Source organism: Curtobacterium sp. MCBD17_030 (assembly GCF_003224255.1).
Classification (GTDB): Bacteria; Actinomycetota; Actinomycetes; order Actinomycetales; family Microbacteriaceae; genus Curtobacterium.
This window is the reverse complement of sequence record NZ_QKLI01000014.1, coordinates 1-56,055: the sequence shown is the minus strand read 5'-3', so window position 1 is coordinate 56,055 and position 56,055 is coordinate 1. Positions and strand designations below refer to the sequence as shown.

The 56,055-nt window shown below is 71.3% G+C and carries 50 protein-coding genes and 1 pseudogene (1 of these 51 only partly in view); 23 read left to right on the top strand and 28 right to left on the bottom strand.

Going from position 1 to position 56,055, the window contains the following annotated elements; genetic code table 11:
• The 5 genes from DEI89_RS12355 to DEI89_RS12335 form a co-directional block, all read right to left on the bottom strand.
• Positions 1–1,013, bottom strand: partial view of an FAD-binding protein gene (locus tag DEI89_RS12355; protein ID WP_258368883.1) — the 5' portion only. The gene continues 265 nt to the left of window position 1, outside the view; only the first 1,013 of its 1,278 coding nucleotides appear in the window; its start codon is at positions 1,011–1,013; its stop codon lies beyond the left edge, outside the window.
• Positions 1,014–1,041: 28 nt separating this feature from the next.
• Positions 1,042–2,571 (bottom strand): L-arabinose isomerase, encoded by a 1,530-nt coding sequence (gene araA / locus DEI89_RS12350; RefSeq protein ID WP_110904357.1) that lies wholly within the window; start codon positions 2,569–2,571, stop codon positions 1,042–1,044.
• Complete coding sequence (locus DEI89_RS12345) at positions 2,568–3,269, bottom strand: L-ribulose-5-phosphate 4-epimerase (RefSeq protein ID WP_110904356.1); 702 nt, start codon at positions 3,267–3,269, stop codon at positions 2,568–2,570. Before DEI89_RS12345 ends, araA begins: the two co-directional genes overlap by 4 nt.
• Positions 3,266–4,939 (bottom strand): xylulokinase, encoded by a 1,674-nt coding sequence (locus DEI89_RS12340; protein WP_110904355.1) that lies wholly within the window; start codon positions 4,937–4,939, stop codon positions 3,266–3,268. The genes DEI89_RS12345 and DEI89_RS12340 overlap by 4 nt, the downstream gene beginning before the upstream one ends.
• A 102-nt stretch (positions 4,940–5,041) precedes the next feature.
• The gene (locus DEI89_RS12335) at positions 5,042–6,973 is read right to left on the bottom strand and encodes a glycoside hydrolase family 127 protein (protein WP_110904354.1); all 1,932 of its coding nucleotides are present in this window, start codon (positions 6,971–6,973) and stop codon (positions 5,042–5,044) included.
• 156 nt (positions 6,974–7,129) lie between these two features.
• Between DEI89_RS12335 and DEI89_RS12330 the strand changes: the two genes are divergently transcribed.
• Together DEI89_RS12330 and DEI89_RS12325 are read left to right on the top strand one after the other, a co-directional pair.
• Complete coding sequence (locus tag DEI89_RS12330) at positions 7,130–7,573, top strand: helix-turn-helix domain-containing protein (RefSeq protein WP_110904353.1); 444 nt, start codon at positions 7,130–7,132, stop codon at positions 7,571–7,573.
• Between the two features lie 27 nt (positions 7,574–7,600).
• Positions 7,601–8,200, top strand: a complete 600-nt coding sequence (locus DEI89_RS12325) for a PIN domain-containing protein (RefSeq protein WP_110904352.1) — start codon at positions 7,601–7,603, stop codon at positions 8,198–8,200.
• Positions 8,201–8,206: 6 nt separating this feature from the next.
• Here the strand turns inward: DEI89_RS12325 and DEI89_RS12320 are convergent, their stop codons facing one another.
• Positions 8,207–9,265 carry a substrate-binding domain-containing protein gene (locus DEI89_RS12320; protein WP_110904388.1) on the bottom strand — a complete coding sequence of 353 codons (1,059 nt, stop codon included), beginning with the start codon at positions 9,263–9,265 and terminating at the stop codon, positions 8,207–8,209.
• Between the two features lie 167 nt (positions 9,266–9,432).
• On the opposite strand from DEI89_RS12320, the pseudogene DEI89_RS12315 reads away from it, so the two are divergent.
• A pseudogene (locus DEI89_RS12315) lies at positions 9,433–10,281 on the top strand (sugar ABC transporter permease); the annotation flags it as partial.
• A 125-nt stretch (positions 10,282–10,406) separates the two neighbouring features.
• Here DEI89_RS12315 and DEI89_RS12310 read toward each other — a convergent pair.
• Positions 10,407–11,783, bottom strand: a complete 1,377-nt coding sequence (locus DEI89_RS12310) for an alpha-amylase family glycosyl hydrolase (RefSeq protein ID WP_110904351.1) — start codon at positions 11,781–11,783, stop codon at positions 10,407–10,409.
• Between the two features lie 92 nt (positions 11,784–11,875).
• On the opposite strand from DEI89_RS12310, the gene DEI89_RS12305 reads away from it, so the two are divergent.
• Positions 11,876–12,274, top strand: coding sequence for a DUF3253 domain-containing protein (locus DEI89_RS12305; RefSeq protein ID WP_110904350.1), 399 nt, complete (start codon positions 11,876–11,878; stop codon positions 12,272–12,274).
• Positions 12,275–12,361: 87 nt separating this feature from the next.
• Here the strand turns inward: DEI89_RS12305 and DEI89_RS12300 are convergent, their stop codons facing one another.
• Genes DEI89_RS12300 through DEI89_RS12290 form a run of 3 tightly spaced genes read right to left on the bottom strand, consistent with a single transcriptional unit; the run spans position 12,362 to position 14,489 of the window.
• The gene (locus DEI89_RS12300; RefSeq protein WP_110904349.1) at positions 12,362–12,730 is read right to left on the bottom strand and encodes a hypothetical protein; all 369 of its coding nucleotides are present in this window, start codon (positions 12,728–12,730) and stop codon (positions 12,362–12,364) included.
• 41 nt (positions 12,731–12,771) lie between these two features.
• A complete protein-coding gene (locus DEI89_RS12295) occupies positions 12,772–13,365 on the bottom strand; it encodes a nucleotidyltransferase domain-containing protein (protein ID WP_110904348.1) in 594 nt (197 codons plus the stop codon).
• 50 nt (positions 13,366–13,415) lie between these two features.
• A complete protein-coding gene (locus DEI89_RS12290) occupies positions 13,416–14,489 on the bottom strand; it encodes a spore photoproduct lyase family protein (protein WP_110904347.1) in 1,074 nt (357 codons plus the stop codon).
• 60 nt (positions 14,490–14,549) lie between these two features.
• Here DEI89_RS12290 and DEI89_RS12285 point away from each other — a divergent pair, with 60 nt between their 5' ends.
• On the top strand, positions 14,550–14,861 hold the full coding sequence (locus tag DEI89_RS12285) for a biopolymer transporter Tol (protein WP_110904346.1): 312 nt from the start codon (positions 14,550–14,552) through the stop codon (positions 14,859–14,861).
• A gap of 169 nt (positions 14,862–15,030) precedes the next feature.
• The gene (locus tag DEI89_RS12280) at positions 15,031–15,336 is read left to right on the top strand and encodes a hypothetical protein (RefSeq protein WP_110904345.1); all 306 of its coding nucleotides are present in this window, start codon (positions 15,031–15,033) and stop codon (positions 15,334–15,336) included.
• Positions 15,337–15,406: 70 nt separating this feature from the next.
• On the opposite strand, the gene DEI89_RS12275 is transcribed toward DEI89_RS12280, so the two are convergent.
• The 4 genes from DEI89_RS12275 to DEI89_RS12260 all read right to left on the bottom strand — a co-directional run bounded on the left by DEI89_RS12275 (position 15,407) and on the right by DEI89_RS12260 (position 20,731).
• The gene (locus DEI89_RS12275; RefSeq protein WP_110904344.1) at positions 15,407–17,239 is read right to left on the bottom strand and encodes a beta-galactosidase family protein; all 1,833 of its coding nucleotides are present in this window, start codon (positions 17,237–17,239) and stop codon (positions 15,407–15,409) included.
• A 96-nt stretch (positions 17,240–17,335) separates the two neighbouring features.
• A complete protein-coding gene (locus DEI89_RS12270) occupies positions 17,336–18,670 on the bottom strand; it encodes a sugar ABC transporter substrate-binding protein (protein WP_110904343.1) in 1,335 nt (444 codons plus the stop codon).
• Positions 18,671–18,809: 139 nt separating this feature from the next.
• The gene (locus DEI89_RS12265) at positions 18,810–19,787 is read right to left on the bottom strand and encodes a carbohydrate ABC transporter permease (RefSeq protein WP_110904342.1); all 978 of its coding nucleotides are present in this window, start codon (positions 19,785–19,787) and stop codon (positions 18,810–18,812) included.
• Positions 19,784–20,731, bottom strand: coding sequence for a carbohydrate ABC transporter permease (locus DEI89_RS12260; protein ID WP_110904341.1), 948 nt, complete (start codon positions 20,729–20,731; stop codon positions 19,784–19,786). Before DEI89_RS12260 ends, DEI89_RS12265 begins: the two co-directional genes overlap by 4 nt.
• A 198-nt stretch (positions 20,732–20,929) precedes the next feature.
• Here DEI89_RS12260 and DEI89_RS12255 point away from each other — a divergent pair, with 198 nt between their 5' ends.
• The gene (locus tag DEI89_RS12255) at positions 20,930–21,964 is read left to right on the top strand and encodes a LacI family DNA-binding transcriptional regulator (RefSeq protein ID WP_375537777.1); all 1,035 of its coding nucleotides are present in this window, start codon (positions 20,930–20,932) and stop codon (positions 21,962–21,964) included.
• Between the two features lie 945 nt (positions 21,965–22,909).
• Here the strand turns inward: DEI89_RS12255 and DEI89_RS12250 are convergent.
• Positions 22,910–24,412, bottom strand: coding sequence for an alpha-N-arabinofuranosidase (locus tag DEI89_RS12250; protein ID WP_110904339.1), 1,503 nt, complete (start codon positions 24,410–24,412; stop codon positions 22,910–22,912).
• Between the two features lie 228 nt (positions 24,413–24,640).
• On the opposite strand from DEI89_RS12250, the gene DEI89_RS12245 reads away from it, so the two are divergent.
• The 3 genes from DEI89_RS12245 to DEI89_RS12235 all read left to right on the top strand — a co-directional run bounded on the left by DEI89_RS12245 (position 24,641) and on the right by DEI89_RS12235 (position 27,953).
• Positions 24,641–26,002, top strand: coding sequence for an extracellular solute-binding protein (locus tag DEI89_RS12245; RefSeq protein ID WP_110904338.1), 1,362 nt, complete (start codon positions 24,641–24,643; stop codon positions 26,000–26,002).
• Positions 26,003–26,071: 69 nt separating this feature from the next.
• Positions 26,072–27,037, top strand: coding sequence for a carbohydrate ABC transporter permease (locus DEI89_RS12240; RefSeq protein WP_110904337.1), 966 nt, complete (start codon positions 26,072–26,074; stop codon positions 27,035–27,037).
• Position 27,038: 1 nt separating this feature from the next.
• A complete protein-coding gene (locus DEI89_RS12235; RefSeq protein ID WP_110904336.1) occupies positions 27,039–27,953 on the top strand; it encodes a carbohydrate ABC transporter permease in 915 nt (304 codons plus the stop codon).
• A gap of 115 nt (positions 27,954–28,068) precedes the next feature.
• On the opposite strand, the gene DEI89_RS12230 is transcribed toward DEI89_RS12235, so the two are convergent.
• A complete protein-coding gene (locus DEI89_RS12230) occupies positions 28,069–28,452 on the bottom strand; it encodes a VOC family protein (RefSeq protein WP_110904335.1) in 384 nt (127 codons plus the stop codon).
• 32 nt (positions 28,453–28,484) lie between these two features.
• A complete protein-coding gene (locus DEI89_RS12225) occupies positions 28,485–29,309 on the bottom strand; it encodes a siderophore-interacting protein (protein ID WP_110904334.1) in 825 nt (274 codons plus the stop codon).
• A 28-nt stretch (positions 29,310–29,337) separates the two neighbouring features.
• Between DEI89_RS12225 and DEI89_RS12220 the strand changes: the two genes are divergently transcribed.
• The 4 genes from DEI89_RS12220 (at position 29,338) to DEI89_RS12205 (ending at position 33,480) form a co-directional block, all read left to right on the top strand.
• The gene (locus tag DEI89_RS12220; RefSeq protein WP_258366280.1) at positions 29,338–30,417 is read left to right on the top strand and encodes an iron ABC transporter permease; all 1,080 of its coding nucleotides are present in this window, start codon (positions 29,338–29,340) and stop codon (positions 30,415–30,417) included.
• Positions 30,414–31,547, top strand: coding sequence for an iron chelate uptake ABC transporter family permease subunit (locus DEI89_RS12215; protein WP_110904332.1), 1,134 nt, complete (start codon positions 30,414–30,416; stop codon positions 31,545–31,547). Before DEI89_RS12220 ends, DEI89_RS12215 begins: the two co-directional genes overlap by 4 nt.
• The gene (locus tag DEI89_RS12210; RefSeq protein ID WP_110904331.1) at positions 31,544–32,395 is read left to right on the top strand and encodes an ABC transporter ATP-binding protein; all 852 of its coding nucleotides are present in this window, start codon (positions 31,544–31,546) and stop codon (positions 32,393–32,395) included. The genes DEI89_RS12215 and DEI89_RS12210 overlap by 4 nt, the downstream gene beginning before the upstream one ends.
• Positions 32,396–32,463: 68 nt before the next feature.
• Positions 32,464–33,480, top strand: a complete 1,017-nt coding sequence (locus tag DEI89_RS12205; RefSeq protein WP_110904330.1) for an ABC transporter substrate-binding protein — start codon at positions 32,464–32,466, stop codon at positions 33,478–33,480.
• Positions 33,481–33,572: 92 nt separating this feature from the next.
• Here the strand turns inward: DEI89_RS12205 and bla are convergent, their stop codons facing one another.
• The 4 genes from bla to DEI89_RS12180 form a co-directional block, all read right to left on the bottom strand.
• Positions 33,573–34,514, bottom strand: coding sequence for a class A beta-lactamase (gene bla, locus DEI89_RS12200; protein ID WP_110904329.1), 942 nt, complete (start codon positions 34,512–34,514; stop codon positions 33,573–33,575).
• Complete coding sequence (locus DEI89_RS12195; RefSeq protein ID WP_110904328.1) at positions 34,511–35,584, bottom strand: LacI family DNA-binding transcriptional regulator; 1,074 nt, start codon at positions 35,582–35,584, stop codon at positions 34,511–34,513. The genes bla and DEI89_RS12195 overlap by 4 nt, the downstream gene beginning before the upstream one ends.
• Positions 35,585–35,706: 122 nt before the next feature.
• Entirely contained in the window at positions 35,707–39,699 is a 3,993-nt protein-coding gene (locus DEI89_RS12185; RefSeq protein WP_181421629.1) for a sugar-binding protein, read from the bottom strand.
• A 276-nt stretch (positions 39,700–39,975) separates the two neighbouring features.
• Positions 39,976–40,284, bottom strand: a complete 309-nt coding sequence (locus DEI89_RS12180) for a hypothetical protein (RefSeq protein ID WP_110904327.1) — start codon at positions 40,282–40,284, stop codon at positions 39,976–39,978.
• A 143-nt stretch (positions 40,285–40,427) separates the two neighbouring features.
• Between DEI89_RS12180 and DEI89_RS12175 the strand changes: the two genes are divergently transcribed.
• On the top strand, positions 40,428–40,955 hold the full coding sequence (locus tag DEI89_RS12175; protein ID WP_110904326.1) for a MarR family winged helix-turn-helix transcriptional regulator: 528 nt from the start codon (positions 40,428–40,430) through the stop codon (positions 40,953–40,955).
• 14 nt (positions 40,956–40,969) lie between these two features.
• Here DEI89_RS12175 and DEI89_RS17750 read toward each other — a convergent pair whose 3' ends face one another.
• Positions 40,970–41,137 (bottom strand): hypothetical protein, encoded by a 168-nt coding sequence (locus tag DEI89_RS17750; RefSeq protein ID WP_181421628.1) that lies wholly within the window; start codon positions 41,135–41,137, stop codon positions 40,970–40,972.
• Positions 41,138–41,576: 439 nt separating this feature from the next.
• Between DEI89_RS17750 and DEI89_RS12170 the strand changes: the two genes are divergently transcribed.
• The 5 genes from DEI89_RS12170 to DEI89_RS12150 all read left to right on the top strand — a co-directional run bounded on the left by DEI89_RS12170 (position 41,577) and on the right by DEI89_RS12150 (position 47,031).
• A complete protein-coding gene (locus DEI89_RS12170) occupies positions 41,577–42,209 on the top strand; it encodes a TetR/AcrR family transcriptional regulator (protein ID WP_110904325.1) in 633 nt (210 codons plus the stop codon).
• Between the two features lie 79 nt (positions 42,210–42,288).
• Positions 42,289–44,988, top strand: a complete 2,700-nt coding sequence (locus DEI89_RS12165; RefSeq protein WP_110904324.1) for an MMPL family transporter — start codon at positions 42,289–42,291, stop codon at positions 44,986–44,988.
• 192 nt (positions 44,989–45,180) lie between these two features.
• Positions 45,181–45,618 (top strand): MarR family winged helix-turn-helix transcriptional regulator, encoded by a 438-nt coding sequence (locus tag DEI89_RS12160; RefSeq protein WP_110904387.1) that lies wholly within the window; start codon positions 45,181–45,183, stop codon positions 45,616–45,618.
• A gap of 50 nt (positions 45,619–45,668) precedes the next feature.
• A complete protein-coding gene (locus DEI89_RS12155; protein ID WP_110904323.1) occupies positions 45,669–45,881 on the top strand; it encodes a hypothetical protein in 213 nt (70 codons plus the stop codon).
• 22 nt (positions 45,882–45,903) lie between these two features.
• Positions 45,904–47,031: an alkene reductase gene (locus DEI89_RS12150; protein ID WP_110904322.1), complete on the top strand. Its 1,128-nt coding sequence runs from the start codon at positions 45,904–45,906 to the stop codon at positions 47,029–47,031.
• Between the two features lie 58 nt (positions 47,032–47,089).
• On the opposite strand, the gene DEI89_RS12145 is transcribed toward DEI89_RS12150, so the two are convergent.
• The 4 genes from DEI89_RS12145 to uraD are packed head-to-tail and all read right to left on the bottom strand — an operon-like array spanning position 47,090 to position 49,587.
• The gene (locus DEI89_RS12145) at positions 47,090–47,713 is read right to left on the bottom strand and encodes an NTP transferase domain-containing protein (protein WP_110904321.1); all 624 of its coding nucleotides are present in this window, start codon (positions 47,711–47,713) and stop codon (positions 47,090–47,092) included.
• Between the two features lie 12 nt (positions 47,714–47,725).
• Positions 47,726–48,679: a factor-independent urate hydroxylase gene (pucL, locus tag DEI89_RS12140; RefSeq protein WP_110904320.1), complete on the bottom strand. Its 954-nt coding sequence runs from the start codon at positions 48,677–48,679 to the stop codon at positions 47,726–47,728.
• A gap of 6 nt (positions 48,680–48,685) precedes the next feature.
• Positions 48,686–49,039, bottom strand: coding sequence for a hydroxyisourate hydrolase (gene uraH / locus DEI89_RS12135; RefSeq protein ID WP_110904319.1), 354 nt, complete (start codon positions 49,037–49,039; stop codon positions 48,686–48,688).
• Positions 49,036–49,587: a 2-oxo-4-hydroxy-4-carboxy-5-ureidoimidazoline decarboxylase gene (gene uraD / locus DEI89_RS12130; RefSeq protein WP_110904386.1), complete on the bottom strand. Its 552-nt coding sequence runs from the start codon at positions 49,585–49,587 to the stop codon at positions 49,036–49,038. The genes uraH and uraD overlap by 4 nt, the downstream gene beginning before the upstream one ends.
• A 215-nt stretch (positions 49,588–49,802) precedes the next feature.
• Here uraD and DEI89_RS12125 point away from each other — a divergent pair, with 215 nt between their 5' ends.
• Genes DEI89_RS12125 through DEI89_RS12115 form a run of 3 tightly spaced genes read left to right on the top strand, consistent with a single transcriptional unit; the run spans position 49,803 to position 54,450 of the window.
• Positions 49,803–50,636 (top strand): xanthine dehydrogenase family protein subunit M, encoded by an 834-nt coding sequence (locus tag DEI89_RS12125; RefSeq protein WP_110904318.1) that lies wholly within the window; start codon positions 49,803–49,805, stop codon positions 50,634–50,636.
• Positions 50,633–53,461, top strand: a complete 2,829-nt coding sequence (locus DEI89_RS12120) for a molybdopterin cofactor-binding domain-containing protein (RefSeq protein WP_110904317.1) — start codon at positions 50,633–50,635, stop codon at positions 53,459–53,461. The genes DEI89_RS12125 and DEI89_RS12120 overlap by 4 nt, the downstream gene beginning before the upstream one ends.
• Positions 53,461–54,450: an XdhC family protein gene (locus tag DEI89_RS12115; protein WP_110904316.1), complete on the top strand. Its 990-nt coding sequence runs from the start codon at positions 53,461–53,463 to the stop codon at positions 54,448–54,450. Before DEI89_RS12120 ends, DEI89_RS12115 begins: the two co-directional genes overlap by 1 nt.
• A 3-nt stretch (positions 54,451–54,453) precedes the next feature.
• Here DEI89_RS12115 and DEI89_RS12110 read toward each other — a convergent pair whose 3' ends face one another.
• Together DEI89_RS12110 and DEI89_RS12105 are read right to left on the bottom strand one after the other, a co-directional pair.
• A complete protein-coding gene (locus tag DEI89_RS12110; protein ID WP_146236783.1) occupies positions 54,454–55,167 on the bottom strand; it encodes a hypothetical protein in 714 nt (237 codons plus the stop codon).
• A 35-nt stretch (positions 55,168–55,202) separates the two neighbouring features.
• Entirely contained in the window at positions 55,203–55,772 is a 570-nt protein-coding gene (locus DEI89_RS12105) for a manganese efflux pump MntP family protein (protein ID WP_110904314.1), read from the bottom strand.
• Positions 55,773–56,055: the final 283 nt, after the last annotated feature.

Sequence of the window (56,055 nt, the reverse complement as noted above, 5' to 3'; positions counted from 1 at the left end):
CAGGCGTCGTCGGCGGCGATGCGCCGGATCTCGGAGACGAACAGCACGGGTGCGATGGCGTCCCCGATGCGCCGGAGGGCCTGGATCGCGGGCACGGCGTCGCTCGCGGCGATCATGTACTCGGCCTGGATCTCCTGGCCCGCGGACGGCGTGAACGACGACCGGAAGTGCGGCAGTCGCTCGTGCCAGGGTCCGGGCACGCCGCCCTGTTCGGTGACGCCGACGGTCTCGCTGCCGGGCACGGGGTGGATCGGTTCGGCGCCGGCGACGGCACCGAGGGCGGCGAGGTCGATGACCGCGTCGTCGCGGTCCTCGCGTCGCTTCGTCCAGATCTGCCGGATGCCGTCGTCGGTGTACCCGGTGAACATGCTGACGCTGTAGCCGGCCGACATGATCGACTCGAACTGCGCGTCGACGACGTCCCAGCCGACGCCGGTGTGCACGGTCTGCGCGACGCGGTAGGTCGGTTCGATGGCCAGGTGCACCGCGACGACGACTCCGAGTGCGCCGAGGGCGACCCGGTGCGCGTCGAGCCGCGGGTCGTCCGCACCGACGACCTCGACGTCGCCGGAGGCCCGGACGATCTCGAGTCCGACGACGGACTGGGCGAGCGACGCGTTGCCGACGCCGGAACCGTGGGTGCCCGTCGCGACGGCGCCGGCGACGGAGATGTGCGGCAGGGACGCGAGGTTCGCGAGGGCCCAGCCACGGGCCTCCAGGCCGACGGCGACCTGCGCGTGCGTGAGACCGGCGGCGACGCGGGCCACGCGCCGGTCCGAGTCCACGTCGAGTTCGGGCGGGAGGCCCGTGAGCGTCACCTGCACCGCGTCGGTGTCGGCGATGGTGTTGAACGAGTGGCGTGACCCGAGCGCCGTCAGTCGCGGGGTCGAGGCGACCAGCCGCTGGAGTTCGTCCACGCTCGTCGGTTCCGCCAGGCGGCTCGCCGAGTAGGTGACGTTCCCCGCCCAGTTGGTGCGGGTGGGGGCTGCAGTGGTGGTGTCGTCGTCGATCACGTCGCTCATCGTAGGCCTCCCGACCGGCTCAGAAGCCCCGGTCGAGCCGGTGCCAGGTCTGCTGCGTGCGGACCTCGTCGCGGAAGCCGCGCAGCGTGGTGTGCTCGTCGATGACCAGGAACTCGGTGCCGATCATGGTGGCGAGGTCCTCGATCACCTGGATGCCGACGGCCGTCGTCATCACGGTGTGGTGCGCGGCACCGGCGGTGAGCCAGGCCTCGGCGGACACGGGGAACGAGGGCTGCGGCTCCCAGACGGCCCGGCCGACGGGCAGGTTCGGCAGCGCCTCGGTCGGCGGGACGACCTGGACGACGTTGGCGGTGAGGCGGAAGCCGTCGCGGGTGTCGCTCAGTGCGGCGACGACCGCGGGGCCGGCGTCCGCGGTGAAGACCAGGCGCACCGGGTCGTCCTTGCCGCCGATGCCGAGCGGGTGGATCTCCAGCGTCGGCGTCGCGCTGGTGAGCGTCGGGGAGACCTCGAGCATGTGGGCACCGAGGATCTTCTCCGCGCCCGGCGTCAGGTCGTACGTGTAGTCCTCCATGAGCGAGGCGCCGCCGGGGAGTCCGGCGCCGGCGACGTTCATCGCGCGGACGAGGACGGCGGTCTTCCAGTCCCCCTCGGCACCGAAGCCGTAGCCGTCCGCCATCAGCCGCTGGACCGCCAGGCCGGGCAGCTGCTTGAGCGTGCCGAGGTCCTCGAAGTTCGTGGTGAAGGCGGCGGAGCCGTTCTCGGCGAGCAGGGCGCGGAGGCCGAGCTCGATCGCGGCGCCGTCGCGGAGGGACTGGCGTCTCCCACCGTGGGCCCGGAGCTCCGGCACCAGGTCGTAGGCGCTGTCGTACTGCGCGACGAGCGCGTCGACGGCGGCGGTGTCGGCGGTGGCGGTCTCGACGGCTGCGACGAGGTCGTTGACGCCCCAGGTGTTGACCTGCACGCCGAGTTCGATCTCGGCCTCGGTCTTGTCGCCCTCGGTGACGGCGACGTAGCGCATGTTGTCGCCGAAGCGGGTGAGCTTGAGCTCGCGGATGGCGGCGGCCCCGGCAGCGGCGCGGGTCCAGTCGGACACCCGCTGCTGCACGCGCGGGTCGGACACGTGCCCGACGGCGGTGGCGTGCCGGACACCCATCCGTGCCAGGGCGTACCCGAACTCACGGTCGCCGTGCGCGGCCTGGTTGAGGTTCATGAAGTCGAAGTCGATGTCCGCCCACGGCAGCGCGACGTTCGCCTGCGTGTGCAGGTGCAGCAGCGGCTTCGTCAGCGCGTTGAGCCCACCGATCCACATCTTCGCCGGGCTGAACGTGTGCATCCACGTCGTCACACCGATGACCTTGTCGTCGGCGCTGGCCTCGATCAGGGCTCGACGGATCCCGTCGGCGTCCTTGAGGACGGGCTTCCAGACGAGCGTCACCGGCAGCGCTCCCGCAAGGGCCTCGTGCACGGCGCGGCTCTGCTCCTCGACCTGGCGGAGGGTCTCCTCGCCGTAGAGGCCCTGTGAGCCGGTGAGGAACCAGACCTCGTAACCGTCGAGCGTGGCCTGGGGGTCGACGTTGTCCTGCGTCATCGCATGGCTCCTTCGGGGTTCTGTCCGTAGACGTTCTGGTATCGGTCGAACAGGCGGTCGATGTCCTCGGGCGCGATCGGCACGAGGTCACCGCCCTGCTTCGCGATGTGGACCGTGCGTGCGACGTCCTCGCACATCACGGCGGCCTTGACCGCGTCCTTCGCGTCCTTGCCGATCGTGAAGACGCCGTGGTTCTGCATGAGGACTGCCCGGGAACGATGTCCGCCGAGGGTGTCGACGATGCCGCGGCCGATCGAGTCGTCGCCGATGATCGCGAACGGGCCGACCGGGATCGGCCCGCCGAACTCGTCCGCCATCGCGGTGATCACGCACGGGATCTCCTCAGCGCGGGCGGCCCACGCCGTGGCGTACGTCGAGTGGGTGTGCACGACGCCGTTCACCTCGGGCATGTTCCGGTACACGAAGGCGTGCGCGGCCGTGTCGGAGGACGGGCCGTGCTCGTTGCCCCAGCCCTCGGCCGGAACGCCGTCGAGGGTGCAGATGACCTGGTTCTCCGGGGTCAGGTCCTCGCTGACGACGCCGCTCGGCTTGATGACGAACAGGTCGGTGCCGGGCACGCGCTCGGAGACGTTGCCGCCGGTCCAGATGACCAGGCCGTAGCGGACGAGTTCGCCGTGCAGTCGGGCCACGCGCTCACGCGCTGCGGCGACGGCCGCTCGGGTGGTGTCGTCGGTCATGAGTTCACGTCCTGTTCCTGCTGGTGTTCGGTCGGGAGGCCTGGGCCGGCTGCCGTCGTCGGCTCGCCGCTCGACGTCGCCGCGTCTCGGGCGCCGGGGACCGCGGCGGCGATCGCCTGGATCGGCAGCGCCGCGCGGAAGCGGTCGAGGTACACCGTGAACCCGTCGACGTCGCGCTGGTCCGGGTCGACGACGTGCGAGGCCGCCGTCCCGAACACGGTCGTGTCGAGGTACTCGGCGAGGGAGGTGCCGGCGGCGTGCTCGAGGTAGGCGGCGAGGACGGCGATGCCCCACGCCCCGCCCTCGCTGGCGGTCGCCTCGAGGGCCACGGGCACGCGGAGTGCGGCGGCGAGCTGGCGCTGCGGCAGCCCGGGCGTCCGGAAGAGCCCGCCGTGCGCGGTCATCCGGTCGACGGTGACGCCCTCGCCGTGCAGGACCTCCATACCGATGACGAGCGTCGCGAAGGCACCCATCAGTTCGGCGCGGACGAGGTTGCCGAGCGTGAAGCGGGCGTCGGGCGCGCGGAGGAGCAGCGGGCGACCGTCCTCGACACCGGTGACCGGTTCGCCGGCCAGGTAGTTGACCGCGAGCAGGCCGCCGGCGTCCGGGTCGGCGGTGGCGGCCTCGTCGAGGAGCGTGCGGAACACGGAGTCGGCGTCCGCCGGGCTGCCGGCGGCCTCCGCGAAGCGGCCGAACACGCGGGCCCAGCTGCCGATCTCGCTGGCGCCGTTGTTGCAGTGCACCATCGCGACGGCGTCGCCGGCGGGGGTGGTGACGACGTCGAGCTCCTCGTGCGGGGTGTCGAGCGGGCGCTCGAGCACGACCATCGCGAAGATGCTCGTGCCGACGCTGACGTTGCCGGTACGTTGGGCGACCGCGTTCGTGGCGACCATGCCGGTGCCGGCGTCACCCTCGGGCGGGCAGAGCGGTGCACCCGGCTGCAGTGTGCCGGTGGGATCGAGCCAGGCGGCGCCCGCCGGGGTCAGGGTGCCGGCGTCCTGGCCGGCGACGCGGACCTCGGGCAGGAGTGCGCGGAGGTCGGGGACGCCGATCAGGTCCTGCGCGGTGCTGAGCATCCCGGCGTCGTAGTCGCCGGTGGCGGGGTCGATCGGGAACATGCCCGATGCGTCGCCGACCCCGAGGACGTCCTGCCCGGTGAGCTGGCGGTGCACGTACCCGGCGAGCGTCGTGATGCCCGTGGTCTGCGCGACGTGCTGCTCGTCGTCGAGGACTGCCTGGTACAGGTGCGCGATCGACCAGCGGAGCGGGATGTTGAAGCCGAGGGCGTCGCTCAGTGCAGCCGCAGCGGGGCCGGTCGAGGTGTTCCGCCAGGTACGGAACGGCACGAGCAGCTCACCGTCGGCGTCGAACGGCAGGTAGCCGTGCATCATCGCCGAGACGCCGACGGCGCGGAAGGTCGTCGGCACCGAGCCGTGCTGCTCCTGCAGGTCGGAGACGAGTGCGGCGTACGCGGCGCGGACGCCGGTCTCGACGGCGGCCAACGGGTACGTCCAGCGGCCGTCGACGAACTCGTTCTCCCACTCGTGGGAGCCCGCGGCGATGACCGTCAGGTCCTCGCCCACCAGACACGCCTTGATCCGGGTCGACCCGAGTTCGATGCCGAGGGTCGTGCGGCCGTCCGCGATCTCGCGGGTCCGGTCGTCGCTCATGGTGGGCCTCCTGCTCTCGCCGTCGAGTGAGCGCTCACACCGTAGCGCGTGAGCGCTCACCCGACAACTCGTCCGGCCGTGTCGCGGCGGGAGCGACCCGGGTCAGGCGACGGGCAGGAACACCCGCATCGTGGACGGCCCGCGGTTGCCCCACGTCGCGTACGGCACGAGCCGGACCGTCTCCGGCTCGGTCTCCTGCACGTCGGGGTCGCCGTACGGCAGCGGCCCGACACGGTGCACCGTGCGCTGGCGCACCCGCATGCGCACCGCGTCCGGTCCGTCGTCGAGCGGGTCCGACCCGGGCTGCACCACGACGTCGCCGACGTCCCGGCCGAGGTCCGTGGACTCCAGGGCGTACACGAGCGGGCCGCGCTCGACCGCGACCGTGCCGCGGACCGCGTCGATCCGCGGGTCCGGCACCGTGAGCCGAGCGGCGACCGGCACCGTGAGGGTCACGCGGTCCCCGACGGCGAAGGTCCGCACGACGGTGACGGTGTCCTCCCCGTGGACGGACCGGGTGCCGTCGACCGACCGGGCGCCGTCGACCGACCGGGTGCCGTCGGGGGTCTCGAGGACGGCCTCCGACGCCCAGGACGGCACCCGGAGGCGCAGCGCCACCGGGGTCCCACTCGCCGCGGTCGCCTCGACCGAGACCGTGCCCGCGGTCGGCCATCCCGAGCACACCCGGAACGCGGCCGTGGCGCCGCCTGGCAGGGTGGCGTCGACGTCGTAGTCGCCGTACTGGTGCAGCTGCAGGCCGTCGTCCGTCATGGTGGCGAAGACCGACTCGACGCTGGCCAGCGTCCGGGCCAGGTTCGTCGGGCAGCACGAGACCTCGAACCAGGGCGCCCGCAGGCTCGACAGCGCCCGCGCGCTGAGGTCGTCCTCGGGTGGGGCAGCACCCTCGACCCGCTGGTGCATGGTGTTGGCGTAGAAGAACGCCCGCCCGTCCTCGCGCGGTGCGACCATCATCGCGTTGTACAGGGTCCGCTCGATCAGGTCCGCGTACTTGGACTCCCCCGTCTCGAGCAGCAGGCGCCAGGACACCATGTTCGATGCGATCGCCGCGCAGGTCTCGCCGTACTCGCGGTCCGGCGGCAGCTCGAAGTCGGCGCCGAACGACTCGTCCTGGTGGTGCGACCCCATCGCCCCGGTCAGGTAGGTGCGGGTCGCCACGGTGTTCGCCCACTGCCGTTCGACGGCCGCGACGAGTTCGGCGTCGCCAGTCTCCACCGCGACGTCGACCGCGCCGGCCGCCAGGTACATCGCCCGGACGGCGTGCCCGCGCCAGACGCCCGCCTGGCGCACCGGCAGGTCGTCCTGGAAGTACTCCGGTCCGAACGCGATCGGGCCGAGCAGCCCGTTCCCCCGGCGGTCGATGAACAACTGCGCCAGCCGGACGTACCGGTGGTCGCCGGTCGCCCGACCCAGCTCGACGAGCGCCGGTTCGATCTCCGGGTGGCCGCACACCGCCTCCCGTCCGCCGTCCCCGAACACCCCGACCAGGTGGTCGGCGACGCGGACGGCCACGTCGACCAGTCCGCCGCTGCCGGCGGTGCGCAGTCGCGCGACGGCGGCCTGGATGAGGTGCCCCATGCAGTAGAGCTCGTGGCCCCATTCGAGGTCGGACCAGCGCGGACGCTGCCAGGGGCGACCGAACGCGGTGTGCAGGTAGCCGTCGTCGTCCTGTGCGGCGGCGACCCGGTCGACGAGCCGCTCGTACCGCTCCGCGAGCTCCGGGTCCCCGGTGCGCCCGAGCTCCCACGCCATCGCCTCGAGCAACTTGTAGACCTCGGAGTCGACGAACTCGATACCGGCGTGCGTGAACTCCTCGCCGGTCGCGGCACCGTCGAAGTTGCCGGCCCAGCCGATCCGCTCGATCCAGTCCTCGCAGTGCCGCAGGACGACGCTGCCGTTCCGCTCCTGCCACTCGCCCCAGTAGCCGCCGGTGAGCCGCAGCGCACCGTGCGGCAGCGGGCGGAGTCGGGAGGTCGTGGGCGATACCGGGCCGGTCGAGGGAGACGTCGTCGTCATGTCGAGAGGCTACGCCGGGCGGCGCTGTCCGACGCCGGACAGCGTGGCCACGCGCTGGCGACTTGCCGGATCACCGGTCATCACCCGCGCCACGGGGTTGCACTTGTAAGTGCAACCCCGTAGCGTCAAGGGGAGTTCCAGCACTCGGGAGGCATCATGACACCGTCGACGACGCTCGCGATGACGCAGGGCCTCGCTGCCGACCCCACCGTCCGACGCGATGCGGTCCAGGTCATGGAGGACATCGCAGACCGCGTGGTCGAAGCGGTCCTCCTACAGCTTGACGACGGGACGAGCGCACGGGTGCCGGCGTCCCTCACCGGAGCCCTGGTCGCGTTCATGCAGGCCGCAGCCGATGGATCCGAGATCAGCATCCGCCTGATCGCATCGGAACTCACCACGACCGGCGCGGCGCAACTCCTGGGCGTCTCGCGGCCGACGGTGATGAAGATGGTCACCCGAGGGGACCTCGCCGCGCATCGCGTCGGCACCCACACACGGCTTCGTCGTGACGACGTCCTGGCACTCCGGGACCGGCGCCAGGCGGACCGAGCGGCCGCGGCGGACGAACTGCTCGCGGCAGGCGAACCCTTCGACTGACATGTGACATGGGGGTATCGTGGGAAGATGCCCAAACGCGTGTTCGTCGACGCCAACGTGCTGGTCAGCAGGACGCTCCGCGACTGGGTGTGCCTGCTCCGCGCCGAGATCCCGTGGATGTTCCAACTCCACACCACAGAGGACGTCCTCGCCGAGACGATCGCCACGCTCCGAGCCCTCCATCCGCAGCGGGACGGCGGCGCCACCACTCGCCTCCGGGCAGCAATTCTCGGGAGCATCGACGAACTCGTCGCCGACTTCCCGGGAGACGTGCCGTGGAGCGGAACGGACCCGAAGGACCGCCATGTGCACGCCGCGGCGCTCTCCGCCCGAGCAGAGGTGTTGCTGACGGAGGACCGCGGATTCCATGCCCTCGACGTCCTCCCGTACGAGGTCATGTGCTGCGACCACTTCTTCGTCCTCGTGGACGACACGTTGCCGTGGGGCGTCCGCGCGACCGTTCGCCGGATGAACGGGTACTGGGCGAGCCGACCCGGACCGCACGCCGGTCTGGTCACGGCGCTCGTCCGGGCGGGTTGCCCGGCCTTCGCCCTCAGGGTGGCGGACCATCTCCGAGCAGACGACGGCGTGCCAGGTGGACGATCGGATGTCGTCGTCATCGACTGACGCCGATCACGCCGAGCGCCGCACCACCAGCTCGGGCTGCAGGAGCGCGTCGTCGTGCAGCCCGCCCTCGAGCAGCGCCCGCGCCGAGGCCAGCACCCGCTCCCCCATCGCCTGGAAGTCCTGCCGCACGGTGGTGAGCGGCGGCGTGAAGTGCGCGGCCTCCGGCACGTCGTCGAAGCCGATGACGGCGATGTCGTCCGGCACGCGGAGCCCTTCTTCCGCGAAGGCGTGCAGGACCCCGAGCGCCATCTGGTCGTTGCCCGCGAACACGGCGTCGACCGTCGCGCCGTCCATCGCCCGGCCGGCCGCGAACCCGCTGGCCGGCGTCCAGTCCCCCTCGTACACGACCGGCGTCAGGCCCCTGGTGCGCATGATCCGCTCGTAGGTCGCGCGGCGGACCTCGGCCTCCTGCGAGACCGTCGGCCCGGCGATGTGCACGATCCGACGGTGGCCGAGGTCGAACAGGTGCTGCAGCGCCAGGGTCGCACCGGCCGCCTGGTCGATGGCGACCGCGGAGATCGTCGCCCCGCCGCTCCCGGGCACGACCAGATCGGTCGGCAAGGCGTCCCGTTGCACCGCGTTCGCGACGACGACGGGCACCGTGACCGGAAGCGTCAGCGACGCGAGGGCGTCGAGCACCCGGTTGTCGGCGGCGACGAGGACCACGGCGGCGACGTCCTGCGCCAGCAGCGTGGACAGCGCCTCGGACAGGTCGAGGGGCTTCGGGTCGTCGGGCAGCGTCGAGAGCAGCACGTGGTAGCCCGCGGTCCGGGCAGCACGCTCGAAGCCGATGGCGGTGCTCGACGGTCCGTAGAGCGCATCGCCCGCGCTGACCAGGCCGAGGGCGCGGCTCCGTCCGCCGGCGAGTGCCCGCGCAGCAGCCCGGGGCCGGTACCCGAGGGCGGCGACGGCGTCGGTGACCTTCGTCCGGAACTGCTCCCGGACCGTCGGGTCCCCGTTGATCACCCGGGAGACGGTCTGGTGGGAGACGCCCGCCCGCTCGGCGACGTCGAAGATCGTCGGGGCCTTGCGTCCCCTGCCGTTCGGCGTCGCGGTCGTCGTCATCCGGTCACCGTACCGCGACACCAGTTCGGGGACGCGACATCCCGATCTGGTCTCGACGAGTTGACACCACCCCACCGAGCCCACATGATGTGAGCGCTCACTTGGAGCATCACATCCCAGCGGGACACAGCAGCCCCGCACCTGAACGCGTCGACGTCGACGCGAGAGGAACGTGGCAGGGCTTCTGGATCGCCTACTTCGGGATCCCGGCGTTCATCGTGACCCTGGCGGGCATGCTCGCCTTCCGCGGTGCCGCCCAGATCGCCCTGCAGAACCAGCAGATCTCGCCCTTCCCGGACGGCTTCCGCTCGCTCGGCTCCGGCTTCCTGCCCTCCTTCGGCACCTCGGGCTACGAGCCGCTGACGATGGTCCTGGGGCTCGCCGCCGCGGCGATCCTCGTCATCACCGGCTTCCGTGGTCGTGCGACCCGTCGCAAGTACCAACTCGAGGACGAGCCCTTCGCCTGGTTCATCACCAAGATGGTGTTCACCGTCGCGCTGGTCATCTTCATCGCGCTGCTGCTCGCCAGCTACAACGGCACCCCGATCGTCCTCGTGATCCTCGGCGTCCTGGTCATCGTGTACTCGATGGTCATGCGCAGCGCGGTGTTCGGTCGACACATCTACGCGATCGGCGGCAACCCGCTCGCCGCGCAGCTGTCCGGCGTCAAGACGAAGCGCGTCACGTTCCTGCTCTTCGTCAACATGGGTGTCATCTCGGCCCTGGCCGGCGTGGTGTTCACGGGGCAGCTCAACCTGGCCTCGCCGAGCGCGGGCAACGGCTTCGAGCTCGACGCCATCGCGGCCGTGTTCATCGGTGGCGCTGCGGTCACCGGCGGCATCGGCACGGTGCCGGGTGCGATCGTCGGTGGTCTCATCATCGGTCTGCTCAACAACGGCATGTCGATCCTCGGTGTCGGGTCCGAGTTCCAGCAGCTCATCAAGGGCCTGGTGCTCCTGGCCGCCGTCGCGTTCGACGTCTTCAACAAGCGCCGCGCGGCCAGCAGCCGCAAGTAGGACGGGGTCGGTCGTACGACCGGTCCCCGAAAGCGACAGATCTCCGTCGGAACTCGACGGAGATCTGTCGCTTTTGCGGTCGCGGGCTGCGGCTGGGGCGCTGCGGGCTGCGGTCGCGGGCTGCGTCAGCGGGACAGGACGGCCCAGCCGGCGGCCGGGAGGCGCAGGGTCCCGTCGCGCAGTTCCCCCGCGCCCGCCTCGACCCGGGTCGCGTCGGCTGCGGGCAGGACCACCGGTTCGGGCGAGAGGTTCAGGGCGGTGACCACGGCCTCCCGGTCGGTCGCCGTGCGGAGGACGAGCGCCGTGTTGTCCAGGTGGACCACGTCGGTGTGAGCGCGGTGCAGCCACGGGCGCCGACGGCGGAGTGCGACGAGCGCCTGGTGGGCGTGCAGCACCTCGGCCGCCGTGCCGGTGACCTCCGTCGGACCGGCGGGGAAGGCGGGCCGCACGGCGTCGTCACCGCCCTCGCGTTCCTCCTTGACCCCGGCCCAGGCGAACTCGTCGCCCGCGTAGACCGAGGGGGTGCCGGCCACCGTGAAGAGGACCGCGATCGCGTGTCCGACGAACTCCTCCCCCACGGCCGAGGCGATCCGCGTCACGTCGTGGTTGCCGACGAACGTGCTCGGGGCGAACGTGGCCAGCAGTTCGTCGTGCCGTTCGATCGCGTGCGCCAGCTCGTAGCAGTTGCGGTCCGCGATGCCGTGCCAGATGCCCTGCCAGAGCTCGTACTGGGTGGTGGAGTCCATCGTCGACGCGCGGACGATCGCGGCGGTGTCGCCGTGGATGACCTCGCCGGAGAACCACGCCTCGGGGAAGCGCTCCCGCACGCGCGGCAGCACGCGCGCCCAGAACGCCGGCGGGACCGCGTAGGCGGCATCGAGCCGCCACCCGTCGATGCCACGCTCGAGCCAGTGCGTCATGACCTGGACGACCAGGTCCTCGGCCGCCGACGAGGAGTGGTCGAGCGCCACCAGGATGTCGTGCCCCTCGAACGAACCGACCGGCACCGGCTGCCCGGGCTGCCAGCCGTCCCAGTCGACGGCGAACAGCGGAGCGGTCTCGGCGTCCGGGCCCTGCTCGGCGAGTGCCCGGAAGGCCGGGTGCTGGCGCCCGACGTGGTTGAAGACGCCGTCGAGCAGGACCCGGATGCCGCGTCCTCGAGCTGCAGCCACCAGACGGTCGAAGTCGGCGTCGTCGCCCAGGCGCGGGTCCATCCGGAAGTGGTCGACGGTGTCGTAGCCGTGCGTCGAACTCGCGAACACCGGCCCGAGCAGCAGCCCGTTGAGCCCGAGGTCGACGACGTGGTCGAGCCAGGCTTCCAGGCGCCCCAGGCGGTGCTCGACCGGGCGGTGCTCCACAGCGCTGTCGGGGCTGCTGCTCGGTCGGATCTCCGCACCGACGAAGCCGAGCGGGTAGACGTGCCACCACATCACGTGCTCGACCCAGGCGGGCTCGCCTGTCCTGGTCGTCGGCTCCGGGGTGCGGTCGGCGTCGTGGTCCATCCCTGCATGCTGCCAGCCGGCCCTGGTCGGAACCGCCGATCGGGGTACCGCCAGCCTGGATGCGCGTCGGTGGCGCGGACGATCATGAGCCCATGGGACGAGCCATCCGCACCGAGGACGACGCACGCCGACTCGACGCCGCACACGCTGAACGCACCTGCGCATCCTGCGGGCGGCGCATGCCCGCGTCGGCGGACACGGACACGAAGTGGTGCTCCGACGCCTGCCGTCGGCACAAGCTCGACGACACCGACCGGACGCTCGAGCGCACCATCGACGAGCTGCTCGACGCCCGGGCCACCACGTCGAGCATCTGCCCCTCCGACGCTGCCCGGGCGATCGGCGGCGAGGACTGGCGTGACCTGATGGAACCCGCCCGACGTGCTGCCCGACGCATGGTCGCCCGTGGCGAGGTCGAGATCACCCAGGGCGGGAACGTCATCGACCCGTCCACCGCCAAGGGGCCGATCCGGATCCGACGCCCGCGCTGAGCGACCTGTCTGGACCGCCGCTCGGGATCGTCGGGGTACAGCACGATCGACCCTGCCGTGAGCCCGACCGACGCCATCGTGGATCGGTCAGCGGCTCGGGTCGGTCTTCTGCCGCATCGCTGCGATGAGGCGTTCGAGCGCGAGCACGAGACGACTCGTCTGCTCGCGGGTCACGCGAGCAGACGAGTACTGGAAGTTCGTCTTCTCGTCGGTCAGACGTGTGAGTTGGTTGCCTGGCTGTCGGTCAGGTGAGCAAGCCGTGTCGAGCAGGCGTCGGGCCTGCGCGTGGTCCTCGCCGACGTGGTGCTGCCCGAGGACGGCCCCGCAGATCGCGTCGGCCGCCGCGATCCCGCCGAGGACGGCGTTCGAACCGGCGGCCTTCCAGTCGGCATGCGAAGTCGAGCCGGCACAGAGAACCGCTACCTCGTAGTACGCCTCAGCCTCGTCTCGTCGCATCCGGACTGCTGTCGCATCCATCACGCGCGTCCGGAGGGGCATCAGACGAGCGATCGGATGTCGGACCCGTACACGGTGTGCGCGTCGGCGCGCCACGAGCCCACGAGTGGATCCCCTTCGGTGGCGTACCGTTCGAGGTCAGCACGAGTGACGTCGAAGACCTGGCAGTCGTTGCCGGTCCAGCGCTGCACGAGATCGCCGAGACGGACGACCACATCGACGTTCGTCTCCGCAGCGAACACCACGAGCAGGTCGACGTCCGATTCGTCAGTGGCCGTTCCCCGGGCGAGCGATCCGAAGATCGACACGGACAACACGTCGACTTCGCTCCCCGCGATGAAGTCGTGGATGCGGCGCTCCAGCTCCGTTCGCGCGCCGAGCACGAGCTCGACTGCTGGCCACAGCAGGTGCTCGCGGTTGACCTGGTAGGCGGAGTGCTGCAGACCGCGCTCCACACGCACGAGTCCGGAGTGCTCGAGTTTGTCGAGTGCACGCTTGATGCCGGTGTGCTGTGCCGCCCCAGCGACCCTGGCGACCTGGCGTCCGGTCATGGCCGCGTCAGTCCGAGCGAGGACGCGGAGTGCGTCGGCCTGCGTGGGGCCGACGAGCGTGGCGAGGGGAGCGGCGAGTTGCATTCGACGAGTGTACCGCAGATCGGTACACGTGTACACAGACCGTGTACACGTCAGAAGGCATACCGGATCCGGCAGGACGGCAGGTTGTCGGCCACGAGTTGTCGGAAGCGCTCGATGTGCTGCGCTTTCATCGCTGCGCGGTACCGGATGTTGACGGCACCGTTCTGGGAGAGCTTCTGCTCCTGCAACTCGGGCCGCCACAGCAGGTCCTCGGCCTTCGGGTGCCAGCCCAGGTTCACCTCGTGCAGCTGCTCGTTGTGGGTGAGGAAGATGACCTCGGCAGCGAGCTGCGCCTTCGCGGCCGGGGACAGCACGTCGTCGACCTCCCGCAGCAGGGCCGCCCAGTCGGCCTCCCACGTCGGCGTGAGGATCACGGGCGAGAAGTTCAGATGGACCTCGTACCCGGCCTCGACGAAGTCGTTCACGGCGGCGAGTCGTTCAGCGATCGGTGATGTCCGGATGTCGGTCACCTTCGCCGTCTCGTGTGGCATGAGCGAGAAGCGGATACGGGTGCGCCCCATCGGGTCCCAGTCGAGCAGGTCGCGGTTGACGTACTTCGTCGCGAACGACGCCTTCGCCGTCGGCGTCATCCGGAACAGGTCGCACAGGTCGCGCACGTTGTCGCTGAGCATCGCGTCGACCGAGCAGTCGCTGTTCTCGCCGATGTCGTAGACCCATGCGTCCGGGTCGCACTGGTTCGGTTCGGTCTTCGGACCCTGCTTGTGGATGTTCCGGGCGAGGTGCTTCGTGATCTGCTCGATGTTCGCGAAGACCGTGATCGGGTTGCTGTAGCCCTTGCGTCTGGGGACGTAGCAGTACGCGCACGCCATCGCACAGCCGTTCGCGGTCGAGGGAGCGATGAAGTCCGCCGAGCGACCGTTCGGGCGCGTCACGATCGACTTCTTGACGCCGAGCACGAGCGCCTCGGTCTTGATCCGGACCCACCGGGTGACGTTGCGCTCGTCGCCGTGCACCTCGGGGATCTGCCAGTGCGACGCGACCGGGACGATCTCGGCGTCCGGCCAGCGCCCGATGATCTCCTGTCCGCGCGGCAGTTCGAGCGCCGCGGCCTCGGCGTAGATACGCGTGACGTCGAGCAGGGGGCGCACGCGGGAGTCGGTCATCGCCCTCCGTTCTACCCGTCACCACCGACAACTCGGACGTCGCTCGGGCAGACTCGGAGCATGACCGCCGGTGTGGAGGACGACCACTTCTTCGTCGTGGGCGGTCGGCGGTGGCGGCGGACCGACCCGGCGCTCCCCGAGGACCTCGCCGCTCGGCTCCGGTCCCACCTCGGCCGCGGCCGGAACGGGGTGAAACTGGCGAAGCGGGCCGGGGACGAGGACGCCGTCGCCCGGGCCCGAGACCGGAACGGCCTCGCCAAGCACGGACTCGGCGAGCGCGGGCCCGAGTGGTGGACCCGACCAGTGCCCGAGCGGATCGCGCAGGCCGAGCAGGCCCTCGCCGACCTCGACAGGCTCGACGAGTCGCCGTGACCGACGACACCCGTCAGCCGAAGCCGCACGACGGCCGGCGGAAGGTGCGACCGCCGGTCACCCGTCCGATGGACGTGGCTCGGACGGTTCCCCACCTTCCGGATGAGGCGCGAGGGATCCTCGCGCCGTAGGCTCGTCGCGGCGAGGACGCCGAGGAACGAGGGGGACCATGAACGACATCGTCACGCACACGGGCGCACTGGTGGGGCTGCGCACCGGCACGAGCACGGCCGGCGGCCCGGCCGGCGCCAGGGTCGGCGTCCTGCTGGAACTCTGCTCCGAGGACAGCGCCGGGGTCCGCCGCCCGTGGGAGCTCCTGGTCACACCCGCCCAGGCCGCCGCACTCGTCGAGGCCGAGCGGACCGAACCCGGGGTGCTCGTCCGCTTCGCCGGCGAACGACTGGGCGACCGCGGCGGTGTCCCGGTCGTGCGCGTCGGCCGGATCGCGGTGCTCGTGCCGGAACCGACCTGCTGACCGACATCGGCTGACCACGACGTGACGAACGGCCCCGGGTGCCCCCGGGGCCGTTCGCGGTGCAGGCGGGTCAGGCCTCGGTGTGCCCGAGCGCCGGCTCGACGCACATGCAGACGGTCCGGGACGCCGATGCGTGCACCTCGAAGACGACGACCTCGTTCCGTCCGGGCCGGAGCACGGGTCCGGGGACGGCGAGCGTCGCCTGTGGGCCTCGTGACCAGTACCGGCCGAGACAGAACCCGTTGACCCAGGCGACGCCCTTCCGGAACCCGTCGAGCGCGAGGTAGCGGTCGAGGTCCGCGCCGCTCTCGGCCAGGTCGAACGACCCCATGGCGAACGCCGGACCGGCCAGGGTCTCCCCCGCCGACGTCGCCGCGGTCCGCAGGGCGTCGAGCGCGTCCTCCGGCACCGGGTCGAGTGCCAGGGGCGAGACGGTCCAGCGGGACAGGACGTCGTCGTCGATCCGGACCGCTCCGATCAGTCCCTTCGACTCGCCGATGCGCGGCCCGTAGTCGACGCGTCCCTGGTCCTCGACGAGCAGTTCCAGGAGGCCCGTCACCGGTGGCAGGGCGATGGCACGGTCGTGGTGCTCCCGCTCCAGGACGCCGACGGTCCGACCGTCGACGCGGACGAGGGCACGGTCGCGGACCTCTTCGGCGACGGTCAGCACGCCACCCTCGGGCAGGTCGACCTCCGTCCGGTACAGGACGAACCCGGAGGCGGCGCCCAACTCGTCGAACGTCGGCGGCGTCTCGTGCGTGGTCCAGGACGTGATCGTCGGCAGGAGGCCAGCGAGCGGGAGGACGCGGTCCAGGCGGACGGCGACGTCCCAGGCGGGGGTGGGGCGTGCCTCCAGGCCGGCGACGGCGTCCGTCGTGAGCCGACCGGACCCGCCGGGCTGCATCGACGCGGGCAGGTCGGGGACCGGAGCGTGACGGGCGATGACCTGCCGGAAGGCGTGGAACTTCTCGGTGGGGCGACCGGCCTCGTCGAGCGGGGCGTCGTAGTCGTACGACGTCGCGATCGGCCGGTACACGCCCTTGTCGTTCGCGCCGTTGGTGAACCCGAAGTTCGTGCCGCCGTGGAACATGTAGACGTTCACCGAGCCGCCAGCGGCGAGCAGGTCGTCCAGGTCCGACGCCGAGGCTGCGGCCGAGGTGGTGTGATGGTGCTCGCCCCAGCTGTCGAACCAGCCGTCCCAGAACTCGGAGCACATCAGCGGACCGGTCGGCTGCGCCTGGCGGAGGCGTGCGAGACGTTCCGTGGAGCGGGAGCCGAACGAGCCGGTCTTGTGCAGCGACGGCAGCGACCCGTCCTCGAGCATCGAGCCCATCGGCTGGTCGACGCTCGTGAACGGCACGGTGAGCCCGATGTCGCGGTGCATGCGCTCGAGCTTCTCGAGGTAGACGGGGTCGGACCCGTACGCGCCGTACTCGTTCTCCACCTGCACGAGCACGATCGGGCCGCCGGCGTCGATCTGCCGCGGAACCAGGATCGGGGCGAGGGCGTCGAGGTAGCGGCCGACCGCGGCGAGGAACTGCGGTTCGTCGCGGCGGATCCCGACCGTGCGGTCGGTGAACAGCCAGAACGGCAGGCCGCCGTTCGTCCACTCGGCGCAGATGTAGGGGCCGGGCCGGACGATGGCGTGCATGCCCTCGGCGGCGACGAGGTCCAGGAACCGGCCGAGGTCGAGCCCTCCGGTGAAGTCGAAGGTGCCTGGGGTGGCCTCGTGCGCGTTCCACGCGACGTAGGTCTCGACGGTGTTCAGACCCATGAGCTTGGCCTTGCGGATCCGGTCGGCCCACAGGTCGGGGTGGACGCGGAAGTAGTGGATCGCACCGGAGAGCACCCGGTGCGGCTGCCCGTCGAGCAGGAATTCGGTGTCGCCGATGGCGAAGCGCATGTCACGTCTTTCTGGTGGGAACACGTCTGGTGGCGACGCGTCTCGTGGGAACGCGGCCGTGCGGAGAACCCGCACGGCCGCGTCGATGTGGTGGGGCTACTTGGTCGAGACCGTGAAGCCCTGGTCCTTGCCGTACTTCACGAGGGCGTCCTGCCAGGCGGACAGACCCGACTCGAGCGACGTGCCCTTCTCGTACGACTGCCCGACGGTGTCGGCGTAGACGCTGTTCGCGTACACCTGGTACGGCAGGTAGGTGAAGTCGTTGTCCGACGCCTTGGACGCGTCGACGAGCACCTTGTTGATCTGCTGGCCACCGAAGTAGTCCGGCTTCTCGTCGAGGAACGCGGACGACTCGAGGTCGGCGGTGGTGGACGGGAAGCCGCCGGACTCCATGAAGACCTTGGTCGAGGCCTTCGACGAGTTCAGCCACTTGAGGAAGCCGGCGGCGAGGGCCGGGTTCTTCGACTGCTTCATGACGACCTCGGCGCTGCCGCCGTTGTTCGCGGTGGCCGCGGTGCCGCCGTCGTAGGTCGGCATCGGGGCGACGCGCCAGTCACCCTTGGCGTCCGCGACGCTGGCCTCGAGGTTGCCGGGCATCCAGGCGCCGGTGATCAGCGTGGCGATCTGGCCGTTGCCGAGCTGCTTGTACCAGTCATCCGTCCAGCCGACGGTCTTGGACAGGAGCTTCTGCTCGACGAGCTCGTCCCAGGTCTTGGTCCACTTCTTGGTGCCCTCGTCCTGCAGGTTGATCGTCACCTCGTCACCGTCGGTGGTGAACGGGGTGCCGCCGGCCTGGGCGATCATGCTCGTGGTGAAGCCCGCGTCGCCGGAGTCGGCCGCCAGGTACTTCTCGGGGTCGGCCTGGTGCAGCTTCTTGGCGGCTGCGACGTACTCGTCCCACGTCTTCGGCACCTCGATGCCGTACTCGTCGAAGACCTTCTTGTTGTAGAACATGGCCATGGGGCCCGAGTCCTGGGGCAGCCCGTAGACCTTGCCGTCCATCGAGACCGAGTTCCAGGTGCTCGCCGCGAACTTGCTCTTCAGGTCGCCGAAGCCGTAGTCGGACAGGTTGAGCAGCGACTCGGAGAGGGCGAACTGCGGGAGCGCGTAGTACTCGACCTGGGCGACGTCGGGGGCGCCCGAGCCGGCCTTCACAGTGTTCTGCAGCTTCGTGTACTGGTCGGCGCCGGTACCGGCGTTGACGAGCTTGACCTTCACCTTCGGGTAGGCCTTCTCGAACGCGGCGACCTGGTCCTTCGCGGAGGGGGTCCACGACCAGTAGGTCAGGGTGCCGCCCTGATCGAGGGCCTTGTCGATGTCCGAGGCCGAGCCGCCGGAGCCGGAGCCGCCGGACGCGCAGGCGGCGAGGGCCATCGCGGCGGTGACGCCGATGGCGAGGGCGCTGAGCCCGCGCCGGAGACGCTTCTGCATGGTGGTGCCTTTCACTTCATCGTGAAGAAGGTGCTTCTTCGTGGAGGAGGGACTGCTCGGTGCCGGTGCGGTCCCCGCGGGGCCGCGCCGTGCCTCCCGGCCGGGGTCCGGTGCTGCTGACCGGGGCCGGAGGGCGGGATCAGGCCTTGACGGACCCGGCCGCGAGGCCGGACTGCCAGAAGCGCTGGAGGAAGAGGAACGCCACCACGATCGGGATGATCGTGAGGAGCGAGCCGGTGACGACGAGGTTGTAGATCGGCTGCGCACCGGAGCCGGTTGCCTGCGCGTTCCACTGGTTCAAACCGACGGTCAGCGGGTACCACTTCGGGTCGCTCAGCATGATGAGCGGCAGGAAGTAGTTGTTCCAGGTAGCGACGACCGCGAACAGCAGGACCGTGACGACACCGGGTGCCAGGAGCTTCAATGCGATGGTGAAGAAGATCCGGAACTCGCCGGCACCGTCCATGCGGGCGGCCTCGATGAGTTCGGTGGGGATCGCCTCGACCGCGTAGGTCCAGATCAGGTACATGCCGAACGGGCTGATCAACGAGGGCAGGATGATCGCCCACGGGGTGTTCGTCAGGCCCACCTGCGAGAAGAGCAGGAAGGTCGGGACGGCCAGGGCGGTGCCCGGGACGGCGATCGCGCCGAGGACGATGGCGAACACCGCGCGACGGCCGGGGAACTGGAACTTGGCCATGCCGTAGCCGGCGACCGTCGCGAGCAGGGTCGCTCCCCCGGCACCGACCACCACGTAGAGCAGTGTGTTGCCGAGCCACTGGACGAAGATGCCGTCGTTGTAGGTGAGCGTGTCGACGATGTTCTGCCACAGGTTGAAGTCCCCGCCGAACCACAGGCCGAAGGTGGAGAGCAGTGACGCCTGCGTCTTCGTGCTGTTCACCAGCAGGTAGAACAGCGGCGCGAACGAGTAGACGACGAACACGACCATGACCGCGGTCAGCAGACCGGAGCGCTTCACCCTGCGTCCGTCGACGGGCTGCGCAGCCTTCCGGGAGGCTCGGGTGCGGCGTTCGCGCGGGTCACCCTGCGTCGTGGTCGCCTCGGTCACCGTGGCCGGCCCGGCGGGACCGGTGGCGGGGTGCTGCAGGGTGCTCATCGGTTCTCCTGTCGGGTGCCGCGGACCTGCACGACGTAGGCGATGACTGCGGTGATCACGCCCATGACGATCGCGACGGTGGCGGAGTAGTTGAACTGCTGGCCGCTGAAGGACAGCGAGTAGGCGTACATGTTCGGCGTGAAGGCGCTGCCGATGACGTTCGGGGCGAGGGTCTTCAGCAGGTTCGGCTCGTTGAAGAGCTGGAAGCTGCCGATGATCGAGAAGATCGTGGCGATGACCATCGGGCCGCGGAGAGCCGGGAGCTTGATCGAGAAGACGGTGCGCATCGGGCCGGCGCCGTCGAGCTCGGCGGCCTCGTACAGGTCGGCGGGGACGGTGCGGAGGGCGGCGTAGAAGATCAGCATGTTGTAGCCGAGGAACTCCCACGTGACCACGTTGCCGATGCTCGTGAGGACCCACGACGAACTGAACGGCTGCAGCAGGTCGATGCCGAGGGCGTCGTTCGCCGCTCCGGTCAGGCCGAACTGGTTGCCGTAGATGAAGCCCCAGATCAGGGCTGCGACGACCCCGGGGACGGCGTAGGGCAGGAACACCGCGATGCGGAAGAACCCGGTGCCCCAGAGGCGGGCGCTGTCGAGGGCCAGGGCGGCGACGAGGGCGAGGCCCAGCATGATCGGCACCTGCACGACGAGGAAGATCGCGACCCGTCCGAAGCCGGACCAGAACTTGGCGTCCTGGAAGAGCTGGACGTAGTTGGCGAACCAGACGAACTGGTTGCCGCCGATGAGCTGGTCGCGGAACAGGCTGAGCCAGAGGGCGTAGCCGATCGGGACGATGAGCATCAGGACGAGGACGGCGACGAACGGGCCGACGAAGAGCCAGCCGGTCATCCGCCCCCGGGGCTTCCCATGGCGACGCGGTGCGGGCGTGGTGCCCGGGCGTCGCGGCGCGGCCTCGGGGCTCCGCGCGGTGAGCGTGCTCATGTGACTCCTTCGTCGTGTCCTGACTGACGTCGACGGGTCTCCCAGCGCCGGTGGTCGTGCTGCGACCGGCCCTGATGTTGACGTCAACATCGAACGCTGGCGACCATAGCATGGCAACGTCAACATGCACTAGCGTTCGCAGGAGTGGCCGTGCGCAGGCGCCGACCCGAACCGTTCCGAGGAAGGCAGCGCGTGACCATCTCGACGACCACGGACGCTGCGGCTTCCGCCCGCCGCGCCCCGTCGCTCGCCGCCGTGGCCGAGGCTGCCGGTGTCTCGATGCAGACCGTCTCCCGGGTCGCCCGCGGCTTCGACAACGTCAGCCCCGAGACCCGCACCCGCGTCCAGCAGGCGATGGCCGAGCTCGGCTACCGCCCCAACCGTGCCGCGCGGGCCCTGCGCTCCGGACGGTTCCGGACCATCGGCGTGATCATGTTCACCCTGGCGTCCTACGGCAACATGCGCACGCTCGAGGCCATCGCCGACGCCGCCGGGGTCGCCGACTTCACCATCACGCTGCTGCCGATGGCATCGCGGACCGAGGAGGGCGTCCGCTCCGCGTTCTCCCGCCTGCACGAACAGGCCGTCGACGGCGTGGTCATCATCATCGAGTCCCACGTGATCGACACCGCCGAGGTCGAACTGCCCGACGGTGTCCCGATGGTCGTCGTGGACTCCACCGGCACGACCGACCACCCGGCGATCGACACCGACCAGGCCGACGGTGCCCGACTGGCGACCCAGCACCTGCTCGACCTGGGGCACGACACGGTCTGGCACGTGGCCGGCCCCGCGTCGTCGTACTCGGCGGCGAGGCGACAGGCCGCGTGGAGTGCCACGCTCACCGCAGCCGGACGGACGGTCCCACCCGTGCTCGAGGGCGACTGGAGCACGTCGTCCGGCTACCGGGCCGGCCTCGAGATCGCCCGTCGCCCCGAGATCACCGCGGTGTTCGCGGCGAACGACCAGACCGCGCTCGGGGTCCTGCGCGCCTGCCACGAGGTCGGCCGCGCCGTCCCGTCCACGCTCAGCGTCGTCGGCTTCGACGACTCCCCCGAGTCGGACTCGTTCTGGCCGCCGCTCACCACCGTGCACCAGTCCTTCGACGAGGTCGGGCGCCGCGCGGTCGCCACCCTCCTGCGCCAGATCGAGGGCGGTGCCGCCACGGCGGCGACCGACCTGGTGCCGGTGCGGTTGGTCGAGCGGGCGAGCACGGCGGCGCCGCTGCGGTAGCGGCGCGGCGCGGGGCGCGCGCGGCGGGGCGGGGCGGCGGCGCGCCTCCCGGCCAGCCCCGTTTCGTGCTCAGCGACAGGCCACGCGGCAACCAGCCCGAAATGTGTCGCTCAGCGCGAAGCGCGCCCGCCGCGCGGACCGCGGCCAGGCCGCGCCGCGCCCCGCGCAGGCCGAGCGGCGTGCGCCCAGCCGAGCCTCGCCGGACGGGAGGAACGGGGCGGGCCCGGCAGGTGCCTCCCGGCCAGCCCCGTTTCGCGCCCAGCGACAGGCCGCGCGGCGGCCAGCCCGAAACGTGTCGCACAGCGCGAAGCGCGCCCGCCACGCGGACCGCGGACAGGCCGCGCCCCGCGCAGGTTGAGCGGCGTGCGCCCAGATGAGCCTCACCGGACGGGAGGAACGGGGCACGCCCGACACGCGCCTCCCGGCCAGCCCCGTTTCGCGCCCAGCGACAGGCCGCGCGGCAACCAGCCCGAAACGTGTCGCACAGCGCGAAGCGCGCCCGCCACGCGGACCGCGGACAGGCCGCGCCCCGCGCAGGTTGAGCGGCGTGCGCCCAGATGAGCCTCACCGGACGGGAGGAACGGGGCACGCCCGACACGCGCCTCCCGGCCAGCCCCGTTTCGCGCCCAGCGACAGGCCGCGCGGCAACCAGCCCGAATCGTGTCGCCCAGCGCGAAGCGCGCCCGCCGTGTGGACCGTGGACGGCGCCTCCGCGACCGACACGCGCCTCCCGGCCAGCCGCGTTTCGCGCCCAGCGACAGGCCGCGCGGCGACCAGCCCGAAATGTGTCGCCCAGCGCGAAAAGCACCCGCCGCGCCGGTCCCGCCGGACGCGCAAGACGCGCCGGCCCCGGCCCCGCCGGACACGCAAGACGCCGGGCCCCCGAAGGGACCCGGCGTCCTCTGCTCACTCGACGCTCGCCGCACGCAGCGCGCGCCGAGGCGTCTACCCGATCGAGAGCGCCGTCCAGGAGACCGGCGGCAGCTCGATCGTGATCGTGTCACCCTCGCGGCGGACGGACTCGTTGGTCCGCAGTCCGACCCGGGAGGTGTTCGACAAGTCGTTCACGGCGTGCAGGTCATCGTCCCAGATGCCCTCCGCGTGCACGTCACCGTCGACGTCGAGCCCGGACAGGTCGATGGTGACCGTGGTGCTCTCGGTCTGGTGGCGGTTGACGAGGAACACCGCAGCGCGGCCGTCCTCGACCGTGGCGGCCGAATCGACGACCGGGACGGTGCCGTGCTTCCCGCCGTCGACGGTGTCACCCGAGGCGACGACGTTGAGCGAGGTCCCATGGGCCAGGCGCGAGGTGACCGAGAACGGGAAGAACGTGGTCTGCCGCCAGGCCTCGCCACCGGGCTCGGTCATGATCGGGCCGATCACGTTGACGAGCTGCGCGATCGACGCCGACGCGACTCGGTCGGCGTGCCGCAGGAGCGAGATGAGCAGCCCGCCGAGGACGACGGCGTCCGCGACGGTGTAGACGTCCTCCAGGAGGCGCGGGGCGACCGGCCAGTCCTCGAGCGTGAACGTCTTGGCCATCGCCTCCCACTTCGTGATCGACCAGACGTTCCACTCGTCGAACGAGATGTCGATCCGCTTGTCGGAGCCCTTGTGCGCCTGCACGTGGTCCGCGGCGGTCGTCACCGTCTTGATGAAGTGGTCCATGTTGGCGCCGGAGGCGAGGAACGAGGTGAGGTCCTGGTCCTCCTCGTAGTAGGCGTGCGCCGAGATGTAGTCCACGTCCTCGTACGCGTGCTCGAGGACGGTGCGCTCCCACTCGCCGAACGTCGGCATCGACGCTCCGGAGGACCCGCAGGCGACGAGCTCGAGGTCGGGCTGGATCTGCCGCATCGCCTTGGCGGTCATCGCGGCGAGCTTGCCGTAGTCCTCGGCGTTCTTGTGGCCGAGCTGCCACGGGCCGTCCATCTCGTTGCCGAGGCACCACATGGTGATGCCGAAGGGCTCCTCGCGGCCGTTGGCCTTGCGCTCCTCGGAGCGGGCGGTGCCACCCCGGATGTTCGCGTACTCGAGCAACTCGATGGCCTCGGCGGCCCCGCGGGTGCCGAGGTTCACGGCGAGCATGAGCTCCGAGCCCACCGAGTCGAGCCACTGCTGGAACTCGTGCAGGCCGACCTCGTTCGTCTCGGTCGAGTGCCACGCCAGGTCGAGTCGGCGGGGACGCTGCTCGACCGGGCCGACGCCGTCCTCCCACTTGTAGCCGGAGACGAAGTTGCCGCCGGGGTAGCGGATGGTCGTGACGCCGAGCTCCTTGACGAGTTCGATGACGTCCTTGCGGAAGCCGTGCTCGTCGGCCGACTCGTGCGCGGGTTCGTGGATGCCGTCGTAGACGTGGCGGCCGAGGTGTTCGACGAAGCCGCCGAACAGTCGGCGTCGCACGGGGCCCACCGTGAACGCGGAGTCGAGGACGAGGTGTGTGCGGGGCATGGATCTCCTTCGATCAGGCTGTGCGTCGAGCACGGGTGTTCCGCGGTGTCACGGAAGTGAGCGCTCACCTACGGGAAACGGTATCGGGTGTCGACACGGGACGGAAGGGCTGGCGCGCAGGTCGGCGCGGCGCTAACGTGAGCGCTCACGGGGCACCGACGCCCCGCGATCGGGACGACGTCCACCCGGATGGAGTCCCGCTTCGGCCCGTCCCGATGGAGTGATGCCATGCCGAACCGATCCGTCCCACCCCTCCGCGGGTCAACGTTCACCCGCAGGAGCCTGCTCGCCGCCGGAGCGGCGGCCGCAACGGTCCTCCCCCTCGCCGCGTGCTCGAGCCCGCTCTCGGCCGGTCTCGCCGGCAGTGCCCTCAATCCCGAGACCCTGGTCTTCTGGAACCTCTTCGGTGGTGGCGACGGTGTCCGCATGCAGGCGATGGAGGACGGCTACGCCAAGCAGCACGGCGGCTCGTCCGCCCTGCAGGCGACCACGTTCGCCTGGGGCAACCCGTACTACTCGAAGCTGACACTCGCGACCGTCGGGAACAAGCCGCCGGACGTCGCGATCGCCCACCTGACCCGGGCGAAGCCGCTCTGGGACGGCGACCTGCTCGACCCGATCACGGCAGAGGACCTCGCCGGCGTGGGACTGAAGGCGAGCGACTTCAACCAGAAGGCCTGGGCCGCGCAGAAGACCGACGGCGCCAACATCGCGATCCCGCTCGACACGCACCCGTTCGTGCTGTTCTACAACGTCGACGTCTGCCAGAAGGCCGGGCTGCTCGACAGCAACGGCGAGCTGAAGAGCCTCGACGGCATGGACGCGTTCGAGAGCGCGCTGGCGGCCGTGTCGAAGGTCACCGGCGGCACCGCGCTCAACGTCGCCAACGTCGTCCCCGAGACCGCGACCCCGTGGCGGTTCTTCTGGACGATGTACAACCAGATCGACGGTGCGACGCCGTTCATCAGCGACGGCGGCGGGAAGCTCACCGTCAACGAGGACGCCTACAACGAGGTCACCAGCCGCACGCAGAAGTGGGTGAAGCAGGGCTGGATGAACAAGGCCCTGGACTACGCCACCGCACAGTCGCTGATGTTCGACGGCAAGGCCGGCTTCTTCATGCAGGGCGAGTGGGAGATCAGCACCGCCCAGTCGATCAAGGGGCTGAAGTTCGGCATGGCGCCGATCCCGACGCTCTACGACAAGCCCGCCACCCAGGCCGACTCGCACACGTTCATCCTGCCGAAGAAGGACCGCTCCCCGGCGCAGAAGAAGGCCGCCATGCTGTTCATCAAGCAGATGCTCGAGCAGAGTCTGACCTGGGCCGAGGGCGGGCACGTCCCGGCCTACATGCCCACGTTCGACAGCACCCAGTACAAGGACCTCAAGCCGCAGTCGAACTACGCCGCCGCCGCCGAGACCGCGGTCTTCGACGACGCCGCCTGGTACGGCGGGTCGGGCTCCACCTTCGAGGGCACGGTCGGCGCACAGCTCGCACTCGTCCAGCAGGGCAGCTCGAGTCCCGCGCAGGCACTCAGCGCGATCAAGAGCCAGCTGGCCACCTACCTGAACACCCCGAGCCCGCTGTGACCGGGCACGCGACCACCGGCCACCTGCACACCACGAACGACGTGAACACCGCGCGAAAGGCACGATGACGTGACCACAGCACCAGTTCTCGACCGGCCGACGGACGCGACCCTCGCGCCGCGGCCGCGCCGCTCATACCGGACCAGCCTCACCCGCGGGCAGGGCCGCAGCGGGTGGCTCTTCCTCGCCCCCTTCGGCCTGTTCTACGTGGCCTTCCTGCTCGGCCCGACGATCTGGATGATCGTCACGAGCTTCTTCAACACATCGACCGTGCGCACCGGCCTCGGCAGCTTCGCCGGGTTCGCGAACTACGCCGAGATGCTCGGACGCTCCGACTTCTGGTCCTCGCTCTGGCACACGCTGCAGTTCACGCTGTACACGACACCGCCGCTGGTGATCCTGGCGTTCGTCTTCGCGGTGCTGACGAACCGGATGAACAAGGGCCAGTGGTTCTTCCGCCTGGCGTTCTTCCTGCCGTTCATCCTGCCGTCCGCGACGATCTCGCTGATCTGGGTGTTCATCTTCACGCCGGCCACCGGCCTGTTCGCGACGATCCAGTCCGCGATCGGTCTGACCCCGGGTTCCGGCATGTTGTCCAGCCCGAACACGGCGATGATCGGCGTCGCCATCGCCACGGTCTGGTGGACGCTCGGCTTCAACTTCGTGCTGTACCTGGCCGGCCTGCAGGAGATCCCCCGCGAGCTGTACGAGGCCGCCGCCGTCGACGGTGCCTCGAACTGGCAGCAGATCAAGTCGATCACCCTCCCGCTGCTCGGTCGCACGACGACGCTCGTCATCCTGCTGCAGATCATCGCGAGCCTGAAGATCTTCGACCAGGTGTACCTGATGACGAACGGCGGCCCGGGCATCTCGACCCAGGTCTCGCTGCAGCTCATCACCGGTGTCGGGTTCACCGACAACCGGCTCGGCGCCGCTTCGGCTGCGTCGGTCCTGCTGTTCATCGTGATCGTCGCCATCGCGGTCATCCGGCAGCTCGTCGAGCGCGCTGCCGCCAAGCGTGAGATCGGAGCCTGACATGACCGCCACCGAGAGCATCACCACCGGACGCGCCAAGCTCCGCACCGGCGTCTCCTCGGCCGCTCCGACGAGCGCCGCGAAGATCGGCGTCAGCGGCCGCGGCTTCACGATCGCGTCGGCCGTCGTCCTGACGGTGTTCGCGATCATCTGGCTCATCCCGAGCCTGTTCGCGCTGAAGACCTCGCTGTCCGACAACGGCGTGGCAGCGCTCGGCGCGAAGTCGATCCTGTCGAACTGGAACCCGACGCTGCACTCCTACGCGTCACTGTTCCAGTCCGGCGACATCTGGAACTGGTACCTGGCCAGCGGCATCACGAGCGTCGTCACCGCGGTGCTCACGGTGATCTTCGCGTCGATGGCGGCGTTCGCTCTGTCCCGGCTCGTGTTCCGCGGTCGGAACATCGCGTTCCTGCTCATCATCCTGGGCATCATGATCCCGACGCAGGTCCTGATCATCCCGATCTTCCAGGAGCTCAACGCGGTCAACCTGCTCAACACCTACTGGTCGGTGATCTTCCCGCAGGTGCCCGCCGTGATCGCGGTGTTCATCTTCAAGCAGTTCTTCGACGGCATCCCGAAGGAGCTGGAAGAGGCAGCCCGCATCGACGGCGCCGGCATCTGGAAGATCTACTGGTCGGTCATCCTGCCGCTGTCGCGTCCGGTGATCGCCGCGGTGACGATCCTGACCTTCGTCGGGGTCTGGAACAACCTGCTGCTGCCGCTGTTCGTGCTGTCGAACCCGGACCTCATGACGATCCCGGTCGGGCTCGCCACGGTCCAGGGCAGCTTCGGTCAGCGCTACGCGGACATCCAGGCGGGTGCGATCCTGGCGGCGCTGCCGCTGATCATCCTGTACCTGATCTTCCAGCGGCAGATCGTCGAGGGTGTCACCGGCTCGGGTCTGAAGGGCTGAGGTCCGGCCCGGACGACGCGTCCGGACCACGTGACGGACGGGAGGCTCCCCACCAGCTGGTGGGGAGCCTCCCGTCCGTCGTGGGTGCGGTCCACGCCTGGTGGAACCGGTTCCGTCAGCCGGCGAGCGGCGCGAGCCGTGACCGCAGGAGGCAGAACTCGTTGCCCTCCGGGTCCTGCAGCACGTGCCACGACTCCTCGCCGGTCTGCCCGACGTCCGCCGGGCGGGCACCGAGCGCGAGCAGCCGTTCCAGCTCGGCGTCCTGGTCGCGGTCGACCGGGTTGACGTCGATGTGCAGGCGCAGGGGCTGTGTCTTCGCGTGCGGCACGCGGGACAGGATGATCGTCGGCGTCGCGCCGCCGAAGCCGGAGGCGGGGCCGATCTCGATGCCGTCCTCGTCCTTGCCGAGTTCGACGTAGTCGAGGACGGCGCACCAGAAGCGGGACAGGGCCTCGGGGTCGTCGCAGTTCAGGACCAATTCGCTCAGGCGGCAGCTCATGGCGAGAGGATACGCGGGGCGGGGTCGGTCCGTCAGGCGAGGACGGGCTGGCGCGCCTCGTGCTTCCAGAACCCCGAGAAGGTGATGCGCGACTTCGGCAGCCCCGCTCGGTGCAGGTGGCGGCGGCCCTCGGTGGCGAGCCGGGACTCCCCCACGACGAACGCGTAGCCGAGGTCGTCGCAGGGCACGTGCCGCTGCAGTTCGGCGAGCGCCGCACGTCCGGGCACCGCGTGGGCGTCGCCGCGGACGAGCCAGGTGACGGTGACCCCGACGGGCGCGTCCAGGTCGCGGATGTCGAGCGCCGAGGGGACCTCCTGGATGATGCGGCCGATGGTGTCGTGCGGCAGGGACCGGGCGATGCCGACGACGGCGGGGAGGCCGGTCTCCTCGGCGGCGATGACGACCTCGCTGGCGTCGTCCGGGCAGTCGAAGATGCAGCCCTGGTCCAGGAGTGCGAGTTCGTCGCCGGGGCGGGCGGCGCAGGCCCAGATCGCGGCGCGGCCCTCGAGCTGGCCGTCTGCGGTGGTGTGCACCACGAAGTCGATGTCCATCTCGCCGAGTTCGGGCCGGTGCCCGGCGACGGTGTAGTTCGCGCAGTGCGGGCGCGAGGCCTCGGGGATGCGCAGGTACTGCGGCCACCACTTGGCGCCGTCGATCTCGGGCATCACGAAGGTGTCCTGCTCGGGGCGCTGCAGGAACAGGCGGAACCAGTGGTCGAAGCCCAGGAACGGGAAGGCGCGGATCTCGTCGCTCGCGATGGTGACGCGGTGGATCGACGGGGTGTGCCGTTCGGTGCGGACGACACTCGCCCGGAACAGCCGCGGGTTCTCGGGCATCAGCCTCGGGATCTTCGCCATGAGGGAAGGCTAACCTAATATGGCTTCCGTGCCACCCCCTCCCCTCGCTGTCCCGACCGCGCCGGCCGCCCTGCCCGGAGCGGTGATCGGCGCCTCCGGGGTGCACCGACGGACGGCCCGACGTCGTGTGGCGGTGCTGCTCGGGCTGGCCGTGCTGGTCCTCGCCGCGGCGGTCGCGAGCATGCTCCTCGGCAGCAACCACATCGGTGCCGACCGGGTGTTCGCCGGCCTGACCCGGACCGGATCGGGGACCGACGAGGCCATCGTCTGGGGCTCCCGTGTCCCGCGCACCCTGATCGGCGCGAGCGTCGGTGCCGCGCTCGGGATCGCGGGCCTGCTCATGCAGGGGCACACCCGGAACCCCCTCGCCGACCCCGGCCTGTTCGGCGTCTCCGCGGGCGCCGGCCTGGCGGTCGTCCTCGGCGCGTTCGTGTTCGGCGTGACGAGCACCAGCGCCTCGGTCTGGTTCGCTCTCGTCGGCGCGGTCGTCGCGAGCGTCGTGGTCTTCTCGGTGACCGTCGCTGGCAGCGGGACCGCCAGCCCGGTGCCGCTCGCCCTGGCGGGGGCCGCCGTGTCCGCCCTGCTCGGCGCGCTGACGTCCTTCATCGTGCTCACCGACCAGGATTCCCTCGACGCCTACCGCCTGTGGGTCGTCGGGTCCCTGTCCGGTCGGCAGCTCGACGTGCTCGCTGCGGCATGGCCGTTCATGGCCGTCGGCCTGGTGCTCGCGATCTGGAACACCCGCGCCCTCGACGCACTCGGCCTCGGGTCGGAGCTGGCGAAGGGCCTCGGCGAGGACCTGCTCACCGCGCGGCTCGTCGGCCTCGGCGGCATCACCCTGCTGGCCGCCGGCGCCACCGCCGCGGCCGGTCCGATCGCCTTCGTCGGCCTGACCGTGCCGCACGTCGCCCGCGCCGTGGTCGGGACCGGTCACCGGTGGACCCTGCCGGCGTCGGCACTGCTCGGGGCCGTGCTCGTCCTGGCCGCGGACGTCGTCGGGCGGCTGATCGGCGGGTTCGCCGAGGTCGAGGTCGGCATCGTCCTGGCCGTCATCGGCGGTCCGGTGTTCGTCGCCGTCGCCCGCCGCCGATCGCTGGTCTCACTGTGAGCGCCACCACGCGGGTCGACACCGGCACGCCCACGAACGCGCCCGCGCCGACGCCGGGTCCCACGCCGACCGCCACCGCCCCCCGTCGCGGCATACGGATCGGCCCGGTCGGCCTCGCCTGGCGCCCCCGCGTCCTCACCACCTCCGTCATCGCGGTCGTCGCGGCACTGCTGCTCGTCGTCCTCGGTGTCGCGATCGGCTCGACGTTCATCGCCCCGGGCACCGTCGTCCGCGCCCTGCTCGGCCTCGAGTCCGGGCCGGACCAGTTCATCGTGTCGACCCTGCGCCTCCCCCGCGTCCTGACCGGTGCACTCGTCGGCCTGACGCTCGCGGTCGCCGGAGCCCTGACGCAGACCTTCACCCGCAACCCGCTCGGGACGCCGGACATCATCGGCGTGACCTCCGGCGCGAGCGTCGGCGCGGTGGCGGCGGTCGTCCTCGGCGGCGGCAGTTCCTCGGTCAGCGCGCTGGTCCTCGGCGGCGGCATCCCCGTCGCCGCGACGATCGGTGCCCTGGTCGCGGCGACGATCGTCTACGGTCTCGGCTGGCGCGGCGGCGTGCAGAGCCACCGGCTGATCCTGGTCGGCATCGGGGTCAGTGCGACGCTCGACGCCGTGACGAGCTACCTGCTCGTCCGCGCGAAGATCACCCAGGCCACGGCCGCGTCACAGTGGTTGGTCGGCAGTCTGTCGAGCACCTCGTGGACGACGGTGTGGCCGCTGCTGGTGATCGCCGCGGTCGGGGTGCCGATCGCCCTGGCGACCTCGGCCGCACTCGGCATCGGGCAACTCGGCGACGAGGTCGCCACCGGCGTCGGCCTGGGCGTCCAGCGCCACCGGTTGCTCGTGATCGGGCTGGCGGTCGTGCTCACCGCCGCTGCGGTCGCGGCCGCCGGCCCGGTCGGCTTCGTCGCCTTCGTGGTCCCGCAGATCGCGCTGCGGATCGCGGGGACGAACCGGCCGCCACTGCTGCTGTCGGCAGCGCTCGGCGCGGTCCTGGTCCTCGGCGCGGACCTGCTCGCCCGCTCGGCCTTCCCCTGGCAGGTACCGGTGGGCATCGTCACGACCGTGATCGGCGCCCCCTACCTGATCTGGCTCCTCATCCGTCACCGCAAGGAGATGTCCCGATGACCACGACGACCCCCTCGGTCGCGCCCGCGACGCCAGCCGCTGCTCGCGAGCACGCCGCCCCCGTCCTGGAGGCCCGTGCTCTGTCCGTCGGCTACGACCGGACCGCGGTCATCCGGGACCTCGACCTGACGATCGAGCGTGGCACCGTGACCACGTTCCTCGGTGCGAACGGGTGCGGCAAGTCGACGCTCCTCAAGGCGCTCGGCCGCGTGCTCAAGCCGCAGGCCGGCGAGGTGCTCCTGGACGGCTCGCCGATCCGGAAGGAACCGAACCGGGCCGTCGCGCGGAAGCTCGCGATCCTGCCGCAGTCACCCCTCGCTCCGGCCGGGACGAGCGTGCTCGACCTGGTGATGCGCGGCCGGAACCCGCACCAGTCCTGGGCCCGCCCGTGGACCGCCGAGGACGCTGCCGTGGCCGAGGACGCCATCGCCGCCACCGGCCTGACCGACGTGGCGCACCGCGACGTCGCGAGCCTGTCCGGCGGACAGCGCCAGCGGGCCTGGATCGCCCTGGTGCTGGCGCAGCGGGCGGACACGCTCCTGCTCGACGAACCGACGACCTACCTGGACCTCGCGCACCAGCTCGACGTCCTCCGGCTCGTCCGACGGATCAACCGGGAGCAGGGCTCCACGGTCGTGATGGTCCTGCACGACCTGACGTTGGCCGCGCGCTACTCCGACCGGCTCGTCGTCCTTCACGACGGCGGTGTCGTGGCCGACGGCACACCCGCCGAGGTCCTCACCCCGGCCGTCCTCGAGCGGGCGTTCGGCCTGCACGCCCGCGTGGTCCCGGACCCGGTGACGGGGGCGCCCATGGTGGTCCCGGAGGCCGACGAACACGACGTGTGACGCGCCTCTCGGCCGGGAACCGTCCCGGAACTGGTGGATCCACTCAGGTTAGGTTAGGCTCACCTAACGTGAACACTCTCCGCCGCGGCACGGTCCGTGCCGCCCTCCTGACCGCCGTCACCGCGACGGCCCTCATCCTCACCGGCTGCTCGAGCACCGGTGGATCCGACGACGCCGGCGACCGCACGAGCGCGTCCTCCCGCGCCTGGTCGTACGAGGACGCCACCGGAGCGACCGTCAAGGTCGACCACACCCCGAAGCGCGTCGTGGTCCTCAACGACATCGCGATCTCGTTCATCGAGTACGGACTGCGCCCGGTCGGCACCTTCGGACAGCTGACCATGGCGAAGGACCAGCGCTTCGAGGGCCTGGCCACGAAGGGCATCACCCAGCTCGGCACCGGCTACGGCGACATCGACCTCGAGAAGCTCGCGGCCCTGAAGCCCGACCTCGTCGTCACCTCGGTCTACCCGACGGACGCGAAGGGCACGCTCGACACCACGCAGCCGGCCTACGGCTTCAAGGACAAGGAGCAGGAGGAGCAGGTCGCGTCCATCGCACCGATCGCCCAGGTGAAGTGGGGCGGCGAGGGCGAGGACGTCATCGAGCACATCGCCGACCTGGCCGAGTCGCTCGGGGCGAAGGAAGACACGGTCGAGGCCGCCGAGCAGGACTTCGACACCGCCAAGGGCGCCCTGCAGAAGGCAGTGCAGGAGAACGACCTCTCCATCGTCTCGATGTACGCGGACGGCGACGGCGCCTACGTCACCCGCCCGTCCGACGAGCCGACGCTGCAGATGTACACCGACTTCGGCGTCGACTTCGTCGTCCCGAAGCCGAAGGGCTGGTACTGGGGCATCTACAGCTGGGAGAACGCGGGCCAGATCTCGGGCGACATGATCCTGCTGTCGCAGCAGGGGTACCAGGTCTCGGACCTCGAGAAGCAGCCGACGTTCGCGGGCAACGCGGCCCTCGAGGCCGGCCAGGTTCACAGCTGGACCTTCCCCGCCCTCGACTACGCCTCGCAGGCCGACTACATGACGAAGCTCGCGGGCTGGATCGACGACAGCAAGCCGGTCTCCTGACGCAACCGGACGTCGGACGGGAGGCTCCCCACCAGCTGGTGGGGAGCCTCCCGTTGTGTCGTCCGCGCGCGCCCGCGCGCCGCGCGTCGGCGTCAGCCGTGCAGCGCCGCGACGGCCGTCCGGGTGGCCGCGGCGACGAGCGCGTCGTCCGGCTCGGCGTCCGCCGTCGACCGGCTGGTCATCACGACGAGGACGATCGGGGCCCCGCCGGGTGGTGTGACGATCCCGACGTCGTTCCGCACCCCGTGGGAGCCGGTGCCGGTCTTGTCCGCGACGGTCCAGCCCGTCGGCACCCCGGCGCGGATCGTCGCGTCGCCGGTGGTGGTGCCCGCCATCGTGTCGACGAGCAGCTCCCGGTCGTCCGGCTGCAGGGCGTCGCCGAGCAGGACCGTCCGCAGGTCCGCGGCGAACTGGGCCGGCGTGGTCGTGTCACGGTCGTCGCCCGGGGTGGCCTCGTTGAGGTCCGGCTCGATCCGGACGACCTGTGTCACCTGGTCACCGATCCCGCGGAGCCACTGCTGCACGACCGACGGGCCGCCGACCCGCGCGACGAGCAGGTTCGCGGCCGTGTTGTCACTGGAGCGGAGCATCGCGTCGAGGAGCGCGCGGACGGTCATGCCCGAGCCGACGTGCTGCGAGGTCACCGGGGCGTACGAGAGCAGGTCGCGCTGCTCGATCGGCACGACGGCGTCGAGGTCGGCGGGTGACGCGTCGTCGAGCACGGTCGCGGCGATGAACACCTTCGCCGCCGATGCGAACGCGAAGCGCTCCCCGGCCCGGTGCGTGACCGTGGCCCCGCTGCCGGTGTCGATCGCGACGACACCGAGGCGGGCGTCGTGCGCGCCCTCGAGCCCGTCGAACGCCCGCCTGGTCGCGGCACTCATGGTGGCTGCCGGCGCCGGCGAGGCACTCGCGCTCGGCGTCCGGTCCGCGACACCCACCGGCGCCGTGGCTGTCGGCTGGCACCCGGCGACGCCGAACGGCAGACCGAGCGCGAGCCCTGTGACGACGGCGAGCGCGACGGAACGCCTCACGGTCGCTCCGGCCGGGTGGTGGTCCGCAGGGCCAGCGACCAGGGAGCAGTGGGCGCCTCGGTCACCTGTCCGAGCGCGAGCAGGGCGCACTGGGTGCCCTGCTCCTCGAGCGCCTGGTGCACGCTCGTCAGCCCGTGCTGCGCAGCCTCCGGGGAGTCGTCCCAGCCGCTCACCGCGACGTCCCCCGGTGTGCTCCGGCCGGTCTCGGTGAGGACGTCGAGCACCGCGAGGGCGAGTTGGTCGCTCATCGCGACGACGGCGTCCGGCGCGGACTCCTGGGCGTCGGCACCGCCGAGCAGTTCCTCGATGACGGGTCGGGCGTCCTGGCGGTGGTTCCGTCCGACGACCGCGACGGGGACGTCGGCCCAGCGGTGTCCCGCGGCCTCGACCGCGTCCCGGTAGCCGCGGAGCCGCTGACGGGCCCCGGGGAACCGGACGTCGTCGAGGGCGGGACCGTGGACCACCGTGGCCTCCTGCTCGTCCTCGAGGGCGAAGCTGACGACGGCCGGACGTGCGGCGCCGGCGAAGGTGGCGGTGGCGACCGCTGCCGCCGCTGACCGGTCGTCGATCGTGACGACGTGCACCCGACCCGCGACCTGGTCGACATCGGGCCGCGCTCGGAGCGAGTCCGGCTCGGCGCCCTGGATCGCGACCCGCCGCCCGGAGGCGACGACGGCGTCGAGCAGGGGTCCGTCGGACACGCCGGTCCAGAGGACGAAGGCGTCGGCGGCGGACTCACGGATCCGATCGGCGTCCCGGGCGTCACCGTTCACCGGCACCAGGGTCAGGCTCTGCTGGAACTCGACGCACACCGACGCGACGCCGGCCAGGAACCGGCTCGACTCCGGGTCGTCGAAGGCGTAGGTCAGCCCCTCGCCGACGACGACGGCGATGCTGTTGCTCCGACCCTGGCGCAGGGAGCGGGCGGCCGGGTTCGGTCCGGCGTACCCGAGGGCCGTCGCGGAGGTCTCGACGCGGGCCCGGGTCCCCGGGGAGACCCGGTGCGGGGCGCTGTAGGCGTAGGAGACCGTCATCACGGACACGCCCGCAGCACGTGCCACGTCGGCCATCGTCACCCTCGTCCGGTCCGGCACCTTCCCACGATAGTGCGGGCCGCCTGCCGGTCCCCCGTGGGCTGTACCGCGTGCCGGAGCGGCACCTGCCGCCGGACCGTCGGTCCGGCGGCCGGTCGTCACTCGTCCCCGCTGCCCGGGGTGGCGCCCTCACCGCTCATCCGGCGCCGTCGGACCACGGCCGCCGTCAGACCGGCGGCCAGCAGGACGGCTGCGAGCACCGACAGGGGCACCAGGAGGTCGCTCCCCGTGAAGGCCAGTGATCCGGGCCTCCCGTCGGGGACCGTGCCGCCACCCGTGCCGGCACCCGGGCCGGTCCCGTTGCCCGCGCCCGGGTCGGTACCGCCGCCGGCGCCGCCGCCGGCGCCACCACCACCGGCACCGGCGCCGTCCGTCGCTCGGGTGATCGTGAGCGACCGCGAGGTCGCGGTGCCGTCCTCGGAGCCGGCACGCGACGCGGTGACCCGGACCGCGATCCGGTGTCCGGCGTCGGCCGCGGCGACCAGGTAGGTCGCCGGCGACGACGCCGCCCGCGCCCGCGCCGCGGCGACCGGCTCGCCGTCACGGAGCCACTGGTACCGGAACGTCAGCCCGTCGGTCGACCACGTACCGGGGTGCGCGGTGAGGGTGCTGCCCACGGTCGGCTGACCGGAGATGGTCGGCAGCTCGGTCGCCGTGGGGGCCGGCGTCACGGTGGCTTCTCCGAGACCGATCGTGACGGACTCCGTGCCCTTCGGCAGCGTGACCGTGCCGGCGGCCCGGTCGACCGTCGCGCCCGGGACGTCGACGCTGGAGATGTTCCCCTCGAGGGCGAGGAGTTGCACGCTGATGCTCGGGACCTCCTGCAGGTCGCCCGAGAACCTCAGGTGCACGGAGTCGTCGTCGGCCGTCATGGCGTATCCGACACGGCCGCCGTCCCGGACCGGGAAGCGGTCGAGCGCGACCTGCTTGCCCGTGGAGACCCAGTCGGCCGGGACTCCGCGGCCGACGATGAGCGAGCCGTCGGACTTCAGCGAGAGGAGCGAGTCGAACAGGACCTTCGTGCCCATCGCCTGACCCCACATGTGCTGGTCGGACCCGCCGCCGCCGGACGCGTGGTCGATGTCCCACGGGGAGTCGGCCTTCGGGTGGTCCACGCCCTCCCACCAACCGAACGGGCCGCTCTGGGAGTGCTCGATCATGAACTGGTAGGCCTTGATCCCGATGTCGCGGTGGTCCTCGCCGCGCAGTGCCGCCCCGCCGTACCCGGCGTTGTACGCGCTGGAGTAGTAGCCGTGCGGGTACCCGCCGAAGTTCGCCGGGGAGTCCGACACCTCCTTCCGTCGGTCGATGCCGTAGGCGTAGGTCTCGTCGATGCTGTCGAGCATCGTGCCGGCCTGCGGCATGTCGTAGAGGTAGCTGTCCCACGCCCAACCGCCGAACAGGAACATCGACGCCCAGTTCGCGTCCCGCGGGTCGCTCCGGGGGCCGGTCTCGTTCGGCTCGTCCATCGCCATCGGCATGTAGTCGATGCCGAACTCGCTGCGGGTCGCGTCGAGTCGTGCGTTCGCCGCCGCCATCAGGCTGTCGTACTCGGACTGCGCCCAGCTCGCCTCGGCGTCGTCGCCCAGCCGCTCCGCGAGGTAGCGGTAGGTCGACAGGCCGTAGAGCGCCGACCAGTTGTCGACCGTCCAGTGGCCGTCGGAGTCGATGGCGTTGGTGATCTTGATGATCCCGGTGCCGTCGTCCTCACGGTCGCTGGCGATCGTGTGGGTGTTCGCCCGGATCGTGGCGAAGTGGTCGCGCACGAACGTGTCGTCCCCGGTCCGCTCGAGGTACATCGCGTACGGCGCGCTGTACTTCCACTTGGCGTCCTGGTACTGCAGCTCGGCGGGCAGCGTCGCGAGGTAGTCCTTCGCGTACGCGAAGTCACCCATGTTGAGCAGGTTCGAGACGATGCCGATCGTGTCGTGGTCGAACATCTCGTCGTACCCGTTCTCGCCCACGTGCAGCTGCTTCTGCCCGTCGACGTCGTCCCGGATGATCAGCGTGTAGATGTAGCCGGCCTTGTAGGCGTCGATGAGGCTCGGGTCCGGCAGCGCCGTGATGTCGGCGACGGTGGCGAGCCGGTCGTTCCAGTAGGTCCGCATGTGGGCGTAGTGGTCGTCGTAGCTGCCGAGCCCGGCGATCTGCGCGTCGGAGGGCCAGGCGTACGTGCCGCCGAACCGGTCTGCTCCGACGGCGTAGTCGCGGACGACGGTGGCACCCGGATCGACGGTCGTGGCCCGGCTGGAGCCGTCGAGCGGCACCAGCGCGGACGAGACCCGGGGCAGCGTGGCGGCGGTGTCCGTCGTGTTCGTCACGGTCATCCGCGAGTACGCGACCTCGTACCGGTTGCCGCCGACGGTGGCCTCGTCCGCGAAGCTCTGCACGGAGATGTCGAGCCCGGCCTTGGCGTAGCGGCTGACGAACGCCGGCAGGTAGCCCTCCGCGTTCTCCCAGCTGATCTTGCCCGGGATGTCCGGCACGCCGAAGGTGATCATCGTGTCGCCGTGGTCGCGGAGGCGGTAGCTGCCGTCGATGAACGCGATCGGAGCGTCGACGTCTCCTTCCCACCCGAACGAGCTCGTGAGCCCGGGGTGGCTCTGCCAGGTGTACCGGGCGCCACTCGCACTCGCGGTGACGGCGGCCAGCGCCGCTCGGAGCATGTGTGTCGCGCTCTGGACGTCGGCGTCGCTCGAGCCGGGGTCGTCGAGCAGCGCCGAGGCCGTCGCGGCCTCCGCCTCGAGTTGCGCGACGCTCGGCTCGTCGGCGGTGGCCAGATCGACGGTGCGCGCCTGCTGCACCAGGTCGGTCAGTTCTGCCCGGTGGTCCTGCGGAGCGAGGGCGACCCCGGCCAGGGTGACGTTCCCGTTCCCGCCGGACTCCGTCGTCGCGGTGAGCTGCGCGCTGACGCGTGCCGCGGACCCCGCGGGGATCATCAGCGTGTACAGGTGGCTCACCGCGGAGCCGCCCGCCGTCAGTCCGGTGTCGGTGAGGACGGGCTCTGACGTGTCGTCGAGGGCGACGCTCAGCCTGGCGCTGGCCTGCCAGACACCGGCGATGAACTGCAGGGTCCGCGGTGCCCGGTCAGCCCGCACGGTGAGGTCCCAGCCGGACGGCTTCGTGGCGTCGTCGCCCGGAGCGAGGAAGACGCCACCGGTCCGGGTACCGTCCTGCGTCGCCGTCGGGACGCCGTTCGTCCAGCTGTACGTCGTCGGGTTGTCGCCCTGCTGCTTGATCGTGCCCGCCGGGTCACGGTTCACCACGCCCAGGGAGCCGTCGCCGTCCCGAGCCCGGTCCACGGTGGCACCGTCGAGGTGCAGCCAGTCGCTGGTGCCGGCAGCCGTGAGGTCGAGCCGCTGCGGTGTCGGTCCGGCCGTCAGCTGCGGCCCGTCGTCCAGCGAGCGCAAGGCCGCGCCCATGAACGAGACGTTGCCGTCCCGCCCGGTGATCGTCCGCAGGGTCGCGGTGACGACCGCGCCCTCCCCCGGCCGCATGGTCACGGTGGTGCGCTGGACCGCGGCGGACCCACCGGCCGACAACCGGCTGGTCTGGACGGTGGCGCCGTCGGTGGTCGCGACGGTCAGGTCGGCGTCGGCCTGCCAGATCCCGCCGACCAGGGTCAGCTGGCGGGTACCCTGGCCGCTCGGCACGGTGAGGCGGAAGCCCGCGTCGTGCTCCGTGGCGTCGCCGACCGTGGTCAGGTCGTAGCGGTACACGGCTCCGGTGGTCACCCCCGTCGCGGTCTCCTGCCGCGCTCCGTCGGACCACGCGAAGGCGACCGGGCTGTCGGAGAGCGCGACCGTCGGTGTCTCGGGACGGAGGCTCGCCAGCGTCATCGCGTCGATGCGGTCCCGCTTCGTCTCGGTCGCACCCCCGTCGGCGTGCACCCAGTCGAGCCCACCCTGCGCGGTCAGGTCCGTCGTGCCGGCGGCGCCGGCTCCGCCGGAAAGTCGTTCCGCGCCGACGACGAGGGGCTGTGGCGGCTGCGCTGCCGCCGTCGCGGTGAGGGCGGGCGACGCGATCGCCGCCACCACCGCTGCCGCCGTCGTGATGGCCGCGAACGCGCGTCCACGTCTGGTCGTTCTCATCGTCATCTGCTCCAACACCGTCGTCGGGGACTGGCGAGGCAGACGTCGTCGTCCACCCTCCCGGCCCCTCGACGGGGGTCGGCACCGTCACGCTAAGCGGGTCGGAGGCCGGAAGGCAAGCGATTTGTGTATCGATACATGGCGGGCATGAGAACGGGCCGTTCCGGATGGGATCGGAACGGCCCGTTGCCCGGAGCACCAGATCCGGGTTCACGAGCATCAGCTCGCCGGTGCGCCCCTCCCGGCCGAGGACCGGGAACGGCGGGCGACGTCAGGTCAGTTGGAGCGCCCGTTGCCGTCGCGACGGTCGTCGTCGTCCTCGGGCTTGCGCACGCCGGCCTTGGCGATGCCGCGGCTGAGGATGTAGGCCATCGTCACGAGCGCGACGTAGAACCAGGCCTGGTCGGCACCGAAACCGGTGTGGCCCTCGTCGGCGTTGTCGACGACCGCCGACGCGATGAGGATGGCAAGCGACACCACGATCCACGCGTAGAACTCCGTGGTCTTCAGTGCGGACTTCGTCTCGTTCCAAGTGCGACGGACGACGTTGTCGTGTCGTGCGGGGTTTCCTGCCGTGTTCGACATGGGTGTCTCCTTCACATTCTGTGCCACCGGACCCCGGCGGCATCGTTGCGGTCCACACTTGTCTCGCGTCGCTGATTACCAACCCAGTTCCACTTCCCAGGGACCGGTGGGAGCATCGACGGAACGACGAGGGCGGTGTGCCGATGGGTACCGACGACAGGACCAGCAGTTCGCAGCACCTCTACGCCGCGCAGCCGCGGACCGCTGCCGGTGCGGCAGCGCTCGCGAGTCTGCAGTCGCTGAGCGACAGCGTCCACGACGCCGACGAAGGCGCCCTCCGCGCGCTGCAGATGCGCCCGATCGACGCCTTGGCACTGATGCACCTCGTCGACGCAGGCCGGATCGAACGGTTCCTCAGCCCGACCGACCTCGCGCTCAGACTCCGCTTGTCCACGGCGGGAGTCACGAAACTCGTGGACCGCCTCTTCCGGGACGGCCGCGTCGAGCGCCGTCCCCATGTGCACGACCGCCGGCGCGTGGTGCTCGTCCCGACCGCCACGGCGAGTGCCGACCTCGCGAGGGCCTACGGTCACATCCACACGCCCGTCACGGCCGTGATCGACGAACTCAGCGACGACGAAGCCGCCGTCGTCGGGCGCTTCGCCGCACGTCTCGCCGATGCACTCCGTCGTGAGAACACGCCGTCCACGGCGACGCTCCCGCCCGTCTGAGCCGGAGCACGCGGTCAGTCCAGCCCGTTGGTCGTCTCGAACCCGATCCCCAGGACCTCGGCGAGTCGTCGACCCGACTCCTCGGCTTCCGCACGGGTGTCCACCCGGATCAACGGCGTCTTCCCGACCGACAGCAACCACTGCGTCCCGGTCGACCGCGCGCTGATCGAGTTCCGTCCCACGGCTACGCCACCCCTCGGAGTGCCGTCGGGTGGTACCCGCCCACTCCGCGGAAGCAGGACTCACCCAGGTCCTGTGCCAACGGCGAGGAGCGGAGGCGCCGGACGCGGAGGCCCGCGGACCACTCCGGGAGACCGAGCGAGCGGTCGGAGACGGGAGCAGGGGCGAGATGGGAACTGTCGACTTGGAACACGGGTGCCTTCCTGAGGCTGTGTCGTGCGCATCGAACCGGAGTCAACAGTGCTCGATGTGGCTGACGGGGGCTGGGCCAGCTGTTCCAGGGTACGGATCCACACGCCCCCGACCAGGGGGTGGACGGATCCGCGATCATGTGTTTTCATCCACACCTCGGCGAGCCTCGTGCTCGGCCATCGAGGGTCGAACCTGTGGATCACCCCGGTCTGGATGCACCCAGTGCATCGTTGCACCTAGTGTCTTCTCGTGACCCTCTCACCCGACCGCCGTGCTGCCCTCAAGGCGCGACACCGGGAAGCGATCCTGCAGGCTGCCCGCGATCTGATCGAGGAGCGCGGGGAGTTCAGCGTCGACGAGCTCGCGGCCCGCGCCGACGTCGCCCGCCGCACGGTCTTCAACCACTTCGCCTCGCTCGACGAGATCCGCCTGTCCGTGTGCGAGGAAGCCCTGTCGGTGATCATCGACCGGTTCCTCGCGGAGATCGCGAACACCCCGATGGGGGACGGCTCACGCGCAGCGATGTTCGACGAACTCGAGTCCGCCGCCCGCGGTACCGACCTCGCCGGCGCCATCGTCCGGCTGCACCGGATCCTCGGCGAGCCGGAGGAGGACGACCCGAAGGCGGCTGCCCTCACACAGACCGCGTTCGCCCGGGTCACCGGGCGCCTCCGGAGCGAGGTGGCCCGACGGCACCCCGCAGCTGATGCCCTGGACACCGCACTCCTGGTGGACTCGCTGATGAGCGGCATCGTCGTCATCGCCGAGCACTGGTTGGTGACCACCGGCCCCCGCCTGGACGAACAGGCCCGGGACGACTGGGACGCCCTGCTCGGACGGCTCGTGCACAGCGTCCGCAGCGGGTACCTGCCCGACCACTGACCACATCGACGTCCTCCTTGGGGTCCACCGGCGCACCCCGTTCGACAGCACACCCACGACGAAAGGAACGGGGCCCAGCATGGCCGGTCTCCTCTACCGCCTCGGTCGCTTCGCGGCCCGCCGACACTGGACGGTGATCATCGCCTGGATCGTCCTCATGGCGATCGCCGGTGTCACCTTCAGCCTGTTCTCGGGCACCATCTCGTCCTCGATCACGATCCCCGGCACGAAGACCAGCCAGGTACAGGACGAGCTGGCCGACAAGTTCCCGAGCGCGAACGGCGGCAACGGCACGCTGGTCTTCCAGACGACCGACGGCAAGGCCTTCACCGACAGCCAGCAGGACGAGGTCAAGTCGTTCCTCACCGACCTCGAGGACCTGCCCGGCGTCAAGGGCACCACCGACGGGTTCGCCACCCAGCAGCGGCTCGACGACCAGCGGCAGAAGATCGTCGACGGTCGCAAGGAGATCGCGGACGGCCGTCAGGAGCTGGAGGACGGACAGAAGGAGCTCGACGCCCAGAAGGCCCAGCTCGCGTCCGGCCAGCAGCAGATCGCGGACGCCCAGGCCCAGCTCGACGCACAGAAGGCGCAGGCACAGGTCCAGACACAGGCCGCGGGAGCCGCCGCGGCCGCCAGCGCCGCAGCACAGGCACAGGCGCAGGCCGGCCAGCAGCAGCTCACGCAGGCGCAGGCGCAGATCGACGCCCAGAAGCAGCAGCTGACCGCGGGTGAGCAGCAGATCGCCGACGCCCAGAAGACCATCGACCAGAACACGCAGAAGCTCGAGGACAGCGAACGCGACCTCGAACAGGGCTCCGACCTGCTCGACCTGTCGAAGGACATCCGGTTCGTCTCGTCGAACGACTCCGCGGCCATCGGCACGGTGCAGTTCACCAAGTCGACCTACGAGGTGCCGCAGACCACGAAGCAGGAGATCTCGGACCGTGCCGATGCCGCGAACATCAGCGGCGTCGACGTCTTCGTGTCGAACGACATCGCGCAGGGCGTGCCCTCGATCCTCGGACCGGGCGAGATCATCGGCGTCATCATCGCCGCCCTCGTGCTGTTCCTCATGCTCCGAACGGTCATCGGCGCCGCGATCCCGCTGCTCAGCGCCGTGCTCGGTGTCGGCGTCGCGACCCTCGCCTCACTGTCCTTCTCCGACCTGGTCGAGTTCATCTCGGTCACGCCGGTGCTCGGGGTGATGCTCGGCTTGGCGGTCGGTATCGACTACTCGCTGTTCATCCTCAACCGCCACCGGACCCAGCTGAAGCAGGGCATGGACGTGCACGAGTCGATCGGGCTCGCGAACGGTACCTCCGGCAACGCCGTGGTCTTCGCCGGTACGACGGTCATCGTCGCGCTGCTCGCGCTGAACATCACCGGCATCCCGTTCCTCGGCCTGATGGGCACGGTCGGTGCGGTGGCGGTCCTGTTCGCCATCCTCATCGCGACCTCGTTCACGCCGGCACTGCTGTCGCTGCTCGGCTTCCGGATCCTCCGGAAGAAGGAGCGTCAGCAGATCGGGCACACCGGCTCGGTCCAGGTGCCGAACAAGCCGATGTCGACCTGGCGTGCCGTGATCACCCTGGTCGCGGGCGTCGCCGTCCTCGGCACGATCGCACTGCCCGCGACGCAGATGCGCCTCGGCCTGCCGTCGGGTTCGTCCGAGGCCGTCGAGTCCAGCCAGTACAAGGCGTACAAGACACTCGAGAAGGAGTTCGGCGCCGGCCAGAACGGCCCGCTGCTCGTCGTCGCCACCCTGCCGAAGGCGATCAGCGAGGACGACGTCACCGGCACCGAGGTGACCATCGGCCAAGCGCTCGCGAAGAACGGCGACGTCGACGCGGTCCTGCCCATCGGCGCGTCGAAGGACCGCACGATCATCGCCTTCCAGGTGAAGCCGGACGGCGGTCCGGACAGCGTCTCCACCGAGGAGCTCGTCAAGGACCTCCGCACCCAGAGCGTCTCGACCGACGACGGAAGGGTGGAGCTCGGCGTCGCCGGCAACGCCAGCGCCAACATCGACGTGTCCGAGAAGCTCGCGAACGTGCTGCCGCTCTACCTGGCGGTCGTGGTCGGACTGTCGCTGATCATCCTGATCATCGTGTTCCGGTCGTTCCTGGTCCCGATCACGGCGACCGCGGGGTTCATCCTGTCGGTGCTCGCCTCGTTCGGTGGTCTGACCGCGATCTACCAGTTCGGCTGGCTCGGCAGCGTGTTCGGCGTGCACGACCCGGCACCGATCCTGAGCTTCCTGCCCATCATCGAGATCGGCATCCTGTTCGGTCTCGCGATGGACTACCAGCTGTTCCTGGTCTCCGGCATGCGTGAGGCGTACGCGCACGGCGCCAGCGCGAAGGTCGCGGTCCAGCGCGGTCTGCACGCCGGCCGGGCGGTGGTCACGGCGGCCGCGATCATCATGATCTCGGTCTTCGCCGGGTTCATCTTCTCGGAGTCGTCGACCATCAAGCCGATCGGCTTCGGCCTGGCGTTCGGTGTCCTGCTCGACGCGTTCGTGGTCCGCATGCTGCTCATCCCGGCCGTGATGCACCTGCTCGGCAAGAGCGCCTGGTGGATCCCGAAGTGGCTCGACCGGATCCTGCCGGACGTCGACGTCGAGGGCGCCAAGCTCGAGCGCATGCAGCCGGCCGCGCAGCACGGGTCGTCGGCCCCGACGGGCGACCGCGGCGCCCACCACGGGTCGCACGCCGCCCCGGCCGAGCCGGACGCGCCGACCCACGACTCGGGTCACTCGCCGTCGCACCGCGCGTAGGCGCCAGCGTCACCGACGGGAGGCCCGGTGCCGGTCCACGAGACCGGCACCGGGCCTCCCGTCCGTCGTCCACCCCGGCATGACAACGGTGTCCGTCGGTCACATCGCGCAGATGCGCGGCGCAACCGACGAACACAGGTGTTCCGCAGCCCGGATCGCGACCAGTTCGTGCACGAAGGGTACGGTGGGGCAATGCTCGCGACCGACCCGCTCTCCCTCGACCGGCAGCTCTGCTTCGCCCTCGCCGCCACGAGTCGCAGCGTGGTCGGGCTCTATCGGGAGTTCCTCGAACCGTTGGGTCTGACGCACCCGCAGTACCTCGTGATGCTCGCCCTGTGGGAGCGCGACCCGCGGTCGGTCCGTGAGATCGCCGGCGAACTCCGGCTCGAGTCGGCGACCCTCAGCCCGCTGCTCAAGCGACTGGAGGCCTCCGGCTACGTCCGCCGCAGCCGGAGCACCGAGGACGAGCGCCAGCTCGCGGTGTCCCTGACGACCGCCGGACGGTCGCTGCGTGACCGTGCCGAGGCCGTCCCGGTCGCGGTGGCCGCACGGCTCGGCTGGCCGGTGTCCCGGCTCGAGGCGCTGAAGGACGAGCTGACGGCACTGCTCGAGGTCGTCGACCACCCCTGACCACCGATGACGAGTACACTAACGATGAGGGCACGAACGGAAGGGTCGTCATGGGACGTTTCGCAGACTGGTACGGGCGCTGGAACACGACGCTCATCGACAAGATGGGCCCGTCGCAGATCGGTGCGGGCCACCCCGAGGGCCTCGACGACCGCACGATCGACCGCGGCTGCCCGATCTGCCACCAGCCGCTGTCCCTGCACACCGTGATCCGCCCCGAGGGTCAGGTCCGCTCCTCCACGCTGGTGTGCCCGCGCCCCTGACCGTCCTTCCGCCGAAGTCGGAATGTGCAACACGCACTCGACGTTCCCGCCCGACGTGAAGCTCTTCGAACCCACCGCGCTCGGCGCCCTCCGACTCAGCAACCGCGTCGTCATGGCCCCGCTCACCCGCACCCGCGCCGGTGAGCACGGGGTCCCGAACGACCTGCTCGTCGAGCACTACGCGCAGCGTGCGACGCTCGGCATGATCATCACCGAGGGCACCTGGCCCGTGCAGGAGGGCCGCTCCTACCCTGGACAGCCCGGCATCGAGACCGACGAGCAGATCGCCGGCTGGCGCCGCGTCACCGACGCCGTCCACGAGCGCGGCGGCACGATCGTCATGCAGCTCATGCACGGTGGTCGCGTCTCGCACCCCTCGATCTCCCAGACCCCGCGGATCGTCGGCCCGAGCGCCGTCGCCGCCCCCGGTCAGACGCACCTGGCCGACGGTTCGAAGGCCGAGATGCCGGTCCCCCACGCGCTGACCACCGACGAGGTCGCCGAGGCCGTCCAGGCCCACGTGCAGGCTGCTCGCAACGCCATCGCAGCCGGGCTCGACGGCGTCGAGGTGCACGGTGCGAACGGCTACCTGGTGCACCAGTTCATGTCGCGCCACTCGAACACCCGCACCGACCAGTACGGCGGCTCGCCGGAGAACCGTGCCCGCTTCGCCGTCGAGGTCGTCACCGCCGTCGCCGCGGCCGTCGGCGCGGACCGCACCGGCATCCGCCTGTCGCCCGAGCACGGCATCCAGGGCGTCATCGAGGACGACGCCGCCGATGTGCGTGCCGTCTACACGGCGATCGCCGAGGGCCTGGCACCGCTCGGCCTGGCCTTCATCGACGTCCTGCACGCCGAGCCGGCCGGTGAGCTCGTGCAGGGCATCCGCCGCACCGCGGGAGCGCCGTTCGTCGTCAACTCGGGCTTCAGCGTCATGACCGACCGCGACGAGGCCATCGCCGTCATCGAGGGCGACGTGGCCGATGCGATCGCCGTCGGCCGTCCCGCCATCGCCAACCCGGACCTCGCGGAGCGCTGGGAGCAGGACGCCGAGCTCAACCAGCCGCGGCCGGAGCTGTTCTACGGCCAGACCGGCGAGGGCTACACCGACTACCCGACCCTCACCGAGGTGCGCGCGTCGGTCGCGTAGTCCACACATGACGGGAGGCCCGTGGCGAGTCCGCCACGGGCCTCCCGTCGTGTCCGGGTCAGGTGACGCCCACCCCCGCGCGGTCCTGGTCGGCTCCGTCCCAGAGGTCGCTGCACTCCACCGGCCGCGTGCCGGCCGACCGGAGCCAGTGCCCGGCTCCTCGGTCCTCCCCGGCTGCCGAGCCGAGGGACTCCCGGAGCGCGTCCCAGTGGTCGCGCCCGATGAGCACCGGGTGCCCGGGCCGGCCGCCGTGCACCGCCCGTCGGAGTGACGCGCGGTCCGCAGCCGCGCGACCGCGGTCGTCGAGCACCCGACGCACCGCCCCCGCCGGCAGCCCCGGCAGGTCCACGAGCGTGACGAGCACGGCGGTGACGTCCGGGTCCTCCGCCGCGGCCACCAGGCCGGTCAGCAGTGAGGCGGACGGCCCGCGTTCCCAGTCGGCGGCGACCACGGTGCGGACCGCCGGCCGCTCGGGGACCAGGGCACGGGCCTCCCGGCTGGCGGCACCGAGGACGACGACCACCGCGTCGCAGCCGCCGTCGAGCAGGGCCGCGACCGCCACGTCGACCCATGGTCGACCGTCCGGTCGACGCACCAGTGCCTTCGGACGGCCCATCCGGGTGCCGGCGCCGGCCGCGAGGACGACGCCGACCACCCGGCCCGGTCGCGTGTCGGCGGCCATCACGTCGGATCGTCAGACGAAGCCGGGCACCGCGAGCCAGGCTGCGGGAGCCTCCTCGACGCCGTCCCGGACGACCGTGCCCGAGATGAGGCCGTAGGGGCGGTCCGCGGCGAAGAAGACCTCGCCCGGGTTGTCGAGGCCGAATGGTGCCAGGTCGACCAGGAAGTGGTGCTTGTTCGGCATCGAGAAGCGCACCTCGGCGATCTCGGGGAACGCCTCGATCGCGGTGCGCCCCATCGCGAACAGGGTCTGCTGCAGCGCGAGCGAGTGCAGGTCGGCGAAGGTCTCGAGCATCCGCGCGAGGACCCCCGCGTGCACGGCGCCGTAGTCGATGCCGGCGGCGACCGCGTCCGGTAGGTACCGCCAGCGGGCCGTCACGGAGGTGGCGAGGATCCGGTCGTCGGTCTCGGCGAGGGTCGTGTACCCGTCGCGGGGGAAGCCGTGGAACTCGCTGCCGGTCGACTTCAGCACGGTCAGGTCGGTGACGCCCGCGATCACGTGGACGTCCTCGCCGTCGACCTGCACGACGGCGGTGCGCGTGCCGGCGCCGGCCCGGACGAAGGCGTGGTCGTGCTCGCGGCCGGCGACCGCGATGCGCTCCCAGGTGTGCTGCTCGGCGGACAGCGTCGCCCCGTCGTACCAGTCGAACGCGGTCGTGAAGTGCCGGCCGAGGCGGAGCAGGAACTCCTCGGGGCTGTGCACGCCGTGCTCGCGGGCGAAGGCGTAGACCGTGTTCTTCTGGCTGTCGGTCGCCAGGACCTTCGCGTTGTCGCCGTCCGTGTACGAGTCGACGAGCGCCGTGCCGCGCAGCTGGGTCGTGACGGTGAGGTCCTCGATCTCGTGGCGGTCGGTGTCGCGGGTGATGCGGACCAGGCGGACCTCGGCCTTGCCGTACTGGTTGGCGCCGAGGTGGACGGTGGTGGGCACGGCGGTGCTGGTGTTGGGTGCGGTGCTGGTGTCGGTCATGGTGGGTCAGCTCCCTCGGTAGGTGGAGTAGGCGAACGGACTGAGAAGAAGGGGGACGTGCAGGTGCGGGGCGGGATCGTCCGGTGTCAGCCCGTCCGGCTGCTCGGGCACGGTGATGGTCACGGTGACGCGGGGGTGGAACGTCCCGGTGTCGAGCGCCGCCCAGTACGCGCCGGTGGCGAAGGACAGCGTCCACTCGCCCGGCGTGAGCAGATCCGGCCCGAGGCTGCTGATCCGACCGTCGCCGTCGGTGCGCCCGGAGGCGACGAGCGCCCCGTCGGCGTCGGTCAACGAGACGGCGACCCCGGCGGCCGGCCAGCCGTTCGTCGTGTCGAGCACATGGGTGCTGAGGTGGCTCATCGGACGCTCCTGTCGAGTCGGAGGAGGGCGATCTCCCGCAGTTGGTCGGCGACCTCGGCACGCTCGGTGGTGTCGTCGGCGTCCAGACGGCGGTGCAGTTCGGCGAGCACCTCGTCGGCACTCCGGCCGGCTGCCCGGATGAGGAACACCCGGTCGAAGCGCGCCTCGTAGGCGGCGTTGCCCGCCCGGAGCGCGGCCGCGGTGTCCGCGTCCGGGTCCGCCGAGGCGGCCTGCTCCAGCCGGGAGGCTGCTGCCGCGGCCCCGTCGCCCACCGGCCGGTCCCCGATCCGTGGATGTTCGGCGAGGGCGGCCTCCACCTCGTCGTCGGTCCAGGTCCGCGCGAGCCGGTCGGCCTCGGCCGTGAGGGCGTCCGCTGACCTGTACGGACGGCCGGCGAGGACGGCGTCGATCCACCGGGGCACGGCGGCCCACGACGTGACGAGTGCCCGGGCAGCTTCGTCGTCGAGCCGGTCGAACGCGAGCACGCTGCCGGGGTCGCCGGCGGGTCCGGGCGACGCGGCGCCGGTGTCGGGCGGTGGAACGGTCATGTCCCGGAGGATGGCACCCGCGTGTTTCGGGGAGAGGTCGAGCAGGTCACGGGTCCGGTGCACCGCCCGACACCGGCTGTTGCTTCCCCGTAACGACGCTGAAACACCGGTTCCCTAGCGTGGCGACATGGCATGGAACCGGGGCATGATCGCGCACGGCCGACGAGTCGGTGCGCTCGTCGTCCCCTGCCGCCCTGCCCCGATCGGACCCGTCCATGGACCTCGTCTCCGTCCGCACCGTGCGGACACCGTCGCACCGCGACGACCTCGCCTTCGCACCCGGTGACCGCCCACTCGGCGGCGGCACCTGGCTCTTCTCCGAGGAACAGCCCGGCCTGACCGGGCTCGTCGACCTGACGACCCTCGGCTGGCCGGACGTCGAATGGACGCCCGGCACCCTGACGATCGCGGCGACGTGCACGATCGCCGCGCTGCTCCGCGTGCAGGCGGACGCCGCTTGGACCGCCTGGCCGCTGGTGGACCGGTGCGCCAACGCGCTGCTCGCCTCGTTCAAGGTGTGGAACGCGGCGACCGTGGGCGGGAACGTGGCGGTCGGACTGCCGGCGGGCGCGATGACGGCGCTGCTCGTGACACTCGACGCGACCGCGGTGGTGTGGACGCCCGACGGCGGGGAGCGCCGGATCCCCGTCGAGCGGCTCGTGCTCGGGGTGCGGACGCTCGACCTCCGGCACGGCGAGGTGATCCGGGCGTTCGACCTGCCCGAGCGGGCACTCCGGGCGACGACCGGGTTCCGCCGGGTGTCGCTCAGTCCGCACGGTCGGTCGGGCTCGCTCGTCACCGCTCGGTGGTCGGCCGCGGGCTTCGTGCTCGTCGTCACGGCGGCGACCCGGCACCCGGTGGTGTTCCGCTGGCCCGTGGTCCCGACGGCCGACGAGGTGGACGCGGCGCTCGAGCGCGTGCTGGGGTCCGACGCGGACTGGTACGACGACCCGCACGGATCTCCCCGGTGGCGACGGGCGGTGAGCAGCGTCTTCGCCCACGAGCTCCGGGCCGAAGCAGCCGGAGCAGCCGGAGCGGGTACACGATGAGGCTCGAGGTGGACGGCGCCCCGCTGGACGTCACCCCGCAGCCCGGCCAGGTCCTCCGCACGCTCCTCCGCGAGCACGGCGTGACCTCGGTGAAGAAGGGCTGCGACGCCGGCGACTGCGGTGCCTGCACGGTCCTCGTCGACCAGGTGCCGGTGCACTCCTGCATCACGCCCGCGCACCGGCTCGACGGCAGCACGGTGACCACGGCCGCCGGTCTCGGCACCCCGGAGCACCCGCACCCCGTCCAGCGGGCGTTCGCCGAGGCACCCGGGTTCCAGTGCGGCTTCTGCACGGCGGGCTTCGTCGTCACCGCCTCGACGCTGACCGAGGACGACCTGGCCGACCGGCACCGGAAGCTGAAGGGCAACCTCTGCCGCTGCACCGGGTACCGGGCGATCGAGGACGCGCTCGACGGCGTCGTCAACACCACCTGTGCAGCACCGGGTGCGGCGATCGGCACCTCGGTCGCGGCACCGGCAGCCCGGCGCATCGTCTCCGGCAGCGAGGAGTACACGCTCGACGTGCCCGACGGCCTGCTCTCCGGCTCGGACGACGGGCTCCGGCGGACCCAGGCGCTCCTGCACCTCGCCGTCCTCGGCAGCCCGCACCCGCACGCCCGCATCAGGTCGATCGACACCGTCGCGGCCGAGGCCCTCCCCGGCGTCCACGCCGTGTTGACGTACCGGGACGACCCCGGCGTGCTGTTCTCCACCGGCCGCCACGAGTCCCGGCTCGACGACCCGGACGACACCCGCGTGCTCGACCGGGTCCTGCGGTTCCGCGGCCAGCGCGTCGCAGCCGTCGTCGCCGACAGCGTGCGGATCGCCGAGCAGGCGTGCGCCCTGGTCCACGTCGACTACGAGGTCCTCGACAGCGTGCACGACCCGGACGCCGCACGCCGACCGGGCGCCCCGCTCCTGCACGGCGACAAGACGACGGCCGAGCACCGGATCGGCGAGCCCGCCCGGAACGTCGTGGCGAGCCTCCACGGCGGCACCGGCGACGTCGAGACCGCACTGTCCGCGTCGGCCGCGACCGTCGACGGCGTCTGGACCACCGGCCGCGTCTCGCACGCGGCCCTCGAGACGCACGCCACCCGCGGGTGGGTGGACCCGGACGGGAGGCTCGTGCTCCGGACCGCCACACAGGTCCCGTTCCTCGTGCGGGACGAGATCGCCCGCGTGTTCTCGCTGGACCCGGCCGGGGTACGCGTCGTCGCCAAGCGGGTGGGCGGCGGGTTCGGCGGCAAGCAGGAGCTGCTCACCGAGGACCTCGTCACCCTCGCGGTACTGCGGACCGGCCGCACCGTGCAGTTCGAGTTCAGCCGACGTGACGAGTTCACGGTCGCCCCCACCCGGCATCCGATGCGCGTCCGGGTCCGGCTCGGCGCCGACGCGGACGGCACGCTCACCGCCCTGCACGTCGACCAGACGATGGACACCGGGGCGTACGGCAACCACGGCATCGGCGTCATGTTCCACTCCGTCAGTGAGTCCGTCGCGGTGTACCGGTGCCCGGTGAAGCGCGTCGACGCGGAGTCGGTGTACACGAACAACCTGCCTTCGGGGGCGTTCCGCGGGTACGGGCTCGGACAGGTGGTGTTCGCGATCGAGTCGGCCATGGACGACCTCGCCCGTGAACTGGGCATCGACCCGGTCGAACTGCGACGGCGGAACGTCGTGGTGCCCGGCGACCCGCTCGTCGTCACCGACCCGCACGAGCAGAGCGACCTGCGGTGGGAGGGCAGCTACGGGCTCGACCAGTGCCTCGACCTCGTCGAGGACGCCCTGGCCGGACCGCTGCCCGAGGTCCCCCGGATGGACGGCCCGGAACTGAGCGGCCCCGGCCTGGACCATGCCGCGGACTGGGCGTTCGGGACCGGGATGGCCCTCGCGGCGATCGCGACCATGCCGCCCCGCGGACACCACGCGCACACGTCCGTCGAGCTGCTGCCCGGCGGACGGTACCGAATCGGCGTCGGCACGGCGGAGTTCGGCAACGGCACCACCACCGTGCACACGCAGCTCGTCGCCACCGCGCTCGGCACCACGCCAGACCGGGTCGACGTGCACCAGTCCGACACCGACGCCGCCCGACACGACACCGGGGCGTTCGGGTCCGCCGGGGTCGTCGTCGCCGGTCGTGCGCTGTACGCCGCCGCACAGGCACTCCGGGACGACCTGACCGCCCGCGCGCTCGCGCTCGTCGCGGCCCGGACGCCGAGGACCGCGTCGGGCGTGCTCGGTCCGGCGGTGGTCGTCGAACCCGAGGGGGTGCGGGTCGGCGCCGAACTCGTGGGCCACGCGGAACTCCTCGCCGAGGGCCCGCTGATCGCCCACGCCAGCCACGACGGCACCCCGCGCTCGCTCGCGTTCACCGTTCACGGGGCCCGGGTCGCCGTGCACCGGCCCACCGGCGAGGTCCGCGTCCTGCAGAGCGTGCAGGCCGTCGACGCCGGCACGGTCCTCAACCCCGAGCAGCTGCGCGGCCAGGTCGAGGGCGGCGCGGCGCAGGCGATCGGGTCGACGCTGTACGAGGAGGTCCTGCTCGACGCCACCGGCCGGGTCACCACCGACGCCTTCCGCTCCTACCGGGTGCCGAAGATCTCGGACGTGCCGCGGACGCAGGTGCTGTTCGCAGACACCCACGACCCGCTCGGACCCCTGGGAGCGAAGTCGATGAGCGAGGCCCCGTACAACCCGGTCGCCCCGGCGGTCGCCAACGCCGTGCGGGACGCGATCGGCATCCGGCCGTACCGGCTGCCGATGACCCGCGACCGGGTGTGGGCGCTGCTGGCGGACGCGACCGACGGCGGGGGTGCCTGATGTTCGAACTGGCACCGCGCCTCCTGGCCGTGCTCGAGGCAGGCGACCCCGTCGTCATCGCGACGGCCGTCGACGTCCGGGGCAGTGCACCGAGCGGGACCGGCACGTCGATGGCGGTCTTGCCCGGCGGGGACGTCATCGGGACGATCTCCGGTGGATGCGTCGAGGGGTCGCTGTACGGCACCGCCGAGGAGGTCCTGGCGACCGGCGTCCCGGTCCTGGAACGCTTCGGGTTCGAGGACCCGTCCGACCCGGCCGCCGACTGGGCACCGGGTCTGCGCTGCGGGGGCCGGGTCGAAGTGCTCGTCCACCGTGTCCTGCCGGCCGACACCGTCGTGCTCGACGCGCTCCGCACCGCCGCCGCCGGGACGCCGACGTCGCTCGGTCTGTCCCTCGACGCCGCCTCGCTCGGCACGGTCGTGCCCTCGTCGGACGGCTGCCGCACCCGCGTCTTCACCGAGTACGCGGGCGGCCGGGCGCGGTGCATCGTCGTCGGCGCGGTCGAGTTCGCCGTCGCCGTGACGAACACCGCGGCGATGCTCGGCTACGCGGTGACCGTCGTCGACCCGAGGCCGGTGTTCCTCACCGACCAGCGATTCCCGGCGGCGCAGGAACGTGTCGTCGGGTGGCCGCCGCGGGTCCTCGCCGACACCGCGATCGGACCGGACACCGTCGTCGTCGTGCTCACGCATGACGACCGGTTCGACGCCGAGGTGCTCGACCTCGCGCTCCGTCGGGGCGCCGGGTACGTCGGGGCGATGGGCTCCCGGGCGACGCACGAGCGGCGGATGGCAGTACTGCGCGGGCTGGGGACGCCGGACACCGAGCGGCTGCGGTCCCCGATCGGTCTCGACATCGGGGCGGAGACCCCTGCCGAGATGGCGCTGTCGATCATGGCCGAGGTGGTGGCGGTCCGCCGGGGCGCTCCGGGCGGGGCGCTCGTCGACGGGAGCGGGCCGGTGCACCGGCGGGCGGTGCCGGTCCTCTGAGGGTCAGGTCTCGTCGTCGTCCCGGAGGAAACCGGTGGTCGGGTCGATCTCCGCCAGGAAGGCGTGGATGTTCCGGCGCATGTGCTCGTCGTCGCCCACGGTGGCAGCGACGACAGCCTCGATCGACTCGGCACTCATCCCGCGGCTGCCGCCGAGCGTCCCGCCGTAGCCGTATCCGGCGTTCGGTCCGCTGAGCCACGTGACCTGGTGGCTGGTGCCCTGCACGGACACGAGGAAGACCTCCCCGTCGACCACGAGTTCCCGTTCCGCGGGTACGGGCAGGGGGCCGTCCGGACCGACCGGCCGCCCTCCGTCGTGCCAGCCGAACGGGCCGGCGAGTGCGTGGAGCCGGGCGTGCTCGACCTGGTCGGAGAGCCGCCACCCGTAGTTCTCAGCGATGACGTGACTCGCGCCATCGATCGTCGTCCTGGCACGTGTTCCACCCAGACCGTCGGTGTCCACCTCTTCGTCGGTCCAGGTGATGAACTGACCCGCCCAGTCCCCGGCGTCCTCAGGAGGGGCGTGCAACCACCACTGCGGTGCCCCGGTCGAGGGCAACCGGACCCGCAGGTGCGCCTTCTGCCCACCGGCCTGCTCGATCACCATGCTCGCGACACCGTCGACCGCCTCCACCTCGGCGATCGTGTAGTCGCGAGTGTGGGCCGCTCGGAGCGCGGCGACGATCTCGTCATCGGTGAGCACGCTCGATATTCCCACGCGACCACGCGGGGCGGCGCTCCCCCCGGGACGCGTCAACCGAGGACGCCGGTGTGCTCCAGCACGATCTGCACGCCGATGAGGATGAGCACCACACCACCGGCGATCTCGGCCGGCTTGCCGAAGCGGGCACCGACGCGGCGTCCGACGGCCACCCCGACGAAGCTCAACACCGCCGTCGTGATGCCGATGAGCAGGACCGCCCACCCGATCGACACCGGCAGGAACGCGAGCGTGATGCCGACCGCCAGCGCGTCGATGCTCGTCGCGATCGCCAGCACCGACAGTTCGCGGATGCGCAGACGGTCGGTGTCCTCGTCGGTGTCCTCGTGCCGGCTGAAGGCCTCCCAGAGCATCTTGCCGCCGACGAGCGCGAGCAGCCCGAACGCGACCCAGTGGTCGTAGTCCTCGATCGCTCCCGCGAAGGTCGTGCCGAGGAGCCAGCCGAGCAGTGGCATCACCGCCTGGAACAGGCCGAACACGACGGCGATGACGACGGCTCGGCGAACGGCGAACCGCCGCATGTGCAGGCCCTTGCCGAGTGCGACGGCGAACGCGTCGGCGGAGACACCGAGCGCGATGAGGAAGAGGGCCCAGAACGACATGGGATGGAGCCTTTCGGGATGACAGCGGAGACACCGTCGTCTCGGAACTCGACGATCCTGCCACCTCGATCGCGCCCTCTGGGCCGGGAAAGACCTGATCAGAGGGATTCGGGACGACGAATTCGGGCGTTCGCTCCGCCGCCACTCGGTGGCCGGTTGTCACAGAACGGTAACGAGGACAAACCGACCCAAACCGGTTCGCGGGTGGCCCCGAACCACTGTCACAAGCCGGGAAACACCCGCAGCGCTCACCAGCAGCTCACCGCTGGTTCTCCACCCCTTC

Excerpts from the sequence above, each read along its gene's own strand:
- DEI89_RS12245 (WP_110904338.1), top strand. The coding sequence starts at position 24,641 with ATGCCGAACCGATCCGTCCCACCCCTCCGCGGGTCAACGTTCACCCGC.
- uraD (WP_110904386.1), bottom strand. The coding sequence starts at position 49,587 with ATGACCGTTCCACCGCCCGACACCGGCGCCGCGTCGCCCGGACCCGCC.
- DEI89_RS12300 (WP_110904349.1), bottom strand. The coding sequence starts at position 12,730 with ATGCGACGAGACGAGGCTGAGGCGTACTACGAGGTAGCGGTTCTCTGT.
- DEI89_RS12290 (WP_110904347.1), bottom strand. The coding sequence starts at position 14,489 with ATGACCGACTCCCGCGTGCGCCCCCTGCTCGACGTCACGCGTATCTAC.
- DEI89_RS12165 (WP_110904324.1), top strand. The coding sequence starts at position 42,289 with ATGGCCGGTCTCCTCTACCGCCTCGGTCGCTTCGCGGCCCGCCGACAC.
- araA (WP_110904357.1), bottom strand. The coding sequence starts at position 2,571 with ATGACGCAGGACAACGTCGACCCCCAGGCCACGCTCGACGGTTACGAG.
- DEI89_RS12305 (WP_110904350.1), top strand. The coding sequence starts at position 11,876 with ATGGGACGAGCCATCCGCACCGAGGACGACGCACGCCGACTCGACGCC.
- DEI89_RS12185 (WP_181421629.1), bottom strand. The coding sequence starts at position 39,699 with ATGAGAACGACCAGACGTGGACGCGCGTTCGCGGCCATCACGACGGCG.
- DEI89_RS12320 (WP_110904388.1), bottom strand. The coding sequence starts at position 9,265 with ATGACGACGACCGCGACGCCGAACGGCAGGGGACGCAAGGCCCCGACG.
- DEI89_RS12335 (WP_110904354.1), bottom strand. The coding sequence starts at position 6,973 with ATGACGACGACGTCTCCCTCGACCGGCCCGGTATCGCCCACGACCTCC.
- DEI89_RS12340 (WP_110904355.1), bottom strand. The coding sequence starts at position 4,939 with ATGAGCGACGACCGGACCCGCGAGATCGCGGACGGCCGCACGACCCTC.
- DEI89_RS12265 (WP_110904342.1), bottom strand. The coding sequence starts at position 19,787 with ATGAGCACCCTGCAGCACCCCGCCACCGGTCCCGCCGGGCCGGCCACG.
- DEI89_RS12235 (WP_110904336.1), top strand. The coding sequence starts at position 27,039 with ATGACCGCCACCGAGAGCATCACCACCGGACGCGCCAAGCTCCGCACC.
- DEI89_RS12325 (WP_110904352.1), top strand. The coding sequence starts at position 7,601 with ATGCCCAAACGCGTGTTCGTCGACGCCAACGTGCTGGTCAGCAGGACG.
- DEI89_RS12285 (WP_110904346.1), top strand. The coding sequence starts at position 14,550 with ATGACCGCCGGTGTGGAGGACGACCACTTCTTCGTCGTGGGCGGTCGG.
- DEI89_RS12150 (WP_110904322.1), top strand. The coding sequence starts at position 45,904 with ATGTGCAACACGCACTCGACGTTCCCGCCCGACGTGAAGCTCTTCGAA.
- DEI89_RS12250 (WP_110904339.1), bottom strand. The coding sequence starts at position 24,412 with ATGCCCCGCACACACCTCGTCCTCGACTCCGCGTTCACGGTGGGCCCC.
- DEI89_RS12175 (WP_110904326.1), top strand. The coding sequence starts at position 40,428 with ATGGGTACCGACGACAGGACCAGCAGTTCGCAGCACCTCTACGCCGCG.
- DEI89_RS12270 (WP_110904343.1), bottom strand. The coding sequence starts at position 18,670 with ATGCAGAAGCGTCTCCGGCGCGGGCTCAGCGCCCTCGCCATCGGCGTC.
- DEI89_RS12345 (WP_110904356.1), bottom strand. The coding sequence starts at position 3,269 with ATGACCGACGACACCACCCGAGCGGCCGTCGCCGCAGCGCGTGAGCGC.
- DEI89_RS12180 (WP_110904327.1), bottom strand. The coding sequence starts at position 40,284 with ATGTCGAACACGGCAGGAAACCCCGCACGACACGACAACGTCGTCCGT.
- DEI89_RS12145 (WP_110904321.1), bottom strand. The coding sequence starts at position 47,713 with ATGGCCGCCGACACGCGACCGGGCCGGGTGGTCGGCGTCGTCCTCGCG.
- DEI89_RS12160 (WP_110904387.1), top strand. The coding sequence starts at position 45,181 with ATGCTCGCGACCGACCCGCTCTCCCTCGACCGGCAGCTCTGCTTCGCC.
- DEI89_RS12330 (WP_110904353.1), top strand. The coding sequence starts at position 7,130 with ATGACACCGTCGACGACGCTCGCGATGACGCAGGGCCTCGCTGCCGAC.
- DEI89_RS12115 (WP_110904316.1), top strand. The coding sequence starts at position 53,461 with ATGTTCGAACTGGCACCGCGCCTCCTGGCCGTGCTCGAGGCAGGCGAC.
- DEI89_RS12310 (WP_110904351.1), bottom strand. The coding sequence starts at position 11,783 with ATGGACCACGACGCCGACCGCACCCCGGAGCCGACGACCAGGACAGGC.
- DEI89_RS12195 (WP_110904328.1), bottom strand. The coding sequence starts at position 35,584 with ATGGCCGACGTGGCACGTGCTGCGGGCGTGTCCGTGATGACGGTCTCC.
- DEI89_RS12230 (WP_110904335.1), bottom strand. The coding sequence starts at position 28,452 with ATGAGCTGCCGCCTGAGCGAATTGGTCCTGAACTGCGACGACCCCGAG.
- DEI89_RS12225 (WP_110904334.1), bottom strand. The coding sequence starts at position 29,309 with ATGGCGAAGATCCCGAGGCTGATGCCCGAGAACCCGCGGCTGTTCCGG.
- DEI89_RS12120 (WP_110904317.1), top strand. The coding sequence starts at position 50,633 with ATGAGGCTCGAGGTGGACGGCGCCCCGCTGGACGTCACCCCGCAGCCC.
- DEI89_RS12260 (WP_110904341.1), bottom strand. The coding sequence starts at position 20,731 with ATGAGCACGCTCACCGCGCGGAGCCCCGAGGCCGCGCCGCGACGCCCG.
- DEI89_RS12155 (WP_110904323.1), top strand. The coding sequence starts at position 45,669 with ATGGGACGTTTCGCAGACTGGTACGGGCGCTGGAACACGACGCTCATC.
- DEI89_RS12125 (WP_110904318.1), top strand. The coding sequence starts at position 49,803 with ATGGACCTCGTCTCCGTCCGCACCGTGCGGACACCGTCGCACCGCGAC.
- uraH (WP_110904319.1), bottom strand. The coding sequence starts at position 49,039 with ATGAGCCACCTCAGCACCCATGTGCTCGACACGACGAACGGCTGGCCG.
- DEI89_RS12275 (WP_110904344.1), bottom strand. The coding sequence starts at position 17,239 with ATGCGCTTCGCCATCGGCGACACCGAATTCCTGCTCGACGGGCAGCCG.
- pucL (WP_110904320.1), bottom strand. The coding sequence starts at position 48,679 with ATGACCGACACCAGCACCGCACCCAACACCAGCACCGCCGTGCCCACC.
- DEI89_RS12280 (WP_110904345.1), top strand. The coding sequence starts at position 15,031 with ATGAACGACATCGTCACGCACACGGGCGCACTGGTGGGGCTGCGCACC.
- DEI89_RS12105 (WP_110904314.1), bottom strand. The coding sequence starts at position 55,772 with ATGTCGTTCTGGGCCCTCTTCCTCATCGCGCTCGGTGTCTCCGCCGAC.
- DEI89_RS12210 (WP_110904331.1), top strand. The coding sequence starts at position 31,544 with ATGACCACGACGACCCCCTCGGTCGCGCCCGCGACGCCAGCCGCTGCT.
- DEI89_RS12295 (WP_110904348.1), bottom strand. The coding sequence starts at position 13,365 with ATGCAACTCGCCGCTCCCCTCGCCACGCTCGTCGGCCCCACGCAGGCC.